Raw genomic sequence first — 57,671 nt, 5'->3', positions numbered from 1 at the left:
CGCCGGACGACGATGATGAAAATCTTGATTTCTCCGCCGACGACGATGAAGCTGACGATGATGAAGATGACGACGAGGAACAAAAATAAATTTGCGTTCTTCGCTTGACCTCCAGTCTAAAAGCAGGTATTATGTTTTTTGGGCTCCTTGCTACTTGTAGCGAGGACAACTGGACGGTAAGCTCCCTATTCTTATGGATAGGGAGCTTTTTTTATAGTTTTCCGACCCTAAATAATCTTACGAGGAGTTTGCACATGACCAAATATATTTTTGTGACTGGCGGCGTGGTTTCATCACTAGGTAAGGGGATTGTGGCCGCTTCCCTAGGACGGTTGCTGAAGAACCGTGGCTTGAACGTAACCATTCAGAAATTCGATCCGTACATCAACGTGGATCCCGGCACGATGAACCCCTATCAACACGGGGAAGTCTTCGTGACCGACGATGGGACCGAAACGGATTTGGACTTAGGCCATTACGAACGGTTCATTGACAACAATTTGAACAAATATTCAAACGTCACCACTGGTAAGATTTATTCAGAAGTATTGGAAAAAGAACGGCGCGGCGACTACTTGGGCGCGACGGTTCAGGTCATTCCGCACATCACCGGAATGATCAAGGAAAAGATCATGCGGGCCGGCAAGACGCTGGGCGCCGACTTCGTGATCACGGAGATTGGCGGGACTGTTGGGGACATCGAATCCCAACCGTTCTTGGAAGCCATTCGGCAGATGAAGGCGGAAGTGGGCGACGAAAACGTGGTCTACATCCACACCACGTTGGTCCCAACCTTACACGCCGCACACGAAATGAAGACCAAGCCGACGCAACACTCTGTGCGCGAACTGCGGAGCATTGGGATTCAACCCAACATTTTGGTCGTGCGGACCGAGGCGCCAATCACGGACGAAATGCGCAACAAGATTGCCCTGTTCTGTGACGTTAAGCCAAGTTCCGTCATCGAATCCATGGACGTACCCACGATTTACTCGATCCCACTGCGGTTACAAGACCAAGGCTTGGACCAAATCGTCTTGGATCATTTCCAAGTGAAGGCACCTAAGGCCGATATGGCCAAGTGGGCCAAGATGGTCGACCACATGCAAAACCTGTCACGGACCATCAAGATTGCCTTGGTCGGCAAGTACGTGGCCTTGCACGATGCCTACATTTCTGTCGACGAGGCCTTACAACACGCCGGTTACCCGGTCGATGCCAAGATTGACCTGCAGATGATCGATGCGGAAAAGATCACGGATGACAACGTCCAAGACCTGCTGGGCAGTGCCGATGGCATCATCGTTCCCGGGGGCTTCGGGGACCGGGGCATTGAAGGCATGATCACAGCCATCAAGTACGCCCGCGAACAAGACGTGCCATTCTTAGGAATTTGCCTGGGGATGCAAGTGGCCAGCATCGAATTTGCCCGCGACATTTTGGGCTATAAGGATGCCAACTCCACGGAAATGGATCCTAGCACGACGCACAAGATCATTGACTTGATGGCTGACCAAACCGACGTCGAAGAAATGGGCGGGACCCAACGGTTGGGCCTGTACCCTTGCAAGTTGAAGCCGGGTAGTGTGGCCGCGGCCGCTTACGACAACCAGCCAATGGTTGAGGAACGTCACCGTCACCGTTATGAATTCAACAACCAATACCGTGACGAAATGGCGGCCAAAGGCCTGGTCTTCTCCGGGACGTCGCCTGACGATCACTTGGTGGAAGTCATTGAGTTGCCGAAGAAGAAGTTCTTCGTGGCAGCGCAATATCACCCAGAATTCTTGTCTCGCCCCGACCGGCCAGAAGGCTTGTTCCGCGACTTTATCGCCGCTGCTAGCAAGGAAGTTCAAGACTAGCCTGGTGTAGGTAGAGCGGAACCGGTTGGCTTTTGGCGATGTCAAGACTCGGTCGAGTTTGACTGCAATTCTAAAAGTAAATAACATTTTTTCCGAAGAGGTCAGTGCAAACTGGCCTCTTTTTTATGGCCTTTTGGAGCTAAAAAACTGAACTATTAGGTTACCAGACTTAGCCAAACGGTCGGTTGGATTGCCCGAGATAATTCGTGCTGACAATTATTTGGTAACACATTGGTTGAAGTGTGGTATAGGTCTTCAAAAAGACAAATTGCTGGTCAATCCCTGGTCTACCAGTGATACACCACCCGTTCAGCAGTTTTGTGTATTAAGAAATATTTAAGGTAAACATGTTTGTGGACCTTAACCACTATTCGTGTTATTCTAAAGGTCAAAAATGAAACATTACTTATAGTAACGATTTATTTTTAAAAGTTGGGAGGGCTGTGTCGTGAAGAAGAGATGGCTGTGGTTAATGGGTATGATGGCAATCTGGGGACTGGGAACTGGTATCGTGGTTGCCCGCGCTTCCGATACGGCGGTGACCAATAATTTACCGAACAGTTTTGCCATCAACGGGATTTTTAATACGACGAGTACGATTACCGGGGCGACCAACAATGCGACGCTGGTCGCTAGCAATCACGGGTTACAGATTACGGATAATCAGGCCGGTCAAAACGGCGCGGCCTGGTCGACGAGTGATAACAAATTTGACTTGAGCAAGAACGGCCGCTTTTCCATGTGGCTGTACATGGGCAAGAATGGCGCCACAAAATCCGGGCAGGGGATGGCCTTCGTTATGCAAAATGCGGCGGCCAACGGTTTCACAAATTTTCCCAGCTCCAAACAACCGGCGGGACAATCGCTAGGAGTCTGGGGGGTGGCATATAATCAACTGGCCACAGATGCAAGTGCAATCGCCGCTTCAGCGATTCCCAAAAGCTGGGCGCTGGAATTTGATGAGCAAGTCAACGACAGTCGGGTTGGTGGCGATAATGATAGCTTTGATTACGAGTTTATTTATTCTGATCTCCAGCACGTTGGATCAAACTATCCGGCCGAAACCGCGACCTACGTTCGTCATGGGAGTTCAGAAGGTGGTGGCAAGTATTTCTACAACGTCGCGCACAAAGGGGCCTTCGAAACGACGCTGTCCGACGGTGCCTGGCACCACCTCACCCTAGACTGGACGGCGCCAACCGGTACCAGTAACACGGGGACCATGACCTATACCCTGGGGGATAAGAATCCGGATACGGGGGCTGCGCAAACGCCAACCAATACCAAAACGGTCGAGGTCGACCTAAGCAAACTGGGTATCAACGCTACCGACAGTACTAAACAGGTCTACTGGGGGTTCACTGGGACGACTGGGAGCCAGTACGCCAACAACGTCGTGGCCTTTGAACACATCCCCGGGTTGGTCAATGCCAGCTCGAGTGTGGCCGTGACTGACACAACGACCGGCAAAACGATTACCGACGGCGACAGCGTCAATGGCAACGATGACCTGACCTACACCTACAAACTAAATTATGATGGCGGTAACCAGGACTGGCAAAATATTGAGGCGCAACTACCGAAACCTAATGGGGTCAGCTTCTCCGCCGGGACCATTACCTATGCGGATGGCAGTACCGAGGCCCTCAGCAGTAGTGAGCTGTCCGCCAGTTCGGTGGCCCACACGTTGGCGAAGAGTCTGTCGACGGCCAATGCCAGTGCCACCATTAAGTTGACCGGCAAAGCCGATGCGGTGACCACAGATACCACGGTGAACAGCACGACGGGGTATTTCAATGGGAGCAACGAGATCAATTCGGTGACCACCCCCAGCTACACCATTTATCCTGCCCGGCAGTGGGTCTTGGCGCTGTCATCTGGCAGTACGGCGTCCGTCCAGCCGGGTGAGTCGGTCGACGTGGCCGGTGGGGTGAGCATGGATGGCGGCACGGCTGACACGACGACCAACGACCAGATCACGATGCACGCCAGCTTGGACAATGGCCATACCATTGATGATTTTACCTTGAATGGCAGTGCCAATGATCCGGACGCGCATGGCGCCTTCCATCTGACCATTCCCGCAGATAAACTCACGACCGGGACGAATAATTTGACCCTGTACGCGACCGACAATCGTGGCAATAAGTCCAATACAGTTCCGGTCACGATTACCGTTTCCGGGACGCTGGCCTTCAAGCAGGTCAATCCGGAGAGCTCCTTTACCACCACGCAATTGACGGGAACGTCGGCTCTGATTGGGCGCGCATCTGACTGGGACGTGTCCGTGGACAACGGGATGGGCAAGGGCTCCACGTGGGCAGTGACGGCTAAAGCCAGTGACTTCACGGAAAAATTAACGTCGGCCAAGCTGGCCGGTGAAGCCGTCTGGGTCGATTCTCAGGGCAATCAGCATTCCCTGAGCCAAAGCCAAGTCGTGGCCAGCGGCACTAACACGGCCGCCAGCCAGACCACCGATATCATCGACGGCTGGGGCAGTGAGGGCGGCGTGATGCTCAAGGTCAATAGTGATGCCTTGGAGGGGGACTACCAGGGAACCATCACGTGGACGTTGAGCAATACGATTAGCTAAAAGCCATGTAAATGAAAACAGGTCCGAAACCAACGCGCGGTTTCGGACCTGTTTTTGAGTTGAGAATCATGAAGTGGCTACGCTAGAATCACGCGTGGGATAGTGCTGTGTGGAAGTGAGTTACTATCCGCTAGAAAATAGTTGGCAGTGATGGGTCGTAGTCGGGTGACTAATGGGTAACAATCACCACCGTAGCCGAGAGTTCGTTAGAGATGGGTTCAGCTGTGGGAGTTCCCTTAGCGGCATGGTTCACGGCGCTTAGGGAACTGGCAAGTTGGAGACGCGGGTTACCGGCTCCAACTTGAGGTCCAAGACCGTACTTTGGCTTGGACCGGCGCCCTCAGCGTTCCAACCCATCTCTAGCGAACGGTAAGGCGGCCAGTGTCCCCCATAGCAGGCGGAACGTTCGGGCCACTGACGGAGGCGCCAATTTCGCGGAGTCTATTCAGACCGCAATGCCGTAGCGGCGTCCTTCTTGGCGGCCATCCGTGCGGGGATGTGGCCTCCCAACATGGTCAAAACGGTACTGATGACGATCAGCACGATCCCGTGAACCGGGTTCAAGTGGGCGACGTTGCTGAGGTCCGTGATGTTTTTCAAGACCACGTTGATGGGGAACGTTAGGAGCCAAGCGATGATGACCCCGAGGACCCCTGAGCCGATTCCCAGAATGAAGGTTTCGGCATCAAACACCCGGGTGATATCCTTCTTTCGGGCCCCTAAGGCCTTTAAGATCCCGATTTCTTTGGTCCGTTCCAAAACGGACGTGTAGGTGATGATGGCGATCATGATCATACTCGTGACCAGAGAGATTCCGGCGAAAGCGACCAGGACGTAGGTGATAGCATCCATCAAGCCCCCGGTCAGGCTGGAAACGGTCCCGGCCATATCGGTGTAGATGACCTTGTCGGCTTTCTTCTTGCCGTGGTTGTATTTGTCCAGGTAATGCAGCACCTTGTCTTTGTTCTTAAAGGTGTTGGGGTAGATCAGGATGCTAGCTGGCGTGGTGGAGCCACCCAGGTAGCTGACCAGCGACTTCTTGGTCGTGCTGTCGACGCTTTGGCCGGTCATGACGTTGTCGTCGGCCTGCTTTTGGGCCTTAACGATCTTAGAATCTTTGTTCTTTTGAATGATGTTTTGAGTTAACTTATCACTGTAGGCAATGCCGGAGGCCAAGACATTTTCGGAAGACTTGGACTTGACCTTGACGATACCCGCGATTTTTAACGTCGTGTTGTTCTGGTTATTGTAAAGGGCGTTCGTGGCCTTGTTGGGCACGTAATTCCCGGTCGGCAGGCTTTGGTAGTAGTCGTTGTTGTTGACGACCTTCAGCGTAGTGCCGACGATTTGGTTGTAGCGGAATTTCTGATTGTCCTTGGCGGTGAAGCCCAGGTTCTTCAAGGCGTTGATGTTGGTCGAGCCGTCACGGTCAACGATCAAGATGACGTCGTTGGCGCTTTTCGGATAGCTTCCGGAGACCAGCTTGTAGTGTTTCTTTAAGAAGGTGACGCCGCCGTCACTGGCGCTCGGGTAAACGGATCCCCCGACCCCGGTCGACGCGGCCATTGCGGATTGCATGGCGCTAGCGCTGTTCGAGCTGTTGCTGTCGGCATTGGAGAAGGAGACGGTCTTGGTCTTGCCGTTGACCTGCCGCAAGAGGTTCATGCCCGTCGAGTAGGTGTAGGTCACGTTCTTGCTTAATTTCGGATCCAAGTTTTTAACATACTTTAAGTATGACTTGGTAAGCTTATTGGTATGGGTGGCCTTGTCTTGCTCACTCACCTTGGCCGTGACCCGTTTTTTGTTGTTGGCCTTCACCTTATCGTTGGCCTGCGTGCCAGTGGTGTTAGTTGCCGTTTGGGCAATGGTGACTGGGAACTGCGCCAAGGTGTTGGCCTGCGTCTTGTTGATCTGCGTTTGGAACCCGTTGGACAGGGCTAAGACGACGGCGATGCCGATGATCCCGATACTGGAGGCAAAGGCGGTCAACGCGGTCCGGCCCTTCTTGGTACGGATGTTGTTGAAGGACAGTTTCAAAGCCGTCCAGAAGGTCATCCGGGTCTTCTTGAGCTGAAATTGTTCGGCGTCGGCGTGTTCGTTGTAGGGATTCGAATCGTTTTGAATCTTCCCGTCGGCAAATTCGATGATCCGATCGGCGTATTGCCGGGCCAAATCAGGGTTGTGGGTAACCATGATGACCAGCCGTTCCGCGGAGAGTTCCTTGATCAGCTGCATGATCTCATCGCTGGTCTCGGTATCCAGGGCACCGGTCGGTTCGTCACACAACAGAATTTCGGGCTCGTTGGCGATAGCCCGGGCGATGGCGACCCGTTGGAGTTGCCCCCCGGACAATTGGTTGGGTTTCTTATTGATGTGGTCGGTCAAGCCAACGCGGTCTAAGGCTTTGAGGGCCTTATCCTTCTTTTCGGCATTGCTGACACCGCTCAAGGTCATGCCCATTTCAACGTTGTCGAGGATGCTTAAGTGGCTGATGATGTTGTAGCTTTGGAAGATGAAGCCGACCGAGTTATTCCGGTAGGCGTCCCAATCGGCTTCGGAGAAGTCCTTGGTTGACTTGCCTTCGATCGCCAGGTCCCCGGAATCGTAAATATCCAGGCCACCGATGCCATTGAGCATGGTCGTCTTCCCGGAACCACTCGGCCCGAGAATGGCGACGAACTCTTGGGAACGAAACGCCACGGAGACATCATCCAAGGCCTTGGTGACGGAATCACCCACATGATAGTATTTCTTAATATGTTTGAGTTCCAGCATTTTAAAATAATCCTTCCATTTTTTGATTTCGGCTGTTGTTAGCAGTGGTTTTCTGATAAAATATACATTATTGCAACACCGTGTCTTATATCTTATAAAAGGAACCTGACACTTGGCAACCGCCAATGTCAACAGAACTGTTGTGAACGCAACAGTTTTGGCCAACCTGTTGCTACAATCAGTTATTGATGGCTCAGGTGGTGTTAACCTTACCATATTAATGGGGGTAACGGCACGTAATATTACTTAGCAATGCGCGTAAGTGAAACTGTAGGTAGAGGTGAAGTGTGATGGTGGGTGTCAAAAATAACCGGCGGGCGCAGTACACCCAGCGGGTTATTCAAGAGACAGTGTTATCTTTGTTGGAAAGTAAACCGATCAACGCCATATCGGTCACGGCCGTTTGTGCCCAGGCCGATGTGAACCGCACGACCTTTTACCGTTACTATACAGATATTTATGACTGCGTTGCCAGCATTGAAAAGGCCTTTGTCAGTGAGCTGCACCCGTTTGAGAGCGGTACACCGACCCAGGCCTTGGAACATCTATTGACGGCGTTTTACCACGACAAGAAGCTCAGTAATCTGGTCTTCGTCGAGGGGAAAACCAAGCTGCTAGAGCGCATGCAAGACCTGATGCGCCAAAGCGGCCCGGAACCGCCGTTGATCAACGATTACCAGGGGATGTACATCGGCGCGGGTCTGCAGAGTATTCTGAAGAAATGGGTCAAAGACGGGATGCCTGAGACGCCGCACCAATTGACGCAAATTATTATCGATACGATCCTGGCCAGAAACCTAGATGACCTGCGGAAGACTGCTGGTAAGCTGGGATGACTGATAGCGGCCATTTTGGCGGTGATTGGTATCGTCCGTTTACTGAACTAATGAAGCCGAAGTTCTTCGCTGGCTGGCTGTTGCGTTAGCCACTAGTTCTGACTGGCAAGATGACCCGTTCAAGCCAGCGTGACTGGCTTAACCGCGTGCAGTGAAATGGCAAATGATCAGCTCAAATATTACATTTTGCCCGAAATACCGGGAAACAGTTGTCTTTTTGCCTGGGTTTATTTATCATGGTATCTGACTGTATGGAATTAAATGGAAGATAAATTAAGTGAGGAACACATCACAATGAAGAAAATGATTATTCACGGCGGCCGACCACTTTCAGGAGAAGTGACCATCGGCGGCGCTAAAAACAGCACAGTAGCTTTAATTCCGGCAGCGATTTTGGCTGATACGCCGGTCCGGTTCGACATGGTTCCGGATATCCTTGATGTGCACAACCTAATGTTAATTTTAAAATCAATGAACGTGCATTCCACGTTTGAAGACGGGGTCTTGACCATTGACCCGACGGAAATTGTGGAAGCACCCCTCCCGAGTAAGGCCATCAAGAGCTTACGGGCATCGTATTATTTTATGGGGTCCTTGTTGGGGCGGTTCCAACGGGCCACGCTGAGTTTTCCTGGCGGTGACAACATCGGGCCACGGCCCATCGACCAACACATCAAAGCGTTCAAGGCGCTGGGTGCGTCGGTGGATGAGCACGATGGCACGGTGCGCATCACGACCGGTCCGGAAGGCTTACACGGTGCGCGCATTTTCTTGGACATGGTCTCCGTGGGGGCCACCATCAACTCCATCCTGGCGGCGGTCAAGGCTGTCGGCACGACGGTGATTGAAAATGCGGCCAAGGAACCGGAAATCATCGACATCGCGACCTTCCTGAACAACATGGGCGCCCATGTCCGTGGTGCCGGGACCGACGTGATTCGGATCGAAGGGGTGCCAACGCTGCGGGCGATGAACACCCACACGATCATTCCCGACCGGATCGAAGCCGGGACTTACCTGTCCATGGCAGCGGCCGTGGGCGAAGGCGTCGTGGTCAAAAACGTGATTCCCGAACACTTGGAGGCTTTCACCGCCAAGATGATTGAGATGGGCGTTCAACTCGAAATCAATGAGGATAGCATTTACGTACCGCGCGCAGAAAATCTCAAGCCGATTCAGGTCAAGACCATGCCGTTCCCTGGCTTTGCGACGGACCTGCAACAGCCGTTGACGCCGTTGTTGTTCAAAGCGGATGGCAGTAGTGTCGTCATCGACACGATCTATCCCAAACGCATCAAGCACATCGCCGAGCTACGTAAGATGGGCGCGCACATTCGTTCCGAAGAGGGCACGATTGTGATCGACCCGAGCGATGACCTGATTGGCGGGCAAGTGCAGGCCGGCGAGATTCGGGCCGGTGCGTCACTGGTGATTGCCGGGCTAATGGCCGAGGGCGACACCGAGATCAGCCAAGCCGATAACATTTTGCGGGGGTATGACCGCATCGTTGAAAAATTAACGGCGCTGAACGCCGACGTTGAGATTGTCGACGACAGTTTAGTGGAAAATGGCCAAGATTAGGCATTGCCGCTAAGCGCGATTCATGGTATAATTCAACGGTTGACGATAAAATCAATCTCTGGTCCAGTAAATGGATCAGGGCAAAAGGAGCGTATTACATTATGAAGCAAGGAATTCATCCAGATTACCGCGAAGTTGTGTTCCAAGACTCAAGTACTGGCTTCCAGTTCTTGTCTGGTTCAACGGCAACTTCTGACGAAACGGTTGAATGGGAAGATGGTAACACTTACCCATTGATCCGTGTCGAAGTTACTTCTGATTCCCACCCATTCTACACGGGTAAGCAAAAGTTTACTCAAGCCGATGGTGCTGTGGATCGTTTCAACAAGAAGTACGGTTTAACCAACGACTAATTATAAAATTTATGATTTGTCTTCGCCGGTGTGCAGGTTTTCCTGCCGCCGGTTTTTTTGACCAGTTTTATGGAGAAATCGGGCACCTAACGCTCCGTGGTGTCCTGGCCGGGATGGGTGGCTGGGGCAATTTTCGGCGGATTTCGTTAAGTTTTTGACCGCGGTCGATCCTAAAGCTTTGTTTTTGGGTGGGAAAAGGGTAGAATGCAAAGACGAAGAGACCGAATTATTTGGGGATTGGAGTAAGTGCTATGGCCGACAAAAAACAACGACAACCGAAACGGCGGTGGCGGTGGTTGTGGAGTACGATTTTTGCCCTCCTGATCGTCATCTCGCTGGGGTTGATTTTCAATGAACAAATTAAAAATTGGCTGATTTCGTCTTATCAGCCGCGCATTTCGCGCAAGTCAGTGAAGAAAAATGAAAAGAAAAAGGCGTCGTACGACTTCAGTAAGGTCAAGTCGTTGGACTTCTCGACGGTGGCCAAGGCCCGCTGGAATTCGGCGGACATCCACGTGGTCGGCGAAATCCTGATGCCGCAGTCCAAGATTCACCTGCCGATTGCCAAGGGCGTCAGCAATGCCGTGTTGGCGTTGACGGCGGGGACCATGCGGCCGGATCAACAGATGGGGCAGGGCAACTACCCGCTGGCCGGGCACCACATGTCGTCACAGACGATTTTATTTAGTCCGTTATATTGGAAGACTCGGGTGGGGCAGCTGATCTACCTGACCAATGCCAAGCGCGTCTACGTCTACAAGGTCAGCGTGCGGAAATTCATTCCGGCTACGGACGTTGGGGTGGTCGCGCAGACCAAGCAGAAGTTGGTCACACTGATCACCTGTGACGCCACCGGGGCCAATCGCCTAATGATTCGCGGCAAATACGTGAAGCAGATGGCCTACAAGAACGCCCCAGTCTCGGTCCAAAAGGGCTTCCACAGTGGCTTTAACAATAAGTAAGCGAATGAAATCGGCATTTTTCTGTCCAGACGACGAAAAATGCTGATTTTTTTAATTTTTTTGAACTTTTTTTAAATTTTTTTTGGACAAAATCCCATGTTGTCGGGATTAGCCGTAAATCCAGATGTATCAAGGGTTTTGCGCTGGCCGTTTATAGGGGTTAAAACTAATGCGGTTAGTCTAACACCCGTATGAAGTATTAACGAAATCACGAGCAAAATGGCGTTTTGAAACAGAAAATCCCGACTGAACCGTGAATCGAAAAAGGCTGTAAATGCCGTTATGACGGCGTTTAAATTGTAATCACATTTATATTATAAACGTTTATAACAGACATGAAAGAATTTTCCCCTTACTGGTTCTCGCCACAGATAATTAAGAGTGGACAAAGACGGAGAAATGCGCTATTATATGTTTGTAAGGTTGATACAGAGATAACCGCCAAGCATTGGGGCACGATTAACTAGGGTAATCCCGCAAGGCAGTGACATCGATCAGCCAGGGTTGACAGAAATTTATATTTAGCCGAAAAGGCTCAAAGGGGATAATCAATATGTTTAAGAAGACTTTAGGTTTCGTCACTGTTGCTGCTGCAGTTGTTAGTTTGGGTTTAGCTTCAGCGACGACTGCCAACGCTGATGTCGATGCAAATGCCACTAGCGGTTCAACGCAAGCCAATGTTAATTTGACAGCTGATGAAAGTGGTGCCGGTGGTGTTTCTCTGGTACAAGTGCCAACGCTTACTTTTGCTGATAAGACTTTGACTGGTACTGCTGATCACACTGACTTGACTGTTGGCAACAACTTGGTTGTCAAGAATGGTGGGGCAATTACTGGTTGGCATGTTACTGCTTCAGCTACTGCAATGCATGACAAGGCTAATACGAAGCAACTGCTTGATGGTGGTTCATATGACTTGAAGAGTGCTGGTCCAGATGCACTAGCTGTTGGAACTGATTACACGACTCAAGACACGACCAACTCAACGAAGGCTACTGTTAATAGTGCTACTGCAACAGACGGTTCTACATTCAATGGGCTACACATGGATACTGGTAAAGACATGACTAGCCAGCCAGTTATGAGTGCAGATGTAAATCAAGGGATTGGGACTTTCAGTGCTAACTTCGGTAGTGAGTCTCAGTTGAACATTCCTGCTTCTGCTGTTGCGGGTCAATACGAGTCCACCATTACTTGGGCTTTGACTAACGCTCCTGCTTAATGGTAATTTCAAATTATAAACGAATAAATAAAGCCTAGCTCTGACCACGGAGTTGGGCTTTTTTGTTGTCGATTTTTCAAGGGGTATAAACTAAAATTTTCTATTGATGCTAATATAGCCTGCTTATTGTGATCTGTTACAGGATAATAAGACTGTTCGTAAGAAATTAAATGATAATTATCCCGACTTGATAATGTTAAGATATCTAGATGGATAACCATTTGAAGTATTTGTATGCCCCCTATAAAGATTACGACAAAAATATTTTTTACCACAGATATTTAATTGTGGACAAAGACACAAAACGGTGCTATTATAATTTATGTAATCAGATGAATTCATCAGATGTTTTGTAATAGATATTGTTAATTAAATGTTAGGTAAGTGGAACAGGACGTGAGGATGGGACAGCGATGCGATTACGAGATTTAGGTTTGCTGGTGCTGAGCCTGCTGATCGTCGGTTGGGGCCTCCCAACGACTGCTCGTGCGGATGATGTTCAGCAGTCACACTACTCGGTGACGCTCACTAAGCCGGCAACGAGCACGTCACCAATCACCAATAACGGTGCTGGAGCATTAATTACGGGTGATGATGGTGACCAGGTGAGCGGCCAAAAGGGTAATGGCAATCGTCATTCAGCCGGAACAACATCACCGACCAAAACTAACGGCGGTCAAGGGGCCACTGTTAGTCCAACAAATAGTCGGAATGGTCAGGCGGCCTTGGTCGCTAGCCACAGCACGACGGGACGATTGCCACAAACTTCTGAAACCTGGTTCGGATTGGGAACCATGGCGGGCGTCATCTTATTGTTACTGGTTTGGATTGGGATTTTATTTAAGAAAAGAAAACAACAAAATTAGTTGAGGGAGATCTTTATTATGACTAAGAAAACTTTACAATTATTAGCTTCTGTTGCTTTGGTTGCAGGCTTGGGTATGACCACGGTTACGGCCAACGCTTCTAAGGAATCCGGACAAGGGACCCAAGACACGACTGCTAAAGTTACATTGAACAGTGACAATGGTGCTGGGGATAATGGTAACGATGGCAACGGTGATGGTGATGGGACCAACGTTGCAGGTAATTTGGCAATTGTTTCTGCGCCTGATGTAACGTTTGAAAATGGGACTATCAACGGTCAAGAAGCTTTGAGTCTGAAAGGAACTTTTTCTACGAGTGAAAATTCTTGGAAGGATAAGGGACTTGGTGCTGTAGCCGTTGTTGATCCCGGGACTGCGAGTGGCTGGAAGGTTTTAGCCTCTAATACGGTGATGAAGAATGATGATACTTCTATTACCACTGGTGCCGCTGCTGCTATTCAAGGTGGGACTATTCATTATACTGGTGCCACGCTCAGCTCATTAGATAGCGGGGATGCCAACCCAGCAACAGTGGATAACGAAACGGTCTCACTACCAACAGCCGGAACTGATAACGTACCTGTTTACAGTGCTAACACGGGTAATGGTGTTGGGACTTGGCTGGATACTTTTAGCGGCGCAAGCTTGACAGTGCCTGCTGGAAACGCTGCTGGCTCATACACTTCAACAGTAACTTGGACCTTAAGCAACACCCCTGGTACCACGGCATCAACTACTGATGCTAAGTAATTAATCGCAGTCAAGAACGAAAAGGGAGGGCTGCGTAGTGACTAGATGGACATCGTTAATCGTGACTTCGTTGGCCCTCACGGCTTTGGTCTTGGGTGGGTCAACCGTCGCGCAAGCTAGTACTACTCCCGATGGTAGCCAGAACACGACTGCCAAAGTTACCCTCAAAGGTGGCGACACCTCTGGGTCCGTTTCTCCCCAGAATCCGGATGGGTCGGGGAGTGCGTTTCCTGGCGATGACCTAGATCCTGACAATCAGGGGACTGGGTCGACCGGGGACCTGACGATTGACTACACATCGAATCTGGTATTTGATGAAAATAGTTATGCAAACGGGATCATCACCGCGACGGCGACGAACCATCAAGCCTTCGTGCAGGTGAGTGACCGCCGCTACACTGGGGATGGCTGGCAACTGATGCTGACCCCCAGTGTTTTGGTGGGTCAAGCGGACTCGACGAAGATTGACGGCAGTGATGCGTCGGTTGAATTGGGCGTGACCAAATTTCTCGCGTCGGGGGCGACCGTCAGTCAGTATCCGCACGTCACCACGACGAGTACCACCCGCCTACCACTGGGAGAAATGGCTAAGGTGGGTCAAGCAGACTACGGCACCGGGCTCGGCACCTGGATCTATCGGCTCAATTACGACACCGCGGCGCCGACCAAATTGCTGGTCAACGGCAATGCGGTCGCCGAGACTCAGACCTACACCGGGGTGCTGAATTGGACCTTAACCGATTCCTTACACTAAAAATGTTAAAGTTTCTGAATGCGGTGGCGACAGTCACCGCATTCTTTGTTACAATAAGTTTAAAGTTGAGTTTTTATGGAGGTTGGGAGAATCATGAAACGTTGGCTAAAAATTTTGGTAACACTTGGGACGTTACTAATGGCGTTCGGTTGGGTCCAACAGACCGAGACGGCTCACGCTGAAAGTGTTGGTTACTCGGTCAGTGCCGTTTTGCCGAAGAACCAGGACGATAAGAAGGTCACGTATTTCGCGTTACGGGTTAAACCAAAACAACAACAGAAATTAACGATTGTTATTCGTAATACCAGTAAATCAATGAAACGGTTCCAAGTGGGGGTCAACCAGGCCATCACCAACGACAACGGGGTCATCGACTACAGTAAGGCTAATCCAACACTGGATAGCTCACTGAAGGTCGGTATCAAGGACATCTTCAGCAAGGACAGCACCCAAAAGGTCAACGTCCCGGCGAAGAGTACCAAGCGTGTCTCCGTCTCCTACACCATGCCAGCCGACAAGATCGACGGGATGATCTTGGGTGGGGTCTACGTCAAGCAATTGACCGCTAGTGACAGTTCCAGTGCCAAAAAGGGTGTCACCATCAAGAACGCCTTTGCCTACGTCATCGGGGTCCGGCTCCGTGAAAGCAGCGTCGATGTCGCCCCTGACATGCGCCTGCACACGGTCAAGGCGGGGCAGATCAACTCATACAACCAAATTCAAGCTAACTTGCAAAACCCGCGGCCAGGTCTGATGAGTGAACTTAAGATCAAGTCGAAGGTCACCAAGGCCAACGATTCCAAGACGGTCTTGAGCAATCAAAAGAGCAACATGTCCATGGCGCCAAATTCAAACTTCAACTACTCCATTCCGTGGGGCAGTACACAGTTAAAGGCCGGCGAATACACGCTGACGTTGGATGCCTACGCCAAGGGCGGGTACCACTGGCACTTCGTCAAGAACTTTAACGTGACGCAAGCCCAGATCAACCAATTAAAGAACAAGATCAACACGCCGCAACAAAAGAACTACTTCTGGTGGTTCGTGGCCGGCGGGATTTTGATTCTCCTGCTTCTGCTCATCATCATCTACCTGTTATTGAAGAACCGGCGTCGCGATGACGACGATGATTCTGATCAGACGGATGCAAAATAACTAAAATGACTACGCCCGACTGGCGGTTCTGCGAAGAACCGTTGGCCGGGCGTTTTTGTATTTATCAGCTGTTAGTTCACTTAACTGAGTAAGCCCTCTTTCTAGGGTCAGACAGCCCCCGAACCCGGCCGGAACCCCCAATCTGGGGGCGGAACATCGTATAATGGGGTTAGATATTGAATGCGGTAATGATTAAGGTGCACGGACAGCACGGGTCGACATTGAGGGGGAATGTCGTTATGAGGTTGCGAAATTGGGGAATCAGTTTGATGGCGATACTGGCGTTCTTATTGGGCGGTGTTCTGGTGGCCCATGCCGATGCGCCGGCGGGGTTGCCCGTCTCGCCGTACTTTAAGGCGGGGACCTTTAGTGGTGGCAGCAATTCGGCGACGGTCTTGCCTGGGCAACAGGACACGGTCCAACTGACCGATGCCGCTAACCAGTTGGGCACGATTTGGGCCAACAAGGATGACTATTACTTTGAGTTGGACCACGACCAAAAGGCGTCGATGTGGCTGTATTTTGACAACAAAAGCGGGAACGCCGGCGATGGCATGGCGTTCGTCTTGCAAAATGACCCGCGTGACTACGCAGCCGTCTCCCGGACCCAGCTGACCGACGTGCCGGCCGCGGGGGAAACTCTCGGCGTGTGGGGGAGTCCAGACGCCTACACAGTTCCCGGGACGGACGTCGTTGCGCATCAGGCGATTCAAAACAGTTGGGCGTTAGAGTTCGATACCTTCCCGAACACGACGCCAATGCCGAGTGGGCTGGGCAAGTCCACGACCTTTGATACCTTTATCAACTACGTGACGGATGAGAAGACCAAAAAGCCCCACATCGCTTCGAATTATCCGGCGAAGTCGGGCACCTATAGTAAGCGCAGTTATGGCGACCAATACTATACGGTCATGTTCCACAAGGGTATTTTGAACCCGAGCCTGTCCAACGGTGCGTGGCATCACATGACGTTGCAATACACCGCGCCTAGCAGCTATCCGGGAACCGGGCAGATGACCTATACGTTTGACGACAAGGACCCCGCAACCGGAATGCAAACGGGGTCGGACCAGACGGCGACGGTCGATATTGATACCAGCACGGTGGACCCCGATAACACGGGCCGGGCCATGTGGGGCTTCACCGGAGCGACTGGCCAGCTGTACGAAACCAATCAGGTCGTCTTCGAACAGATTCCGGGGCTGGTCGATGCCAGCGCGGAAGCCCATGTGTATGACCGCACGGAGGACAATTTGGAGGTACCCACGAACGGCACCGGCCTGATCATGGGTGGCGACCGACTCCTGTTGCAATACACATTAAAGTATGAGGCTGGCCGGAGATCCTGGGATGCCATCAAGGCGGCCATGAAGCTGCCGGCGGGCGTCACGGTGACGTCGGGTAAGGTTACCTACGCGGACGGGTCACAAGAAGACGTTGCGTTGGGAGATTACCAGGCCGGCGATGACGAGCTTGATTACCCCCTGCAAAAGGGCCTGTCCGCGACTAATCGCACGGCAACGGTGTCATTGTACGCGACGGCTGACAATCCGGCGCAAAACACGGTGGTGGCCGGAACCACCAGTCACTTTACCGGTCCGCTGGCGATTGCCACGGCGGATATGACCGGCTTTCAGGTGTACCATTCGGCCGTCGACTTGACCACTGCCCTGACCAGCGCTAATCACGTGACCGTTCAGCCGGGCAAGACCACGACGGTGACCGGTACCGCCACGCTCAAGGGTGCCACCGCCAATGCGGCCTTCACCTTACACCCGACGTTAAATGGCCAAGACATTGCGACGTCGTCCTTCGATTCGACGAAGCAGGCGGATGGCAGCTACACCGGGAAATTTAGCTATCAACCGTTGGCGGGGGACCTCCACACGGGACTCAACACGCTGACCCTGTACGTCGCCGATGCCAGCGGCAATGCCTCGACGGACGTGACAGTGCTGATCAACGTGGCGGGCATCCTGAGCTATGCGACGGTGCCCAAGACCGTTTCCTTTGCCGACACGGTCTTGACCGGCCAGGCGCAGCAGTTGGCACGGCAGGGAAACTGGCAGCTCCAGGTCAATGATGCCCGGGGCACCGGGTCAAAATGGCAGCTGACCGCGCAGTTGACCCAGCCCATGACGGCGACCAACGCGCCAGCGACCCGGCTGGATGGTGACCTGACCTATCAGGCTAGTGCCACCGCCACACCCGTCGCCATCGATACGATCGGCGTGGTGGTCGCCAGTCATCAGGCCACTAGTGATGATGATACGACCAACGCCTTGAACTGGGATGCGGACGCGGGCATGCTGCTACACGTCAATAGCAGCGCCGTCAGCGGCACCTATGAGGGCGAGATTACCTGGAACCTGGCGAACGCACCGGGTTAATGAATTGCATAGATGTGGTGAAATGGGGGACTACCAGCTATGGCTGGTGGTTCTTTTTTGGCTTTGAGGATAGTATTGCTGGCAGTTACACTTTGAACTTGATGTACCTTTAAGCAGTTTTGCTGTTGCTGATGGCCAAATGGATAAATACGATAAAGCCGCCGATGGAGGATGTCTAAGACAATAATTAAATAAAATAAATTATCGTTAAAGGCCTAAAACGTTGGTGACTTGTGATATAATAATAGTCGTTGCGAGTGTTAAACGTTTTGGGGAGTAGTGATTATTTTATAATTAAAATGATTTCGGCTATCCGCCATTAGCGTAGACAACTGGTAGTAAAGGCAGTTGTTGCCCCAGCCGTTAGGTCATTTAACTAACTGAGCTGGGCTGAGAGTGAGCCAAAAGGCTGAACCGGCTGCCCTTTGGCACACGTTTCAGCTATGTAAAGGTGAAACGCCTGGGATAGTTTTGTCCCAGGAACCTGATTTTTGAGAGTTGGAGAAGGGTGACAAAATGAAATTGCGAAAGATGATGATGGGGCTCGGGGCCTTGGTGCTGGCGGTTAGTTGCCAGTTGGTGGTCGCACAGGCGACGTCCATGCCGGAAAATGTCAGTGGCCCCTTGAGCAAAGCGCCACGAGGAATCAAAATTGATAATTATTTTAAAGTCCCGGACGAAAGCGATGGGATTGCCAATAACTCCGCGAAGATTGCGGATACAGATTACGGTGACCAGCAAGCCGTTCAACTGACCGATGCCAATAAAACCGGTGGTGAACTGGGGTTGATTTGGACCAGCGATGGTGCTGAGATGGATCTGAGTCAGAATCAAACGGCGTCCATGTGGTTGTATACGGGGAACGAGATGAGTAGTAGCGGTGACGGGATGACCTTTGTCATGCAAAATGATCCCCGAAAGCTGGGGGCCAGTGCCATCAATACCTCTGATTCAGCGAACCCCACGCCCGCAACTGGGGAGACGCTGGGTGTGTGGGGCGATGATTATGACAACGAGAAGTTTACGACGCCGGAGTCACTCGCCGCTACGGGAATTCAGAACAGTTGGGCGTTGGAGTTTGATACGTTTTTGAATAACAACCTTCCTGATACCCCGGACAATGGTTCTGCAGGGAATACCGCCTGGAAAAATTATTTTCAAGATTTAGCCAATAGTGGGAACCAATTTGACGTCGGTATGAAAGGGATGCACATTGCTTCGGGATATCCGGGAGCGGCTCAGTCGTACGACGTGGTCGACCAGACCTTTAACTGGATGGATTATGATAAATTTGATTTCCTTCATCTAAATGGAACGCCGCAATCGGCTTCATATCACTATGCCAAACTCCTGCACGACGGGGCCATCGACACTGGCAATATCTTGATGGGGAGGGGTGTCTGGCAACACATCACCCTGAATTGGGATGCCGCCGCTAGCAAGATGACCTATACGTTCGACGATAAGGACCCGAACACCGGGGCGGCGAAGACGGGGACTTCCAGGACGGTAGCGGTGAATCAGAAATTATTGGGCTTGACCGAGGACAATCAAAAGATTCGCTGGGGCTTTACCGGGACGACCGGGGAAAGCTTTGAAAACAACCTGGTCGTCTTCGAACAGGTCCCCGGTCTGGTCAGTGCTAATGCGACGGCCAAATTGACCGATGAGACTAAAAACCAGACCATTGACGACGCCAGTGATGAGGTGAATGCGGGTGACCGGATGCACTTGGATTATAATTTAACTTATACCGGCGGCCGGGAATCCTGGAAGTCGATTCAAGCCAAATTGAATTTGCCGAGCCAGATTAAATTTAGTAGCGCCAGATTTCGTATGCCAATGGCGATTCTCAGACGATTAGTGGGTTAGATAGCGACAGCGTCGATGGTCAAACCATCAGCGCAGCCTTGAATCAAGAGCTCTCCAGTACTAATGCCAGCGCGACGATTTCGTTTACCGGAAAGGCCGTGGCGGGGAGCGATAGTGAAACGACGGTGGCGGCGACTAACAGTAGCTTTACCGGCGCTAACGCCATTACGCAAGCAACGCTAAACGGCTTTAAGGTCGCGAAAAACGACGATGCCGCGATGACGTTATCGCTGACTGGCGAAGGCGTCGATGCGACCGGTACGTTGGGCAGCCAGAAATTGACCAAGCCCGCCGACGTTGCCGTGACCGGGAAGATTACCTACACCGTGGGCACCGCCGACACCAACAGTAACCTGACGTTGTATCCGACCTTGAACGGAACCCCCTTGCCGACGCAAACGTTAAGCAATAACGATGCCGCCGGAACCTTCACTTACAAATTAAACGCGAGCCAGCTTCTGTCGGGTCAAGACAACGAGTTGACGCTCTACGCAACGGACAGTAAGGGCCACTCGACCAACGACGTCGGCTATACGGTGACCCTCTCGCCGGGAACGCGCGAACTAGCAGTGGGGACCCGTTCCACTTTCAACGCCGATAATCCGGTGGATATGACGGGAACGGCGATGACACTGCAGCCGGATCATAACTGGGACGTTACGGTCAACGATACCAAGGGTAAGGGGGACAAATGGACGCTGACCGCCGCGGCAACACCGTTCATTTCCAAGCTGCGGGACAGTCTGTCCGCCCACCTTGATTACGTGACCAGCGACGGTAGCGTGTCGAACCTCCAGGCTGGTGCGGCCAAAGTCATGACGCACACGGCGGCTTCGGATGACGATGTGCTCAACGTAGCGGATGACTGGAGCGATACGCAGGGACTGTTACTGAAGGTGAATTCGGACGCCACTCAGGGCGCTTACTACAGTACCGTGACCTGGACGTTGGGGGATGCCCCCGCTTAAGCAATCTCGTACAAGACAATGGGACCTACAGACCTGACGGCTGGGGTCCTTTTTCTTTGCAGCATTTACTGACTTTCGCGCAGCATGGTCTGCTAAAGGGTGGACGGGTATTTGTGAAAAAATGTTTTATAAATATTGTTATATCAACGATTTGACTAGCATAATCTGGTTGATGTGGTATACTAAATGAAACTAGTAGGCAGTGTTACTATTGTACAGTGAGCAATATAAAAATACTGATATGTCATTGCCGGTGAAAATCATGAGTGAGGGGTATCGACGTGGTTAAATTTTGGGGGGGCGTCAAGGTCATTTGGTGGTGTCCAGACAACGCGAGGGGAAGTTCAGTGATGAAGTTAAGCGAATTCGTATTGGGATTGCTGACGGTAGGGATGCTGACTGGTGGCGTCATTAAGGCGCATGCCGATACTCCCGCTGAGGGCGATGTCAAAAGAGCATTGCGGCTGGCACCGCAGGGCGTGAAGATTGATGATTATTTTGAAAAGGGAGATATTTCCAATAATTCGGCGAAGATTGTGGATACTGGGCGAGGAGAAAAGCAGGCTGTGCAGTTGACTGACGGGGGCCAAAATGAGTTGGGCATCCTTTGGACCAGCGACTTGGCGAAAATGAATTTGCGGCAGGATCAGACCGCCTCCATGTGGTTGTACACGGGAAATAGCTGGAACAGCGGTGATGGTATGGCCTTTGTAATGCAAAATGATGAACGGGGTATCCAGGCCAGTGCTCTTGATCAGCGTAATGGTACGGCGATTCCGGCTACTGGTGAGACTTTGGGGGTCTGGGGTTATGATGTTAACAACCAGTACAGTGCGGAACAGCTGGCTAAGGCGGGTATTCAAAAAAGTTGGGCGTTGGAATTTGATACTTTCTTGAATAGGAACCTCCCCACTGAAGAAAAGGACGGGGATAGTAAAAATTCAGATAGATGGAAAGAGTTCTTTCTTAAGCAAGAGAATTTTGCCACGCAATTTGATTTGGATAAGCATATCAATGGTAAGCATATCGCTTCGGGCTATCCGGGGGATGCAAGCGCGTATCAAGTATTTCGTAGAAACTTTAAATGGGACGTAAATTGGACTTCTTGGGAACCTGGACCTTTCGGTGTTAATCATCCTGTACATCATACAACCACCCACACCTCATCATATCCGTATGCCGTTTTAAAACACGACGGCCTGATCTTAACGAAAGGGTCGATGAGTCCCTTAAGCTCAGGTTACTGGCAACATGTCACCTTGGTTTGGGACGCTTCAGCTAGCGAGATGAAATATACTTTTGGGGATAAGGATCCTAAAACGGGTGCGGCCCAAGCAGGTACTTCTAGTACTGTCAGAATTGATAAGTGCAAGTTGGGCTTGAAAGATTCTGACACAAACCAACGTATTCGCTGGGGATTTACAGGATCAACTGGCGCCAATACAGAAAGTAACCTGGTCGTTTTTGAACAGGTCCCCAGCCTGGTTAGTGTCGCCGCGACGGCACAACTAACAGATATGACTAGAAATAAGTCTGTCAATACAACCGATAGTGTGGTGCACGCAGGTGACCGGCTCAGACTGACTTATGATTTGAAGTATATTAGTGGACGAGAGTCGTGGAAGGATGTTCAGGCCAAGCTGCAGCTCCCAAGCAACGTTCGTTTCACCAGCGCAAAGGTTGTGTATAGCAATGGATACTCGCAAACACTTCAGGTCCCCAACAACTCACTGGCTAAATTGGCAGATAAACTAAGTCAGGAACTATCTGCAGACAAGCTGAGTGCGACCATTTTGTTGGATGGGATTGCCGTTGCTGGGCCGACCGCTGAAACAGCTGTGTCGGCGACTAATAGTAGCTTTACAGGGATAAACGCCATTGCCCAGACGAGCTTAACGGGGTTTAAGGTCATTCAGACTGATGATGACAAGATGCAATTGAGACTTACGGGTCCCAACAGCAGTGCGGATGGGACGAGCGGTGCCAGTGACTTGACCAAGCCACAAGACGTCGAGATAACGGGTAATGTTTCTCACACAAAAGGCGATCCGCAAAAGGATCAAATTCTAACGATCCAACCAGTGTTAAACGGAATCGAACAGCCAACGCAAGTCTTTGACAGCACTGCCAGTAAAGGGGATTTTACGTATAAATTAGCCGCAGACCGCATTCTTTCTGGTCGGGAGAATACGTTAAAACTCTATGTCACGGATAGTGAAGGACGCTCGACCAATGACGTGTTGTACACGGTGACCTTAGCTGCCGGTTTTCGGGAACTGGCCGTGAGCCCCAAGGCGTCATTTAACCACGGCAATCCCGTCGAGCTGAAGGGGGCCGCCATGACGCTACCACCAGATAATAATTGGCAAGTGACGGTGAACGATACCAAGCAGATAGGGGATCAGTGGGAATTGACCGCCAAGGCAACCTCCTTTATTTCCAAGTTAAATCAGCCACTACCGGCGTATTTGGCGTATGTGACCAAAAATGGCACGAGTGACCTGCAACAGGGGATGGTAACCGTCCTTACTCACAGGAAGACCACGGCCAATCCAGAAGTGGTGAACGTGGCCAATGCGTGGCAACAGGGGCAAGGGTTGTTGTTGAAAGTGGGATCAGATGCGGTTCAAGGCTCCTATTACAGCGAGATAACCTGGGTTCTGCGGGATGTACCAAAGTCGGATTGACCGACCGGTGAGAAAAAAATGTGTTTATAAAATTTGCGTATAATACTGTTAATAGCTGGATTGGTAACCAGTAAGATTCATTGTAGGATTAGCTTGTAATGAAACCTTTGCAGGCAGTACAGCACAGACGATTGTGGGGGAGAGCATATGTGGAAAGCGTTATTGATTGGTGTATTGGGGTTGGGGATTGGTTGGCAATTGCTAGCAAGTCCGGTAGTGGTTGCCAAAAGCAGTGAAACCAGTGCATTAAAGACCACGCCGCAAGGTATCCCCATCAAAGCTTATTTCGATACTGTTCAGTCAGAGTTTAGTAAGGCGACGGTTGAAGGGTCCCAGAATCCCACGGTTAAGCATACCGAAGTTGCCCGATTAACGACTGGTTCTTGTCAGGTAGGAGCGATTTGGTCGAAGCCCGAACAACGCTTTGACCTCACGCAAAATCAAACAGTATCGATGTGGCTGTATTTTGGAAACCAAGGGAAAGACGCGGCGGAGGGCATGGCGTTTGTGTTACAAAACGATCCGCGTACCACTGAAGCGATGACGCGTTTTCCCGGTCAGCATCCCAAGGATATTCAAGGGGAAACGCTAGGCGTTTGGGGTGTAGATAATCATAATCAGGAATTGAGTCGTAAGAAAACCCAACAGAATGTTGCTCAAACGGCGATTCAGCGTAGTTGGGCCCTGGAGTTTGATACCCACTTGAATACAGACTATGTTTACCGCGGGATAAAGTCGGCGAATTCGTTTGATTTGGCAGGAAACCAGCGTCCTTTGGTAGGGCCTCACTTGGCGGCGAATTATCCGGCGGAACCCAGCAGCTATAGCCCCCGGCTCACGTATAATGTTTTTAAATATCATCGGTATGTCTATTTAAAGCATGAAGGTCTCATTCAAGCCGGAAAAGGTGATTATACGTTCCTGGCTAATGGCCAGTGGCATCACGTGACCCTCAACTATGAAACCGAATCGGCTGACAGTCCAACGGCCCTGATGACCTACAGTTTTGACGATCGTAATCCAATCACGGGAATCTCGAATCGGAAAGGGGCGGATGCGACCTTTAAAATTGACAAAAGTAAAATTGATCCCGACAAAACCGGAAAAGCATATTGGGGCTTCACGGGTGCCACCGGATCAGAGATGGCGGATAATCTAGTCGTCTTTGATCAAGTCCCCGGAGTGGTGACCGGTGACGCAACCGCTACGTTGACTGACAGTAAGCAACGGGTTATTGAAGAGGGTGATGTGGTGGCACAAGGTGAGCCGCTACAGCTGACTTACAAACTCAAGTATCAACAAGGCAGAACCAATTGGCAAAATATCCTGGCGCAAATCAATCTACCGGAGAAAGTCGCCTTTGATACCGTGACGATTCACAATGCCGATGGGAGCTTGGATGAAGTACCCGCGACGGATTGGTCAGCTAACACTAAGACGTTTAAGCATCAGCTGACCAGTCCATTGGGGCCACACAATACGTGGGTCACACTCACCTTCACTGGAAAGTCCCTGGCGCAAAGTGGTGTCGTCCATCCCCAAATCAGTAGCTTTACCAGTGACGAAGCGGCCGCTGAAAGTACGACGCCGGAGTTCAATCTTGGTCAACCGGCCCTGTCACTGGTGTTGGATACGCCGATATCTGGACCAATCGATAACGAACACGATTACTTTTTGAAGGGCCATGTGGTATTTCATGAGAAGCCCTATCCCAATACCGACTTACATATTGTCAGTAAGCAAAATGGGGTCACGCAATATCAGTCATTAAGCAAGAAGGACGCTGCTGGTGAATTCACCTATAAGATTCCGGCTAACAGGCTGCATACGGGTAAGAATTCCTTGGAGCTGGTGGTTATTGCCGAAGATGGGGTGTCTAGTAACCCGTTACTGGTGACAGTCGAGCCCCAGGAAAAGGAGGAAACTGAGGCAGGGCAATTGGCCTTTGGCACCTTATCCGAAAAGCTAGAATTTACAGGAAGTTTGGCTGGACGATCTCAAGAGTTATTTGGTCATAAGGGCTTTCGACTGGTGGTCAAGGATGAGCGTCCCCACGGTGCCTGGTCGCTTCAGGCGGTTGCGGAGCCGCTAATAGAGCAAGACACTAAGAAACCTCTAGCAGGGCAATTGGTATACAAAAGCCAGTTTGGAGACCAACCTTTAAACGGGGCCGATGCGCAGCTGATCGATGAGCATGACAATGAAGGCAAGCAGACTGAAACGAATGTTGCTGGTGATTGGCAACATAACAAGAAAATGGACCGGGGCCTATTCCTCAGACTAGCCAGCAGTGCCATCGCCGGAAACTACCAGGGGAAAATCACTTGGATCCTCACCGACGCCATGTAAAAGAGCCTGGAAAAACCTCCCAGGCTCGTTCTGCGTTACCTTTACATAGCTGAAACGTGCACCAAAAGGCAGCCGGTTCCGCTTAAAACTGCTAACCAAACAATCCAAAACCGGGATTATTCGGTTAGCAGCCTTAATGCTCGCCGACTAATCGCCTTTGGGCCCACTCTCCATAACTAAAACTAAGCAGTTGTCAATGCATCCAACCAGGCCGGTAATGCTTCCGCCAGTTCCTGATAGGTCAGTTCAAACTTGTGCGTATACCACGGGTCGTCGATAGCTTGACCGGCCCGTCCCGGTAAGATGTCCAAGCACAGCTTGATTTTCTCCCGGTCAGCGGCTGATGGAGCCATGCGTTGCAGGTTATAGACGTTGCTGTGATCCATGGTAATGATCACGTCGGCCCAGTCGAAGTCGGCCGCGGTGATGGGCCGGGAGCGGTGCTGGCTGGCATCTAGACCGTGGGCGCGCATCACCTTTAAGGCGCCGGGGTGGGGATGATTGCCCTCCTCTTCGGGACTGGTGGCGACGGAAGCGGCCGTGAATTGGTCGGTCAGATGTCGTTCTTTGATCAACTGATTGAAGATAGCCTCGGCCATGGGAGAACGACAGATGTTGCCAAGGCAAACAAAGAGTACGTGTTGCATGGGAAACCTCCTAATTAATGGTTAAGACGGGCAGAGTTGCTGGAGTCCGGCTTCACCGTTTGTTATGATGAGTGTACCAGAAAAATAGGAGGAGTGAGCATATGGTAGCAACTATTATTATCATCGTTATTGTGGTCTTGCTAGCAGCTTGGTACATTAGTGCCTACAACGGCTTGATTCGGACCCGGACTCACGTGCAAGAATCGTGGAGTCAAATTGATGTGCAATTGAAACGGCGAAACGACCTGATTCCCAACCTGGTCTCAACGACTAAGGGGTATGCCAACTTTGAACAGTCGACGTTAAAGAAGGTCGTGGCCTTGCGTAACCAACTGACAGCCGTGCCTGACGGCGACCACCAACAGACCATGGAAGTTTCCAATCAACTGTCCACGACGTTGCGGTCACTGTTTGCCTTGTCGGAGAATTACCCCGATCTGAAGGCTAACACGCAGTTTACGCAGTTAATGGAAGAATTGACCAACACGGAAAATAAGATTGCCTACTCCCGGCAGTTGTACAACAGTTCCGTGGCGAACCTGACCATGAAGATTCAATCCTTCCCTAGCAACATTGTCGCCAAGGTCCATCATTTCCAAGAAAACGACTACCTGCAGGTTCCAGAAGAAGAAAAGACGGCGCCGAAGGTTAACTTCGATGACTTTAATCAAGATAAGTAGGCGATAACATGTTATATGACCAAATTGCCATGAATAAGCGGCGAACCGGCTATGTCATGTTTGGCTTTGGCGCGCTGGTCCTGGCCTTGGGCGCGGCACTGGGATACTTGTTTTGGAACAGCTGGGTGTCGGGTACCGTAATTGCGGCCGTGGTGGCGGTCGTCTACATGTTGATCATGATCAGCCAGTCGACCAACGTGGTCATGAGCATGAACCATGCCCGCGAGATCACGGACGTCAGCCAGGCCCCGCAGTTGTGGCACCTGGTGGAAGATATGGCGTTGGTTGCCCAGGTGCCCATGCCGCGGGTCTTCATCATTGATGATCCCAGTCCCAATGCTTTTGCGACGGGCAATGACCCACAACACGCGGCGGTGGCGGCCACGACCGGTATCTTGGAGCGATTGAATCGCGAAGAGATGGAAGGCGTCATCGGCCATGAAATGTCACACGTCCGCAACTATGATATTCGCCTGCAGACGATTGCGTTGGCCTTATCCGCGGCCATCAGTCTGCTGGTCAACTTTGCCAGCAATTGGTTTTGGTGGGGTGGCGGTCGCCGACGGGATGATGACCGCGATTCAACTGGCAATGTCATCGGCATCGTCATCTCGATTTTCCTCGTGATCTTGGCACCGTTGGCCGCCAGTATCGCGCAGATGGCTTTGTCGCGGAACCGAGAATACCTGGCTGATGCCGCTAGCGTTGAACTGACACGCAATCCCCAGGGCTTGATCAGTGCGTTGCGCAAGATTGACGACAGTGAGCCCATGAAGGAAGCCGACCCTAACAGTGCGGCCTTGTACATCAGTGACCCGTTCAAACACCAGCAGAAATTTGCCGAGTTGTTCGCGACTCATCCGCCAATTGCGGACCGGATTGCCCGGCTCGAAAAAATGTAAAAAAGGTGGGTGTTTTGAGGGTGTTTCGTAGTACAATTAAGTGTGATTGAAACTAGGGGAAAGAGTGTGCAACCATGCGCGGAAATTTTATTTATTTAAGTCTAGAACCCGTGACGAATATGATTTATTCGTTGGGCATTTCACCAGCTGATTTTCTGAACGGCGTACCAGCCATACCGAATCAGCTGCTTTTGTTAAACGAAGAGTCTGGCGCCGATGTGGAGATCAATCCCCACACCCGCCTGCAGACCATCACGGGACAAGCGCAGATTCGGCGTTACCTGTTGGCCAAACATGACCGGCCCGTCAAGTGGCTAGACTATACGCATGGCGATGACCTCGACTTTTTATTGCCTAGCGAGATTGCGGAGCTCTTGTACTTGGCGCACATGGAGACGCATTTGCGGACGCCATTTTACGCCAAGCTCCAAAACGAGTACGCTTTTTTGACCCTGCGCGATGGCTTTTACAAGACCTACTACCGGCATCTGGCCGACTTCGACCACGTGTTGGAAGTGAGCATCAAACGCCATCTGCGGGCCATGCACAACAACCGCTGGGTCTTTGCCCGGCCGTTAGCCATCAGTGATGTGCCCCACGAAATTCTTCTGCAGCTGATTCAAGGCTTGTTGGACGGGATGATCGTGGCGTTTGACCAGCTGGTGGAACGGCACCGCATTTACGTGATTCCGGTGCGCGCCATTACCCATCCGGAACGACAAAACACCTGGTACACTCAAGAAGAGGTGTACGCCGATTCGCGGGAAGTGGCGAGTCTACGCTACGACCTGGCGACGCGGGAATGGGCGTTGAGCATCCATGATAATCAAGTTTTTAGTGATGTTGCGGATTTAATTTAACTTAAACTAAAGGGAGTTAGACCAGCGTCTGGCTCCCTTTTCCATACACCCGGTGATAGATTTTTGCGGGAGTTTTAAGTTAGTAACCGGTAATCCATGGTATAATGTGACTCAGAATCTAATGCGGAACGAACTAAGCGGACCAAGTGGCCGCGTAGCTTGCAATTTGAAACCGGAACGGTCGAGGGGATCGTTTCGTTAAATTAGGAGCAGAAAACATGAAAATGCAGCTTGCCGAAATTGCTCATGCTGTGGGCGCAATCAATGATTTTGAAGAATGGCGGAGTGTCAGTGTCACGAGTGTGGCCTTTGACAGCCGACATTTGCAACCAGGGGGACTCTTTATTCCGTTGACTGGTGAACAAGACGGGCACAAGTTCGTCCAGTCTGCCATCGATCACGGGGCCGTAGCCACACTGTGGGCCCGCGACCTGGCCACGGCGCCAGCGGATTTTCCAGTGATTCAGGTCGCTGATTCGCTGAAGGCCTTGCAGGATTTGGCACAGTACTACCTGTCCAAGATCAATCCTCGGGTTGTGGCCGTGACCGGAAGTAACGGGAAGACGACGACCAAGGATATGATTGCCGCCATCTTGAGCACCCAGTTTAATGTGACCAAGACGCACGCCAATTTCAACAACGAGATTGGTGTGCCGATGACCGTCTTATCCATGGAACCCAACACCGAAATGTTGGTCGTGGAAATGGGGATGGACCGACCGGGGCAACTGGACTTTCTCAGCAAACTGGTCTCACCGGACTTAGCTGTAATTACGATGATTGGGGAAGCCCACATCGAGTTCTTTGGGACCCGTGACCGCATCGCCGACGCCAAGATGGAGATCACCCACGGCCTCAGCGATGATGGCATCTTCGTCTACAATGGCGACGAACCATTGCTCCAAGAACGGGCCGCGGACCTGACCCAACGCCAAGTGACGTTTGGGCAAGCGGCCACCAACGATTTGGCCGCAACCGACATTCAAGGGACGGCCACGGCGACGACCTTTACCACGAACCAATGGCCAGACTTAACGTTCACGATTCCCATGATTGGGACCTACAACGTGAACAATGCCCTGGCAGCCTTGGCCGTGGGTAACGTCTATCGGATTCGGCCGGAGAGTGCCCAAAAAGCGCTACAAAACGTGCCGTTGACCGAAAACCGGGCCGAATGGCTACAGAGTGCCAATGGTGCCGCGATTCTGAGTGACGTGTACAATTCCAATCCGACGGCTGTTAAGGAAGTCTTAGCGGCCTTCTCGAAGACGCCGGTCACCGGTAAGCGTTACGTCGTCTTGGGTGACATGCTGGAATTGGGTGATCAAGCCGACGCCATGCACGCGGGGCTGGCCAGTGCCATCGATCCGACTGTCATTAGTCACGTGTACTTGGTTGGACCGCACATGGTGGCCTTGCAACAGGCCTTGGCTCAGCAGACCCCAGATTTAGCGGTGACCCATTACGAAAGTGCCGACCTGGCAACGTTTTCAGCCGATTTGCAAACCATTTTGACCCCCGCTGATCAGATTTTATTGAAGGGATCTCACGGGATTCATTTGGAGCAAGTATTGGCGGCATTACAGGATTCTAGTGAAAAATAAGTCAATGATTAAGCAGCTGCCGCAAGTCGTGGGAGTTGCTTATTTTGTTTCAGCGTTGTATGATGGCTTAGTTGTATTTAAGAAACGAACTTACCCCGCCTTAGCCAATCATGGTCCGCGTCACGGAAAACGGATTTTTTCCAAGAACCTTGAGGCACTAAGGCGACGTACCCATTTAGGAGGAAATTATTTTTGAAGTTTAAAGAACTGGGTCTTTCCGAGGACCTACTGAACGCAGTTACGACAGCAGGTTACGAAGAAGCGACCCCAATTCAAGCCGAGACAATCCCCATGGTTTTGGCTGGTCAAGATGTGATTGGACAAGCCCAAACCGGGACTGGGAAGACTGCGGCCTTCGCCTTACCTATCTTGGAAAAGATTGATAAGAGCAATGAAAACGTTCAAGCGTTAGTGGTTTCACCAACGCGGGAACTTGCCATTCAAACCCAAGAAGAAATTTACAAATTAGGTCGTAACGAACGGGCTAACGTCCAAGTCGTTTACGGTGGGGCAGACATTCGTCGTCAAATCAAGTCCCTGAAGAACCACCCGCAAGTGGTTGTTGGGACCCCGGGTCGGTTATTGGACCATATTCGTCGGCACACCCTGAAGTTAGACCACGTCCAAATGTTGGTCTTAGATGAAGCCGATGAAATGTTAAACATGGGTTTCTTGGATGATATTGAAGACATCATCAAGCAATTGCCAGAAAAGCGGCAAACGCTGCTCTTCTCCGCAACGATGCCACCTGAAATCAAGCGGGTTGGTGTGCAATTCATGCAAGATCCTAAGCATGTGAAGATTAAGGCCAAGGAATTAACGACCGACTTGATCGATCAATTCTACGTCCGTTCACGTGACTTCGAGAAGTTTGACATTATGACGCGCTTCTTCGATGTACAATCACCTGATTTAACGATTGTCTTCACGCGGACGAAGCGCCGGGTCGATGAAATCTCTAACGGACTGCAGGCACGTGGTTACAACGCTGCCGGTATCCATGGGGATTTGACCCAAAAGCGCCGGACGCAAATCATGAACCAATTCCGTCATGGGCAATTGGATATCTTAGTCGCAACCGATGTGGCTGCCCGGGGGATCGATATCAACGATGTCACCCACGTGTACAACTACGATATTCCGCAAGATCCTGACAGTTACGTGCACCGGGTTGGCCGGACTGGCCGTGCCGGGAAGCATGGGGTTTCCATGACGTTTGTAACGCCAAACGAAATGGATTACCTGCGTGAAATCGAAAAGCTGACGAAGGTGCGTATGCTGCCTTTGAAGCCGCCTTCGGATGAAGAAGCTTTGGTAAGCCAATTGGGCGCTGCCAAGGATAAGGTTGCCGAATTGGTCAACAAGACGGACACCGAAAAATTCGCCAAGACTGCGGAAGCTTTGCTGAACGAATACGATGCTGAAGACCTGGTAGCCGCTTTATTGAACGACTTAACCAAGGACGACAGCAGTCAAGTACCCGTTAAGATCACGCCGGAACGGCCATTGCCTAAGCGCGGTGGCAAACGTCATGGCGGTGGCGGCTACCATCACGGTGGCGGCAACCGTCGTGGCGGTGGGTACCGTGGTCACCGTGGGAATGATTCCCGTGGCGGTCGTGGTGGCTCTCGTGGGCGTGACTCACGGAACCATGATTCCCGTAATCATGGCGACAACCGGAATCGTCGGAGCAACGGCGGCAACGGTGGTCGGCGTAACGAAGGTGGCAGCCGCGGCTTCACCATTCGGAAGAAAGACTAATTTGCGTCACTAAAAATTGATTAGAAGGAGCTCGCCTCGTGGCATACGGGACGGGCTTTTTTGTTGGCTTAAAGGGGATGGGGTGTGGGCAGTGGTCCCGGATTTTTTTGGCCGAACAATTTAATCAAAAAAATTTCAAACCCACAAAACGTTGTGCCACCGGGGCTTGTGAAATAAATTTACACTATAAATGGATTTTGGATAAAAATATTAGTTGCAATTTGAAAATAGCCGTGATATTATTCCCTTATCGAATTGATACGAGATAACTTATACAAGATAACGGAGGATTCTAACATGGCAAATCATTTTGACTTACACGCTGCACTGACGCTCGCCACTCAGCCGGGGCCATTTATGACCATGACCCTACCGGTAACGGGGATTCCGGCCACTGACCGGACCCAATTTAAAAGTCTTCTCAAACAAGGAAAGGAACGCTTAGCAAAAGTCGCGCCTGACAGAGCGTGGTCGGCTTACGATGAAGCGTTTGGCCCATTTAGTCACGGTCCACTGACCAACGGGAGTGCGGCGGGCCTGCTGATCATGGCGGGGCCCACGGATAGCTACCACTACTGGTTGCACACGCCGGTGACGGCCACGGTGACGGTCACTTACCAACCCAACGTCCTGCCCATTTTACAGGCGCGGGACCAGACCAGTGACTTCGACCTGTTGTTACTCAGTCAGGATGCCTTTGAGCTGGCGCAGGTCCGTAGCGGGCGGCCGGAACTGGTCAACCTACCCGTCGACGCGCCGGCCACGCTGACCCAGGCGCTGGGCAGTGAGCAACGCGGTCGGGGACGGTGGCAACGGTCAGCGGGTGACCAGACCCATTACAGCGGGACGGGGTCACTCGATGCGGCTCAGGCAGCCGACCAGCGGAATTATTTCCTGATGGTCGACAGCTACGTCAGTCAGCACTACTCCAACGTGGACCAGGTGCCGTTGATCTTGGTAGCTAGTGCCAGCAACCAGGGGAATTTCCGCAAGGTCTCTCAAAACGCTTACCTGGACCCCGTCGTCCAGTTGGTGCAAAATCCCAACCTGGCGGCGGCCAACCAGACCTTGGCGGCAGTGACCCTCAAGGTATCTGAACAGCGCCACCAGCAAGCCACTCAGGTTCGCCACGACGTCTATGCTAAGGCGCGGCAGGGACAGCAGGTCGTCCAAGACCTCGGTGCCCTCGCCACAGCGGCGGTCCAAGGACAGATCACCAAGCTCTGGATTCGTGCCGAGGCCACCCAACCCGGTCACCTGACCGCACAGGGGGAAGTCATGACGACCACGGCCCTCAGCCGGCAAAATAACCTCTACAACGACCTGGCACTCCTGGTGAGTCGCCTGGGCGGCCAAGTAGAGGTCCTCCCGGCAGAGGCAATGCCGACCCGGAGCCCCGTGGCGGCGCAACTCCAGCTACGCGCGGCGTTGTTACACTAAACCACGACATAACATAGTTTATCTAGGCCAGCGGACAGAGAGACGCTGGTCTTTTACTTGCAGTTAGCTGACGAGATTTGCTGGGCCGGCCGCCTTGCCGTTCGTCAAATAGGCGCTGGAACGCGGTGGGCGGCGGGTCGAGCCAAAGTGCGGTCTCGACACCTCGCTTTGAGCCGCAGGTCACGTCTCAAAGACGCCAGTTCCCTAACCGGCCAAGCCCCAGCCGCTAAGGGAACTCCCACGGCTGAGCGCCTATTTGACGAACTATCGGCTAGGGTCGTGGTTGACGGCCACGGAAGTTGAAGACGACGAGATGATAGCACTGTTTGTGGGCACTAACGTTGTCGGAGAAGGTCGGGGGGCGTTAGCTGTGTCGACGGTGCTGGCTGAGGTCTCTATCTACGGCATGGGGGCTGTCAGGCGAACCGGAAGATCGTCCCTCAGGCTAGAGGTGTCCCCCTAGTAGATAGCCTAGTAGTCGCAAGTACTGGTTTGGCTGGTGGATTGGCCGAACAGTAAGCCGGCCAGCAACGGTGACCAGCGCCCCAACCTTGTCAGGTTACTTAGGTAATTAAGTTTAAGATTCGACTTAACCGGGCAAGTTGAGGGGGTCAATCGCGAAGGGCTGTGCTAAAATATAACGTAGACATTAATAGGAGGCGTGACGCGATGATCTACGGAACCGGCATTGATATTACCGACTTGGCCCGGGTGCAAGCCGTGGTGGCCAAACAGCCACTGTTTTTAAACAAGGTGCTGACGCCTAACGAACTGCACGACTATCAGCAGTTACAAGGGCAACGGGCAGTCGAATTTATCGCCGGACGCTGGTCAGCCAAAGAATCTTACAGCAAAGCCATGGGTACTGGTATTGGGGCCACCGTGGGCTTTCAGGACATTGAGATTCGCGACAATGCGGCTGGTCGGCCCATCGTTGTCCACCACCCGTTTGGGGGCATTGCCCACGTTTCCATTTCACATACGGCGACGTTGGTGATGACGCAGGTTATCCTAGAAAGAGGGAAATAATCATGGTAGTTGGGGTTCATCGGCCAACCAAGTTAGTGATTGATCGGCAAGCGTTACGGGAAAATATTCACACGGCGGTCTCCCGGTTAGCGCCCGGGTGCGAATTGTTTATGGTTGTTAAGGCTAACGGTTACGGCCACGGGGCCATCCAGGTCGCCCAGGCGGCCAAGGATGCCGGCGCCACGGGTTTTTGCGTGGCCATTTTAGATGAGGCCTTGGAGTTGCGGTCCGCGGGCTTCAACGAACCCATTTTGGTATTAGGGGTGGGGGACCCAGCGGATGCGCCGTTGATGGCTGAAAAGCGTATTTCGGCGACGGTCGCGGCACAAGACTGGTTGACGGAAGCGCACCAATACTTGGCGTTGGCCCACGTGACGGCGCCGTTGCAAGTACACTTGGGTCTGGATACCGGCATGGGCCGCATTGGCTTTAAGACCAGCACGGCCTTACAAACGGCGGTGGCTTACCTCAACGCGCACGCTGATTTGAACTTTGAGGGGATCTTCACGCATTTCTCCACGGCTGACAGCGCAGACGACCACTATTTCAAGCAACAGGTGGCGACGTGGCACGCTTTGACCAGCAAATTGACCCGGTTGCCGCGCTACGTCCACGTGTCCAATTCGGCTACCAGTCTGTGGCATGCGGAATGCAACGACAACATGGTGCGGTTTGGCGTGGCCGGGTACGGATTAAACCCTTCAGGGACTGAAGTGGCGGCCCCGTATACCTTACACCCCGCCATGCGTCTAGAAAGTGAATTGGTTCACGTAAAACGGGTCGTTGCCGGCGAATCCGTCGGGTATGGTGCGACCTACACGGCTCAAGAACCGGAATGGGTCGGGACGGTTCCGATTGGTTACGCGGACGGTTACGAGCGGCGGCTACAAGGCTTTCATGTCCTCATTGCCGGTCAACCTTGCGAAATCATTGGCCGCGTCTGCATGGATCAACTGATGGTGCGGTTACCTCAGGAATTTGCCCGGGGAACCCAGGTCACGTTGGTGGGTCGTGATGGTGACGAAAGCATCAGTCTACAAGACGTTGCCGACTATTGTGGCACAATTCACTATGAGATTGCCTGTGGCTTTACCGCGCGGTTACCGCGGGTTTACGAAAATTAAATTATGGGCTTCTAGTGTCCTGATTCATCGTTTCGTGGTAAACTAGATGAGACGAAGGATTAACTTGAGGAGGGGCAATTCATGGCTCAGTTACAACAATTGAAACGGCCGCAGTTACGGCTGCGCATCACCCGAACAGCACGGCATCAATCGTTGGTTCCCCTGCGTTCAGCAGCGGCGAACAAGCTAGCTTTAATTGTTGGGTATCAGGCAATGGCGCTCATCAACCGAGATTTGGCGCGGGCCTTCACCCCATGTGAAGAGGAAGCCGAACGGCGGTTAACCCAGTTTCGTAGAACCGAGATCAAGAATTAAGTTTAAAAATTAATACAGTTAGGGGATGGCGGCCCATGGCCCGTGTTGAAGTCAAACGCGGTGACGTATTCTTCGCCGACCTATCACCAGTCGTTGGTTCGGAGCAAGGTGGCATGCGCCCCGTGTTAATCATCCAAAACAACGTGGGGAACCACTATAGTCCGACCGTAATCGTGGCGGCAATCACCGCTCGGATCGAGAAGCCTAAAATGCCGACACATGTCGGCATTTCCGCAGCTCGGACCGGAATTGAGCGGGATTCCGTCATTTTGCTTGAGCAAATTCGGACCATTGATAAGCAGCGATTGAAAGATCAGGTTACCCACTTGGACGTAAAAACGATGGCGGCGGTCGACGCTGCCCTTGCAACCAGTATCGGCTTGGTGGACAAGGCGCGTAAGAGAAAAGCGAAATAGATTTCGTACATAGCATTGCGGCAAAAAAAGCTGGAGAATCACCTCTTTTTGGTGATTCTCCAGCTTTTTGTCTACCGCTGCCCTCAGACTGGTTCTGGCTGTCGCCTTACCGTCCGTCCCATATGAGACGGTGACCACGACCAGGTAGATACCTAAACCAGTGCCTGCGGCTGTCAGGGGTTCCGCCTGCTATGGGGAACGGCTCCAGCCAAAAAGCGGGCTTCCACCTCGCTTTGAAGACTGGCGAGGTTTGCCAGGCTTCAAAGTCGTCCCACGCTGTAGGCTGAGAAAATACCTCAGCCAACACCGTCGACACAGCTGGCTCCACCCCTGACTGCCTCCAGCAAAGTGGTGACTTCGAACGGCACTGTCTCAATGAATGGTGGCAGCCGGTGTGATTACTGTCGTGTTTTCACCCGAGTATGGCATCATTAATGTGGTCGAGACACCGCTTCCGTACGTAAGGTGATGAATCGCGGTGGGGAGGACTGCTAGACTATAGCTGGTCTATTTTGACAAGCGGTTAGGTGCCACCGTCGGTCATTGCTGACTTGGGTCGTAATGGTTAAGCCAATCACGACTGGCCGACTGGTGCCGTGATTTTGTCAAGGTTGCCATCAACCACTAGCGTAGCCGAGAGTCCGGCCCATATGAGCTCAGCCGTGGGAGTTCCCTTAGCGGTGGTTTTGGCCGCTTAGGGAACTGGCGTCTTTGAGACGCGGGCTTCGGCTCAAAGCGAGGCCGAGACCGCTTCTCAGGCTCGGTCCGGTCCGCCCACCGCGTTCCAGTCTCATATGGGCCGGACGGTAGGCGGCAGTCAGGGCTAGTATCGTCAGCCACATTGCCAAAAACAGCCAAACAAAAAGGCCAGCCGCCGTGGCGACTGACCGGGAAAGCTGGCTTAGTTTTCGTGCCGGAGATCTTCAATTTCTGGCACGTGGAATTCTTTACGTTCCAGCGCCTTGACAATGCGGTCGAGTTTTTCCTCGTCCACTTCGGCGGGCAGGGTGAACATGGTCCGGTGAACCAGTTCGCCTTCCTGCGCGTCCAGACTAATGACACTGGCGATGGACGTGTACTTGGTGATGATCTTGGCCATGCCGGCCAGGTCGCCACGTTCACCAGCAGAGACTACCGTGATCACGTAACTGCCGATGTTGACGTTCCAAGACTGGGACAGCATGTCCATCAACCGCGTATGCGTGAGGATGCCGTAGAAGGCGTTCTTATCGTCCAAGACCGCGATGTAAGGTAAATCCTTGATGGAGAAGAAAACGTTGAAGAAGGCCGCGTTAACGGAAATAAACTTGGTGGCGTTCTTCAGTAATGATGTCACCGGGAGCTGCATGTCGCCGCCCCGGGATTTATGACGATAGATATGCATCTTGTAGATGTTTCCTCGGAAAATTTGCCCCGTTTCATCTAGAATTGGCACACACCGATAGCCTGAGTCTTCCAAGACCTTCAAGGCTTGTTCCAAGGTGACGTCCTCGCGAACCGTAACCAAACGTTCCTTCGGCTTCACTAGGGATTTAAGCAGCATAGCAGATGACCTCCTAAAAATTAGAAACTTCTAATAATCTCCTCTAATAATACCATATTTTACCCCCCAACGGGTAGCAATTTCGGGGGAATTTCGTGTTAAAATAAAAGAAAGTTGGTTAAGGAGGGAAGACCCCGTGAAGAATTCAAACGATCCTGAAGATAAGCCAATCATTACGAAAAAATGGTTGTATTGGACGTTGGCTGCCTTCGTGGCCATTTTAATTTTATTGGCCATTGGGATGATTTTCTAGTTCCCAAAAGTGGCCGCAAAAAAGTGGCAACTCTTCGCAAAGGAGAGCTGCCACTTTTTTTAAAATTCAATTAGAAGACGATAACTGGGGTGCCCACTTTGACATTGGCAAAGACTGCCGCAATCTTCGAAGGTGGGGTGTTCACGCAACCGTGAGACCCGTGTGTCTTGTACCAGGTGCCACCGTATTGTGGTTGCCACGAAGAATCGTGGATCCCCACGCCGGTGTCATCGATTGGCATCCAGTACTTCACTGGGGAAGCGTAACTGGACCCATTGTCGTTTTGACCACGTAAGGTGGCGTTGCGTTGCTTACTCCAAATGACCCAAACACCAGTTGGCGTGTGGTGCGCAGTCGTTGGTAACCCAGTCACAACGTCGGTTGAAACGACGACTTTTCCGTTCTTGTAGACCCACATGTGCTGGTTAACTTTATCAACTTCAACGTACGATTTACCGATGTCCGTGCCATCGCTATGGTAGCCGCTGCCTTGAATGGCCGGCGTCCGGTCCATGCCTTTACCCGCCAACACATCTTTACTCAGTGCAGGGGTTTCAGACTTCACTTTGATGCTCCAGCCATACAGACCAGCCTTGACCTTGACCGTACCGCGCTTAGTTGACTTAAACGTCCGGGTCTTGTTGATGGTCCCGTACTTGCTGCTGAGCTTGGTCAAATAAGTCTTGATGGCCGCATTATCCGTGGTCAGCTTGCCGTTCTTAAACGTTAACCAGCTGGCAATCGTCTCACTTGGAATCGTGATCTTATGCCCGCTGAGTTTGTAACGGTAAGTTTCTTGGGTAATGGATTGGGCCTTGGCTTTCGCCGTCTTAAAGGTCGTAGAGGTCGTGGTGACTTTCGGTTGGAGATAATCGCCGGAAACGTCGACCGTGTTCGCGCCCTTTTCGATGGCTGAAGTGATGGTTTTGGCTAACTTGCTGGCATCGAGTTGGTTACCTTTTTGTTCTTTGGTAACGACCCAGCTGCCATCTTGGTAGCTAAATGAGGCATCTTTGGCAGCCGTCCGCGTCTTGTTCGCCTTAGTCGCAATCGATTTGGCGAGGGCCTGGACGCTTTCTTGATTCTCGTCACTGGCATTGAGCTCGAGGCTGTCTGCGGTGGCGGTCGTCACGTGGGCGGGCCAACTCCAAATATTTTGCTTACCAATCAATTGTTTGAGGGCCGCCGTGGAGGTGACTTTCAGGTCAACTTGTTTGGTTTTAATGGTGGAGACGGTTTGACTGCCATCCTTTAATGTATATTGCTGATTCTTCAGCGCCGTTTTTAACTTGGCCGCCGCTTGGCTAGCCGTGTTGCCACCGACGTTAACGCCGGCAATCTCCGTGTCCTTAAAGAAGACTTGGGCTGAAGAGTAATGAATTGCTTGTCCAACGTAAATGGCACCGACCGCAACTACTGCGGTCACTAAGCCAATCACGAGGCCTTTTTTCTTTTTCATGGGTACAACCTCCTAAAATAGCCAGTGGAGGAAAAGTCGTCATGCTTAATTATCCCTGTTAGCATACTCCCAGCTTACTTCAAAGTACCTTAAATGGCAACGTGAACGCATTTATGATAACGGTTACATTACTTTCAGGGCGCCTATCACACGAATTCAAAAAAATTCTGAGTGCAAGTATTCGGGTGACTTAACCGTTTTGCTATCACGCGATAAACGACACTGAATGTCGGCAGAAAGAAACGCCAACCGGCTGTTAGACGTGTCAAGTAACATGCACGGTACACCTGGTTTTGCAGACTAGGTATCGATCGAGTGGGCCCGTCACTCAGCGGCTGGCAGAGGCTGCTCTGACTATCTCCAACTTTCCCAGTATATAGTTTTAATGCTGACCAATCACGGCAAACGAACTGGTCAATCGTCAGTAGATAGAACGGGAGCGTTATGGTGAAGACTAGTCCCGTTATCAGGCTGACTATCGGGGGACGGGTGGCAGGACGCCTGGTCGGATTTGCCGGTAAATAGGTCGCCTACGTTGGGGGACTAGTCATACCCGTTTTGTGGAGAGGCGGCAGGACGTCACTAGAAGGACACCAACAATGGAGCTGGCGGATTCAAACGTTGGAGCTAAGCGGCTGGTTGCTGACCACCACCACGTAGCCGATAGTTCGCTAGAGATGAGTTCAGCTGTGGGAGTTCCCTTAGCGGCGTGGGCCATGGCGCTTAGGGAACTGGCACCTTGGAGACGCGGGTTATCGGCTCCAAGGTGAGGCCCAAGACCGCTCTTTGGCTTGGGCCGGCGCCCTCAGCGTTCCAACTCATCTCTAGCGAACGGCAAGGCGGCCAGCTCCATCCAGGTTGCGGACAACAACCACCGCATCCCAACCCACAAAAAAATCGCCGCTCCAGTGAAGGAGTGGCGATTCAAGTGATTTAGCTTAGCCTTCGAGGGCAGCTAAACCATCAGCAGTAACCTTCTTTAAGGTTTCAGCTGACTTAGCCATCAAGTCCTTTTCCTTGTCAGAAAGAGGCACTTCGATAACCTTTTCGATTCCCTTAGCATTGATGATTGCTGGGGTACCGATGAAGATATCGTTCAAGCCGTATTCACCGTTCAGTGGGGCACCGACAGGCAATACCGCGTTTTCGTCACGCAGGATAGCCTTGGTGATCCGCATCAAGCAGGTGGCAACACCATAGAAGGTTGCGCCCTTACGGTTAATGATTTGGTAAGCCTTGTTACGGGTGTCATCTTCGATCTTAGCTAAGTCGTCATCAGTGATGCCGTGTTCCTTAGCGATGGTCTTCAATGGCTTGGAACCGATAGTGGCTTCGTCGTAAGCGGCGAATTCGGAATCACCATGTTCACCCATGATGTAAGCTTCAACGTTCCGTGGGTCAACGTCCAGCTTGTTAGCCAGCGCAACACGCAGACGAGAAGTATCCAATGAAGTCCCAGAACCAATAACCTTTTCCTTAGGGAAGCCAGAGAACTTCCAAGTAGCGTAAGTTAAAATGTCAACTGGGTTAGCAGCGATCACAAAGATGCCGTCGAAACCGGAATCAACGACTGGCTTAACAACAGCCTTGATGATCTTCAAGTTCTTGTTGACTAAGTCCAGACGAGTTTCGCCTGGCTTTTGAGCGGCACCGGCAGTGATGACAACCACGTCTGCATCCTTGCAGTCGGAGTAATCGCCAGAGTATACCTTTTTAGGTGCGGTGAAGACTTGTGCATCCTCGAGGTCAAGGGCGTCCCCTTCGGTCCGTTCCTTAACAACGTCCACAATAGCTAATTCTTCTGCTAATCCTTGGTTTACCATTGAGTAGGCGAAAGCTGAACCAACAGCGCCGTCCCCAACTAAAACAACTTTTTGATGAGTCTTAGTAGTCAAATTCTTCATCTCCAAATAAGTATTTTGACATCAAGGTACGCAATAATACCCGTGAGTTAGTATACCATGTTAAAAGCCTGAAAGCTATCGCTCAGACCCGAATTTTGTGAAAAACATCATTTATTTTTTCATGGGTCAGTTATCTAGACGAAAACACGTCATGACGGTGAATGAGCAACTTGCTCCCCGGAAAGACGCGCTTGGGACGTGAAAATAACCCGGGAAAAGGACCGGCTAAATTCACATGGAACTCCCGATGAGAAGTGATTCAGCGGCGAGATTTCGGCAAGTGAGCCGGCCGTAGCAGCCTTTCACAAGCTAACAGAAAACGGTCATTTTTTACCAGTTTCATGGAAAAGTTTGGTCACATTTCACAAGTCACAGGGCCCACATGCCGGCCCCGTTCAAAATAAATTTAATTATTTTTCACATGACCGATTTTTAACCGAATTTGTGAAAATCGGCAGCGGGGACAGTTGGCCGATTGCGCAAGCAGGTTCCGTGAAGTTCAGGGGGGACTATGCTATACTCAAGGGTGGTAATTTTGAATCGAGAAAATAATCTGAGCGGCTGAACGGTGAGGTATGGCTTCCGTCCAGCTCTTTTGTCTCTAGCTCAGGAGAACTGCACTAAGGGAGAATAATTTTAAAATGAAAATGATCGTTGGTTTAGGAAATATCGGTCCGCAATATGACGGCACTCGGCACAACACCGGTTTCATGGTCGTGGATGCGTTTGCCAAGGAACACAACATCACGCTGAACACGCGTAAGATGGATGCCCGCTTCGGCAGTGGCGTGGTCAACGGCGAAAAGGTTTTGTTGGTCAAGCCCACCACCTTTATGAACGAATCCGGCCGGGCCGTGCACCCCATCATGAACTATTTCAAGATCGACGTGGACGACATCATGGTCGTTCACGACGACATGGACCTGCCGGTGGGACGGATTCGCTTGCGGGACCACGGTTCAGCCGGGGGGCACAACGGCATCAAGAGCATCATTGCTCACGTGTCGACGGAGAAATTCAAGCGGCTGCGGGTCGGCATCGCCCATCCCCAACAGCACACCGTCGTGGATTACGTGTTGGGCAAATTTACCACGGACCAGCAACCACTCTTCAACCAGGCCACGGATCAAGCCGTCGCGGCGTTGGACGACTGGTTAGCCGGGAGTGAGTTTACGCAGCTGATGAACCAGTACAACTAGGATAGGAAGTTATCGCGTGAATTTAGAAGAATTTATGACGCAGACCGTGCAATTTCAAACGATCAAGCGGACCTTAGCGCCGGGCCAGCGCCAACTGGTGACCGGGCTAAACGGGTCCGCCGAAACGTTGTTCATTGCCAGTTTGCTCCATGACCAACAACGGTCGATCGTCTATGTGACGGACACCTTATATCACGCCGGCCAACTCGTCGATGATCTCGCCAATCTTTTGCGCGACGACGAGCTCTTTGAGTTTCCCGTTGAAGAATTATTGGCGGCCGAGGTGGCCACGAGTTCACCGGAATACCGCTCGGCTAGAATCGACGCCTTGCGCGCCTTACAAAGTGACCATCCCGTCGTCATCGTGACGGCACTGTCGGGGTTGCGGCGCTTCTTACCCGCGCCCGACAATTTTGCGGCGGCCCGGTTCACGGTCAAGGTCGGCGACGATTTTGACCTCGAAGCCCTGCAGCAGAAGCTGTTTGCCATGGGGTACGCCCACCAGAAATTAGTGGCGGCCCCTGGGGATTTTGCCGTGCGGGGGTCCATTGTGGACATTTACCCGTTGGCGGCGGACTATCCGGTGCGGCTGGACTTCTTTTATACCGAGGTGGACTCCTTACGGTACTTTGACCCCGCTACGCAGCGGAGTATCGAAAATGCCGAACAGGTGGAAGTCTTGCCAGCGACCGACTTCATTTTAACAGCCGCGGAACGGACGGCGGGGGCCAGTGCCCTGAGTGATGCGTTGCACACGCAGGCGGCTAAGCTAGACGCCGAGGGGGCAGAAACGCTGACCAACCAGGTCCAACCCCTGATCGATGGGTTGCAAAAGGGTTCCGTTGACCCGCAATTAATGGAGTTTGCCGATTATTTATTCCCAGAACACCACCAACTGCTGAACTACTTACCCGCAGATGGACTGGCCTTGTTCGGGGACTATTCGCGTCTTCAGGATGCTGAACGGCAATTGCTGGAAGACGAGGCCAATTGGGCGACCGATAAATTGAGTCACCACCAGATCTTTGAACAACAGGTCTTTGGCGGCGAGCTGCGGCCCATCGTCAAGGCTGACGATCACGCCCAGATTATGTTGGCGTTGTTCCAAAAGGGGATGGGCAGCTTACGATTCCAAGCCATCACCAACGTCACGACCCGGGCTATGCAACAGTTTTTCGGGCAGTTGCCGGTCATGAAGACGGAGATCGACCGCTGGCAGAAGCAAAAACAAACGGTGGTTCTCTTAGTTCAAGACGAGGAACGGTTGGAGAAAATCGAAAAGACGCTGGATGACTTTGAAATCAAGGTCGTGCTGACCAAGTCGGCCAACCTACAAGCCGGCATTACGCAACTGGTTCCAGAACGACTCCACACCGGGTTTGAATTGCCCGAGGCCAATCTGGTGATCATCACGGAAGCCGAGATGTTCCAGAAGATCACCAAGAAGCGGCCGCGGCGCCAAACCATGGCCAACGCGGAACGGTTGAAGAGCTATACCGATTTGAAGCCCGGCGATTACGTGGTCCACGTCAATCACGGGATTGGGAAATTCATCGGGATGCAGACGTTGACCGTCGATGGCGTGCACCAAGACTACATGACCATCGATTACCAGGACAACGCCCAACTGTTTATTCCGGTCACGCAGCTGAACCTGATCCAAAAGTACGTGTCCTCCGAGGACAAGAAACCGAAGATCAACAAGCTGGGCGGATCCGAGTGGGCCAAGACTAAACGCAAGGTTGCGGCCAAGATCGAAGACATCGCTGACGAATTGGTCGACCTGTACGCCAAGCGTGCGGCCGAAAAGGGCTATGCTTTCCCACCGGACGACTCGCTACAGACGGACTTTGAAAATGACTTTCCGTACGCCGAGACGCCTGACCAACTCCGGACGATTGAAGAAGTCAAACACGACATGGAAAAGCCGCGGCCCATGGACCGCTTGCTGGTCGGTGACGTGGGCTACGGGAAGACCGAAGTGGCCTTGCGGGCGGCATTTAAAGCCGTTGAAGCCGGCAAACAGGTCGCCTTTTTAGTGCCCACGACCATTTTGGCGCAACAACACTATGACACGATGGTCAGCCGCTTCGAGGGCTACCCCATCAACGTGGAAATGTTCTCGCGGTTCCGGACGACCAAGCAGATTCACCAGTCCATCAAGGACCTGGAGAGTGGCAAATTAGACATCGTGGTCGGCACGCACCGGTTGTTGTCACAGGACGTGAAGTTTAAGAACCTGGGACTGGTGCTGGTCGATGAGGAACAACGCTTCGGGGTCAAGCACAAGGAGCGGCTCAAGCAGTTGAAGGCCAACGTTGACGTGTTGACGCTGACCGCCACGCCAATTCCGCGGACCCTGCACATGTCGATGCTGGGGGTCAGAGACCTTTCTGTCATCGAGACGCCACCGGCCAACCGGTTCCCCATTCAGACCTACGTCATGGAACAAAATGCCGGGGCCATTCAAGACGGGATTCGCCGGGAAATGCAACGGGGCGGTCAAGTCTTTTACCTGCACAACCGGGTGGAGGACATCGAAAAGACCGTGGGCCAGGTCCAATCCCTGGTTCCCGAGGCCCGTGTCGGCTTCATCCACGGGAAGATGACGGAAGCTCAACTCGAATGCGTGCTCTTTGACTTTCTGCGCGGCGAATACGACGTGCTGGTCACGACGACCATCATCGAGACGGGGATCGACATTCCTAACGCCAACACGCTGTTCGTCGAAAATGCCGACCGAATGGGCCTGTCGCAGCTGTATCAACTGCGGGGGCGGATTGGGCGCAGCAACCGGGTGGCTTACGCGTACTTCACGTACAAGCCTAACAAGGTGCTGACCGAGGTCAGTGAAAAGCGGCTGGAGGCTATCAAGGACTTCACTGAGCTGGGCTCTGGCTTCAAGATCGCCATGCGGGACCTGTCGATTCGGGGCGCAGGTAACTTACTTGGCAAACAGCAACACGGGTTCATCAATTCCGTGGGGTATGACTTGTACACGCAAATGTTAAGTGAAGCCGTGGCCAAGAAGCGCGGGAAGAAGACGCAACCGAAGACCGATACCACGGTTGAACTGGGTGTTGAAGCTTACCTGCCGAGTGATTACATTGAAGATGAACAACAGAAGATTGAAATGTACAAACGGATTCGCCAACTGGAAAATGATGACGAGGTCAGTGAGATTCAAGCCGATCTGATCGACCGGTTTGGCGAATACCCCGAAGCCGTAAGTCAGTTACTCACGATTGGGCAATTGAAGCTGGCGGCCGATTTGGCCCTGGTTGACAAGATTCGCCGGGTCAACGGGGATGTCTTCGTCACGATTTCCAAGCAGGGGACCGATATCTTAGGCGGCGAGGACGTCTTCAAGGCGTTGGCCGCCACGGATCTGAAGGCAACCGTCAGCATCAACGACGACCGCCTGCACATCAAGCTGGTCATCCAACCGAAGATGACGGTCAACGACTGGTTGCCGCAGGTGCACCAATTCTTGGCCGCCCTGCGCGACATTGTCGCCAAAACCACGAAGCCCCAAGACAATGCGGCGGCTACGACGGACAAGTAGCCGTTACTGTGGTGGGGCTGGCCGCCTTGCCGCTCGCTAGAGATGCATTGGAATGCTGAGGGCGTCGGGTCAAGCCAAAGAGCGGTCTTGACCCGCAACTTGAAGCCGATAGCTCGCGTCTCCAAGTTGCCAGTTCCCTAAGCGCCGTGGACCATGTCGCTAAGGGAACTCCCCCAGCGTTCCAGGCTAGATTTCGCGCCGCGGTAAGGCGGACTGAAAAAAATTTCAAGGAGGGTGTCGATGGGCAACCGCAATGTAAATACGACCTTGCAGGGGGCCCTGATTCTCTCGATAGCCGCGTTCATCGCCAAGCTATTGAGTGCCGTCTACCGGGTACCCTTTCAAAATATGGTCGGCAACACCGGTTTTTACGTGTACCAACAGGTCTACCCGCTCTACGGCATTGGCATGACCTTTGCGTTGAGCGGCTTGCCGGTCTTTATTTCCAAATTAATTGCCGAGGCGCCAGACTTGCCAAGCCAACAACTGGTGGCTCGCCAGGTCTCTCGGTGGGTCTGGGGATTGGCTGTGCTCATTTTTGGTGGCCTGATGCTCGGGGCGCCCGCCATTGCGCGAGGCATGGGGGATGCACAACTTGCGCCATTGATTCAGATGGTCGCGTGGATGTTTCTCCTGATGCCCGCGTTGTCCGTGGGCCGTGGCTATCACCAGGGGCGTTTTCACATGTTGCCCACGGCGCGTTCCCAGGTCGTTGAGCAGCTGGTCCGCGTCGTTGTTATCTTAGTGGCGGCCGGCTGGGCGACCAGCCACGACTGGTCCGTTTATCGGATGGGGACCTGGGCGCTCAGTGGCGGAACGGTGGCTGCGGTGGCGGCGTTAGTCGTGTTGCCCCGCTGGCGTCAACCGCAATCGCCCACCCGCTGGCGCGTACCGCATTTGGGCCGGCGCCTACTGATCGAAGGGGGCACCTTGTGTCTTCTGACAGCGATGATGGTGTTGTTACAACTGGTCGACTCCTTTACGGTGAAAAATGGCCTGGTGGCTGGCGGTATGAGCGACTTGGCCGCCAAGAGTCTGAAAGGGGTCTATGACCGAGCCCAGCCGTTGGTTCAGTTGGGACTGGTGGTGGCGGTGGCCTTTGCGACGTCGCTCCTGCCGGCCTTGAGTGAGGCCCAACACCAGGGGCGGCCGCAAGCGTTTAAGCGGCTGACCACGACCATGATGCGCATTGCATTGATGATTGCCAGTGCCGCCACGGCGGGGTTGATCAGTCTGATGCCGTGGATCAACCGGTTGTTATTTGGCGATACGCAAGGGTCGGGAATGCTGGCGGTCTACATGCTGGGCATCATCCTGGCCACGCTGATTCAAACGTACAATAGTGTGTTACAAAGTCAGGACAGCTACCGGCTCACGGTACTGGCCCTGACGGTGGGGTTGCTGGTCAAATGCGTGGCCAACCGCTGGGCCGTGGTGCATTTCGGCGCCGGTGGGGCCAGCTGGCTAACGGTGCTGAGTCTGGCGGTCATGTTCATCGTGATTTGGTACGGCTCGGCTCAAGAGTTGCGAGCTGGGGTCTGGTCACGGGCGTTCATTCGCAAATTGTTAGGGTGTACCATCCTGATGGTCGCCGGGGTCCGCATCGTGGCCACGCTCCTGACGAGCTGGTGGCCGGTGCTGGCTACGGGACGCTTGGCGGCTGGCGTCGGGCTATTGCTGACGATTCCGGTGGGGGTCGTGCTCTTCTTCGGCCTGGCTTTGAGCTGGCAATTGCTGAGCGTGCGCGAATGGCTGGCGATTCCCCACGCAGAAACAATGTTAAGATTGTGGCAAAAATTGCGTCAACACGGAGGAAAATAATATGCGATTAGATAAATATTTAAAAGTCTCACGGATCATCAAGCGGCGTTCAGTCGCTAAGGAAATTGCGGACAAGGGCCGGATCGAAATCAATGGGAAGGTCGCCAAGTCCTCAACGGAAGTCGCCCCTAAGGATGAGTTAGTTATCAAGTTCGGGAACAAAACGTTGACAGTCCAAGTCGACGAGCTCCTGGAAACCACGAAAAAGGACGACGCGGAACGGATGTACACCATCGTCAAGGAAGAGTACGCCCAAGACTTCCGCCAAGACTAATTTTATAGACGCGCGGAGACTGGCAACACTGGCGGGGCTGGTCGCCTACCGTTCGCCAAATACGGGCTGGAACGCGGTGGGCGGACCGGTCGAGCCAAAGGGCGGTCTCGTCCTCGCTTTGAGCCGGCAACCCGCGTCTCAAAGACGCCAGTTCCCTAAGCGACGTGAACCGTGTCACTAAGGGAACTCCCACGGCTGAGCCCGTATTTGGCTTCACTCTCGGCTACGGTAGTGCTTGGCAGTCTCGGCACGTTTTACGATCAAGTTCGTTAGGTCAATGGGCACAGTTGCGCCTATCTGCCGGTAACTTGGAGCAGCGTCAGCGATGTCGGTACCGTTGCCGTGAGGCCAGGAGACGACGAACGGTAGGCGACCAGTACGGAAAGTGTTGCCAATGCTTGGTATACCGCGGAATGTGACGAATGTTTTACAATGTGCGTAAGGCGGTAGACGTGGTATTTGAAACTTGCTATACTCAAGTTAAACTATCTGGTGAAAACTGAGGAGTGAGGGCCATGGCGGACGCGAAACCGACGGCAAAGATTCAACGACTGGAAAACGATTATACGCGGAAATTAGATCACCAACAGGCGGTTGTGCACCATCACCACTGGTTGGGCCATCGGCGCATGCGGCGAGCTACCCGAATCCTCGTGGTGTTCGCGGTATTTGCGGTCATTTTGGGTGTCCAGTTGATCAGAAGCCACGCCAGCCTGCACCAAGTCGATCAGCAAGTCACGACTAGCAAACAACGCCTGGCCAAGTCCCAGGCGAAGAATGCCGACTTGAAGCTAGAAATCAAGCAGCTAAACGATAAGGATTACTTGGGCCAGTTGATTCGGTCCAAGTACTATTACTCCAAGACCGGTGAGACGATTTACAGTCTCCCGGGCGACCACGCCAGTGACGTGACGGCGAAATAAGGTTATTACAAGAGTCTGGGATTTGATTCCTGGGCTCTTTTTGATAGGGTGGTGCCTTGGCGTAGTGGGTGACCGGAGTCATGGTCGGCACGCGAAATAATCGCCACCCGTGTCCTTGGTTTACATCGTTAGCGCAACCGTTTGACGTGCTGACTAATTGGAGCGAAAGTTAATTTAACAAGGTTTACCGGGCGATAAAAAGTTGGTCAAGGGGCTGTAATTTTTTTGTTTGGACGTGTGGCATTGGGGAGAATTGTGTTATACTGAAAGCACTTATTTTAAGGAGGAACTTCTTGTTTATGGCAATCGAGGTTGGAGCTAAAGTTACCGGAAAGGTCTCCGGAATTACGAACTTTGGTGCATTTGTTGATTTAGGTGACCACAAGACCGGGCTGGTGCACATTAGTGAAATTTCTGACGGGTATGTTAAGGATATCCATGACGTGTTATCCGTTGGTGACGAGGTAACGGTTAAGGTATTAACCGTGGGCAATGATGGAAAGATTGGACTGTCGATTCGTAAGGCGACGGACCACCCGGCGTCAGAACGGCCACATCACAACCACAACGAACACCGTGAGAACAATCGCGGCGGCAACCGTGACTTCCACGGCAATCGCGGTGGTGAAAACCACGGTCATGGTGGCCGACGGTTTGAAAACAACGGGTCGCGGCCACATCACGGTTCAGCGAATGGCCGTTTCTCAGGGCATCACTCGGCTAAACATGAAGAAAGCTTCGACGACTTGATGTCAGGGTTCTTGAAGCAAAGTGAGGACCGTTTGGCAACGATTAAACGTAACACTGAAGGTAAGCGTGGTGGCCGTGGTGGCCGGCGCAGCTAATCTGCCTTCAATCAGGACCGCATTCGTGCGGCCCTTTTTGCTAACGGAAGTGGGGGTGTGATGGGTGACACTAGAAACGGCCTTTCAGCAAAATTGGCGGGCCAACGGCTGGGCCGACCCTAAGCGACGTGTCTTAGTGGCGGTGTCGACCGGTGTGGATTCCATGGTGCTGCTGCAGTTGATTTCCCGGCTACCGGCGACGCAACGACCGGCCATCACGGTGGTGCATGTCAATCACCAGTTGCGTCAGCAGAGTCAGACCGAAGAGGCCTTTTTGCGCCAATGGTGTGCCGACCACCAGCTCCCATTGGCGGTGGCAACTTGGCCAATCGCGGCCCATCCCACGCACGGTATCGAGGCGGCGGCCCGAGCGTTTCGTTACCAGTTCTTTCAAAAACAGTTGCAACAACAGCACGCCGCCTGGGTGGCCACGGCGCATCAGGCCGATGAACAGGCAGAAACGATTCTGTTGAAACTGATACGCGGGGGCCAACTGGATCAGCTGACCGGCATGGCCGCGAGCCGACCATTGGCACCGGGCCAAGTGATTCACCCGCTGCTGCCCTTTACCAAGGCCCAGTTGGTGGCCTACGCGCGTGAGCAGCAGCTGCCCTGGTACGAAGATGCCACGAATCAGTCACTGGTTGCCAGCCGGAATCGGGTGCGTCACGAGATTTTGCCGCAACTGCAACGGGAGAATCCGCAGGTCGTCCAGCATCTAAATGGATACGCGCAACAGCTGCAGGCGACCCTAGCCGTCGCCAACCGGTCGCTGGACCAGCAATTGGCCCGCATCGTGACGTCTCATACCCCGGTGACGGGGCAAACCGATCGCCTGTTGGCCGCACCGATTGCGGAGCAGCGACTGTTGTTAGCCCGCTTGCTCAGTCGGACCGCTCCCGGCACGTCGGTGAGCGAGACCCATTTGACGGCTTGTTTACAACTGTTGGCCAGTACGCAACACCCCACGGGTACCGTGGCGTTCGGTCAAGATTGGGTATTCATTAAAACGTATGACCGCTTTCAATTTTTACAACCGAAAAAATTCAAGGAAAAATCCGTGGAACATTTTAGATTTATGGTAGACTTAAACCAATGGCGGTCGGTTGGTAACGGCTGGCAGATTGGTTGCTTTACCACAGCACAGCAACCAACGCTTTCTCCCCATGAAACGGTGGCCCTGACACCGGACCAGTTACCCTTAATGGTCCGATCGTGGCAACCGGGTGACCGCTTACGGCTGGCCACGGGGCATCATCAGTCGGTCCGCCGGGCATTGATCAATGCCAAGGTGCCCCAAGATGAGCGCTCACGGCAAGTCGTCTTGGTCACGGCGACGGGAGACGTGTTGGCCCTGTTAGGGGTGAAGTGGTCGGTCTACCCACCACGGCCGCACACAAAAAACTATCATATTGTTTGGAAACATGAATAGGCGAAAGGGGAACAGCATGAATAACGATATTTTAAAGGTCCTTTACAGTGAGGAAGACATTGCCGCAGCTTGCAAACGGTTAGGCACGCAACTCGCCGAGGATTACAAAGACAAGACACCCTTGATCATCTGTGTGTTGAAGGGGGCCATCTTGTTTATGACCGACGTGATCCGCGACATGGATATTTACGCAACGATTGACTTTATTGACGTCTCCAGTTACAACGGCGGCACGGCTTCTTCCGGGACCATCAAGTTACTCAAGGACCTGGATACCGACGTTGCCGGTCGCGATATTTTGTTAGTTGAAGACATTATCGACACCGGGCGGACTTTGAAGTACTTGGAAGACCTGTTGAAGGACAGAAACGCCAAGTCGATCAAGGTCTGCACCTTGATGGACAAACCCAGTGGCCGCGTGGTTGAGGCCAAGGCGGACTACGTTGGGTTCAACGTGCCGAGTGAGTTTGTCGTGGGCTATGGTCTGGACTATGAAGAAAAGTACCGTAACCTTCCGTACGTTGGTGTTTTAAAGCCCTCAGTCTATTCAGATAAATAATTAGTCAATGATAGTCAATTGTGATAACATCTTATTTAGTTAAGGGGCATTTGCCCTAAATTCTGTTCCTATCTTAATGCTGGGAACTGTGGGTAAGGAGGCACGACATGAATAATCGACGAAATGGGCTGTTTCGTAATAGTCTATTTTACATTGTGATCTTCTTGTTGGTCATTGGTGTTGTTTACTTGTTTAACGGTAACAACAGCAGCTCACAATCCCAAGAAATCCAATCGAGTCAGTTCGTTAAAGATTTAAATGCGAACAAGATCAAGAATTTCTCCATTCAACCTTCCGGGGGAGTTTACAAGATTACCGGTGAGTATCGGAACGCCCAAAAGCGGACGACCAATACAGGCTTTAGTCTCGGCGGTTCACAAAGCACCGCTGTGACCAGCTTCACCACGCAAGTCTTGACGAATAACTCGACGGTTTCCGAGATTGACAAGACCGCCAAGAGTCACAATGTAAAGGTCAACACCAAAGCTGAAGAGTCGAGTGGCTTCTGGATTAACTTGTTAGTCTACGTAGCGCCACTAGTCATTTTCTTCTTCTTCTTCTACATGATGATGGGTCAAGCCGGCCAAGGCGGCGGCAATGGCCGTGTCATGAACTTTGGAAAGAGCAAGGCCAAACCAGCCGACAGCAAGGAAAACAAGGTTCGCTTTGCTGACGTTGCTGGTGAGGAGGAGGAAAAACAAGAACTGGTCGAAGTTGTCGAGTTCTTGAAGAATCCGCGTAAGTTTGTTTCATTAGGTGCCCGGATCCCATCTGGGGTCTTACTTGAGGGCCCACCTGGTACTGGTAAAACGTTGCTAGCGAAGGCGGTGGCTGGTGAAGCCGCTGTACCATTCTTCTCGATTTCTGGGTCAGATTTCGTGGAAATGTTCGTTGGTGTCGGGGCCAGTCGTGTCCGGGATCTGTTTGAACAGGCCAAGAAGGCCGCACCTTCCATCATCTTCATTGATGAAATTGATGCGGTTGGTCGTCAACGGGGTGCTGGCATGGGCGGTGGCCATGATGAACGTGAACAAACGTTGAACCAATTGCTGGTTGAAATGGACGGGTTTACTGGGAGTGAAGGCGTCATTGTGATGGCCGCTACCAACCGTTCAGACGTGTTGGACCCTGCCTTGCTGCGGCCAGGCCGGTTTGACCGGAAGATCTTAGTGGGTCGACCAGATGTTAAGGGTCGTGAAGCTATTCTGAAGGTTCACGCTAAGAACAAGCCATTAGCTAATGACGTTGATTTAAAGGAAATTTCCAAGCAAACCCCTGGCTTTGTCGGGGCTGATTTGGAAAACCTCTTGAACGAAGCGGCCTTACTGGCGGCACGGCGGAATAAGACGCAGATCGACGCTTCTGATTTGGATGAAGCCGAAGACCGCGTTATCGCTGGGCCAGCTAAGAAGGACCGGGTCATCAGTCCCGAGGAACGCAAGACGGTGGCTTACCACGAAGCGGGGCATACCGTTGTTGGGTTAGTCTTAAACGACGCCCGCGTGGTCCACAAGGTAACGATCGTCCCTCGTGGTCGTGCTGGCGGGTACGCCATCATGCTCCCACGGGAAGACCAAATGCTGATGTCCAAGAAGGATGCCATGGAACAGATTGCCGGCTTAATGGGTGGTCGGACGGCCGAAGAGTTAATCTTCCACTCCGAATCATCCGGGGCCTCCAATGACTTTGAACAGGCAACGCAAATTGCCCGTTCCATGGTAACCCAATACGGGATGAGTGACGCCTTAGGGACCGTTGCGCTGGAAAGTGCTGGCGGCCAACCATTTGCTGGTGCTGGCTACCCAGGTCAACCAAGTTACTCAGAACACACGGCTAACTTAATTGATAGCGAAGTTCGCCGGATCATCGGGGAAGCGCACGACACTGCCCGGAAGATTCTGGAAGAACACAAAGCAGAACACAAGATTATTGCGGATGCCTTGCTGAAATACGAAACGCTGGACGAAAAGCAAATTCTCAGCTTGTTTAACACTGGGAAGATGCCGGAAAAGGACGGCAATGACGAATTTCCAAGCGAAAAGGCGGCCACGTTTGAAGAATCCAAGCGCGAATTAGAACGGCGCGAAGCCCAACGACAAGCTTCTACGGAAGCCAAGTTAGCTTCGTCCGCGGCCCAAAACCAGTCCTCAGCGGCTGATTCAGCGGCAAGTTCGGCAGCAGACGATTCACACGATGACACCGATCATTCAGAATAGTCACACGAAGGGCGAGACCTGCATCTCGCTCTTTTTGTTTGGCATTTAGGGTGTGGATAACGACCCGGATGTGGGGGGCGAGGCAGTAGGTGACCTACTGGCAAAGACAGCCGTGATCAGTGACTATCGCTGACACCTCCGTGAGAGTGGTCCGGGTAAGTAAATAGCGGCAAGCCGATGTGCACTGTGGGTAGTGTGAAGTCGCAGGGGAGCCGACGCGAGTGGCCAACAAATCTCAAGTAAACGACCGGCGACCAGGACGCTCACAGTCGTTACTATTTGCAAAAGCCGCGGTTTCTGGTAAGGTAGGGCATGGTGAAAAGACACGAAAGGACGTTTACAAGAATGGCAGATTATTTAGTAAAAAGTTTGATTGATGATGGGATGTTCCGGGCCTATGTGGTCGATGCGACCGAGACCGTGGCCGAAGCCCAACAACGACACGACACCTGGAGTGCCGCCACGGCAGCTTTGGGGCGGACCTTGATTGGGACCATGTTGTTGTCAACCTCCCTATTGAAGGGGGAAGAAAATTTAACGGTCAAGGTCAATGGCCACGGACCCGTCGGCGCTATCGTGGCGGACGGCAATGCCAACGGGACGGTCAAGGGGTATTTGCAATACCCACACGTGAGCCTGCCGTTGAACGAAAAGCATAAGATCGACGTTAAGAAGGCCGTGGGGGTCAACGGGATGTTGACAGTCACCAAGGATCAAGGCTTGGGACAACCCTACACGGGACAGGTGCCGCTGATCTCTGGTGAGCTGGGCGAAGACTTTACCTATTACCTGGCCAAATCCGAACAGATTCCGAGTGCGGTTGGTGTGTCGGTATTCGTACAACCCAATAACACGGTTAAGGTGGCTGGGGGCTTTATGATTCAAACCATGCCGGGGGCCTCCGACGCGGCCATTTCCCGGCTGGAACAACGGCTTAAGGAAATGCCGATGGTTTCAGAACTGCTGTTGGACGGGCAGACACCAGAGGAGATTCTCCAGTTGCTGTTCAAAGACGAAAAGATCAAGATTTTGCAGAAGATGCCAGTCTCCTTCAAGTGTGACTGCTCTAAGGAACGGTTTGCAAAGTCGCTGGCAGCCATTCAACCGGCGGCCTTACAAGAAATGATCGATCAGGACCATGGCGCTGAGGCCGTTTGTCATTTCTGCGGAACCAAGTATGAATATTCAGAAGACGAGTTGCGGCAGATTCTCGCCCAGGCTCAGGCCAAGTAAGGAGGCCGCACATGTCTTGGAAAATTGGGGATGTTGAAATTGCCAATCGCGTGGTGGTCGCCCCAATGGCAGGGGTCACAAACGTTGCTTTTCGCCGCATCTGTAAGTCGTTTGGTGCGGGGTTAGTGACCTGTGAGATGATCTCCGGGCAGGGCATTCACTACCACAATCAACGGACGCTCAAGATGATGGCGGTCGATGCCCATGAGCACCCGATGAGCATTCAGATTTTTGGCGGGACGCAGGAAACGTTGGTACAGGCCGCCCAGTACGTCGACCAGCAGACCAATGCGGACATTATCGACATTAACATGGGCTGTCCGGTCAATAAGGTCGTGAACACGGATGCCGGGGCCAAATGGCTTCTGGATCCACAAAAGGTCCATGACATGGTCGCCGCAGTTGTCTCAGCAGTCGATAAGCCGGTGACGGTCAAGATGCGTACCGGCTGGGATGATCATCACATTTTAGCGGTGGAAAATGCGCTTGCTGCGCAAAGTGGCGGGGCCAGCGCCATTGCCATGCACGGACGGACTCGTAAGCAGATGTACCAGGGACACGCGGACTGGGATATCTTAGCGCAGGTCGCCCGGCACCTGACGATTCCCTTTATGGGTAATGGGGATGTGCGCACCCCCCAGGATGCCAAACGCATGCTGGATGAGGTCGGCGCCGATGCCGTGATGGTCGGACGTGCGGTCATGGGCAACCCCTGGCTCCTGCAGCGCATCAATCGGTACCTAGCGACGGGAGACCTTTTGCCGGAGCCCACGCCAGCAGAAAAAATTGCCACGGCGAAGGAACATTTGCATCAGCTCTGTGAGGCCAAGGGGCCAGTAGAGGGGCCACGCGATTTTCGCAATCAGGTCGCTTACTATCTAAAGGGCATTCCGCACGCGGCCCGCACCAAGGTCGCGCTGACGGATGCCACGGACGAAGCCGTCATGATGACGTTGTTAGATGACTTTTTAGCTAAAATGGCGGCTCGTAGCCAACGCACACCGGTGCACCGCTTTACAGATCGATAACTCACTAGGGCGAGTGGGCTCAAAGACGATTAGCCAGTGAGCATTGAGGTTGATCACCGAGTAATCCTGATTTTGGATTGCTGGTGATCAGGTTTAAGCGGAACCGGCTGTCTTTTGGCACACGTTTCAGCTATATAAAAGTGGTGTGAATGAGCCTGGGAGGTTTTTCCAGGCTCTTTTTTTGATTTATTCTGAAAATTCCCTTGACCGGGATGCAGATAATTGATAAGATATTACCTGTTGCTGATTAACGCAGCCAATGCATAAAGAACAATTTATATGAATAGTCATACAAATTCAAAATTGTGCTTGACGAGTTAAAACGTAACTGATACATTTATGTTGTCACGACGCAAAACAACTTGATTTAGAAATTTGAATATTGAATAAATATTCAAATTAAAATAAAAAAGATGTTGACACGTTTTAAACGACATGATATACTTTAAAAGTTGTCACGGAGCGATTGCTTCTCTGATAACTTGGTAGACCTTTGAAAACTGAACATTGTTTCGACAAACCAAATATGTGTAGGGTGGTTTGATACTTGGTATCAAACCCAAACAATATTTGCGAAGTCAATTCGCTTTTAAAAATGTAACAACAATCGATGAGCTATTCAAGCACATCATCTTTAAGATGAGAGTTTGATCCTGGCTCAGGA

Annotated in this window: 43 protein-coding genes (1 of these 43 running past the window's edge); 38 read left to right on the top strand and 5 right to left on the bottom strand. The window is 52.2% G+C overall.

The window, feature by feature from the left end; all coding sequences use genetic code 11:
* From rpoE to LKH74_RS11340, 3 genes are all read left to right on the top strand, one after another.
* Positions 1-89 carry the 3' portion of a DNA-directed RNA polymerase subunit delta gene (gene rpoE, locus LKH74_RS11350; RefSeq protein WP_135368435.1) on the top strand. 571 nt of this gene lie to the left of the window's left edge, so the window shows 89 of its 660 coding nt (coding positions 572-660); the start codon falls outside the window, past its left edge; its stop codon occupies positions 87-89.
* A 165-nt stretch (positions 90-254) separates the two neighbouring features.
* Positions 255-1,862 (top strand): CTP synthase, encoded by a 1,608-nt coding sequence (locus LKH74_RS11345; protein WP_287708479.1) that lies wholly within the window; start codon positions 255-257, stop codon positions 1,860-1,862.
* Between the two features lie 448 nt (positions 1,863-2,310).
* Positions 2,311-4,455: a hypothetical protein gene (locus LKH74_RS11340; protein WP_287708480.1), complete on the top strand. Its 2,145-nt coding sequence runs from the start codon at positions 2,311-2,313 to the stop codon at positions 4,453-4,455.
* 441 nt (positions 4,456-4,896) lie between these two features.
* Here LKH74_RS11340 and LKH74_RS11335 read toward each other — a convergent pair whose 3' ends face one another.
* Complete coding sequence (locus LKH74_RS11335) at positions 4,897-7,230, bottom strand: ABC transporter ATP-binding protein/permease (protein WP_287708481.1); 2,334 nt, start codon at positions 7,228-7,230, stop codon at positions 4,897-4,899.
* Positions 7,231-7,520: 290 nt separating this feature from the next.
* On the opposite strand from LKH74_RS11335, the gene LKH74_RS11330 reads away from it, so the two are divergent.
* The 14 genes from LKH74_RS11330 to LKH74_RS11265 all read left to right on the top strand — a co-directional run bounded on the left by LKH74_RS11330 (position 7,521) and on the right by LKH74_RS11265 (position 25,975).
* Complete coding sequence (locus tag LKH74_RS11330) at positions 7,521-8,066, top strand: TetR/AcrR family transcriptional regulator (protein ID WP_135368431.1); 546 nt, start codon at positions 7,521-7,523, stop codon at positions 8,064-8,066.
* A gap of 294 nt (positions 8,067-8,360) precedes the next feature.
* On the top strand, positions 8,361-9,647 hold the full coding sequence (locus tag LKH74_RS11325) for a UDP-N-acetylglucosamine 1-carboxyvinyltransferase (RefSeq protein ID WP_287708482.1): 1,287 nt from the start codon (positions 8,361-8,363) through the stop codon (positions 9,645-9,647).
* 101 nt (positions 9,648-9,748) lie between these two features.
* Complete coding sequence (locus LKH74_RS11320; RefSeq protein WP_135368429.1) at positions 9,749-10,000, top strand: type B 50S ribosomal protein L31; 252 nt, start codon at positions 9,749-9,751, stop codon at positions 9,998-10,000.
* A gap of 251 nt (positions 10,001-10,251) precedes the next feature.
* Positions 10,252-10,962 carry a class A sortase gene (locus tag LKH74_RS11315; protein ID WP_135368428.1) on the top strand — a complete coding sequence of 237 codons (711 nt, stop codon included), beginning with the start codon at positions 10,252-10,254 and terminating at the stop codon, positions 10,960-10,962.
* Positions 10,963-11,515: 553 nt separating this feature from the next.
* Positions 11,516-12,184, top strand: coding sequence for a WxL domain-containing protein (locus LKH74_RS11310; RefSeq protein ID WP_287708483.1), 669 nt, complete (start codon positions 11,516-11,518; stop codon positions 12,182-12,184).
* 413 nt (positions 12,185-12,597) lie between these two features.
* Complete coding sequence (locus LKH74_RS11305; RefSeq protein WP_287708484.1) at positions 12,598-13,050, top strand: LPXTG cell wall anchor domain-containing protein; 453 nt, start codon at positions 12,598-12,600, stop codon at positions 13,048-13,050.
* An 18-nt stretch (positions 13,051-13,068) separates the two neighbouring features.
* Positions 13,069-13,800 carry a WxL domain-containing protein gene (locus tag LKH74_RS11300; RefSeq protein ID WP_287708485.1) on the top strand — a complete coding sequence of 244 codons (732 nt, stop codon included), beginning with the start codon at positions 13,069-13,071 and terminating at the stop codon, positions 13,798-13,800.
* Positions 13,801-13,837: 37 nt separating this feature from the next.
* On the top strand, positions 13,838-14,554 hold the full coding sequence (locus tag LKH74_RS11295; RefSeq protein WP_287708486.1) for a WxL domain-containing protein: 717 nt from the start codon (positions 13,838-13,840) through the stop codon (positions 14,552-14,554).
* A gap of 93 nt (positions 14,555-14,647) precedes the next feature.
* Entirely contained in the window at positions 14,648-15,709 is a 1,062-nt protein-coding gene (locus LKH74_RS11290; protein WP_287708487.1) for a DUF916 and DUF3324 domain-containing protein, read from the top strand.
* A 239-nt stretch (positions 15,710-15,948) separates the two neighbouring features.
* A complete protein-coding gene (locus tag LKH74_RS11285; protein ID WP_287708488.1) occupies positions 15,949-18,099 on the top strand; it encodes a lectin-like domain-containing protein in 2,151 nt (716 codons plus the stop codon).
* Positions 18,100-18,615: 516 nt separating this feature from the next.
* Positions 18,616-19,971 (top strand): lectin-like domain-containing protein, encoded by a 1,356-nt coding sequence (locus LKH74_RS11280; RefSeq protein WP_287789058.1) that lies wholly within the window; start codon positions 18,616-18,618, stop codon positions 19,969-19,971.
* A gap of 38 nt (positions 19,972-20,009) precedes the next feature.
* Entirely contained in the window at positions 20,010-20,939 is a 930-nt protein-coding gene (locus LKH74_RS11275; RefSeq protein WP_287789056.1) for a hypothetical protein, read from the top strand.
* Between the two features lie 350 nt (positions 20,940-21,289).
* The gene (locus LKH74_RS11270) at positions 21,290-23,626 is read left to right on the top strand and encodes a lectin-like domain-containing protein (protein ID WP_287708490.1); all 2,337 of its coding nucleotides are present in this window, start codon (positions 21,290-21,292) and stop codon (positions 23,624-23,626) included.
* Between the two features lie 147 nt (positions 23,627-23,773).
* Positions 23,774-25,975: a lectin-like domain-containing protein gene (locus LKH74_RS11265; protein WP_287708491.1), complete on the top strand. Its 2,202-nt coding sequence runs from the start codon at positions 23,774-23,776 to the stop codon at positions 25,973-25,975.
* A 182-nt stretch (positions 25,976-26,157) separates the two neighbouring features.
* Here LKH74_RS11265 and LKH74_RS11260 read toward each other — a convergent pair whose 3' ends face one another.
* A complete protein-coding gene (locus tag LKH74_RS11260; protein ID WP_287708492.1) occupies positions 26,158-26,622 on the bottom strand; it encodes a low molecular weight protein-tyrosine-phosphatase in 465 nt (154 codons plus the stop codon).
* Positions 26,623-26,723: 101 nt separating this feature from the next.
* On the opposite strand from LKH74_RS11260, the gene LKH74_RS11255 reads away from it, so the two are divergent.
* From LKH74_RS11255 to LKH74_RS11210, 10 genes are all read left to right on the top strand, one after another.
* Positions 26,724-27,302: a LemA family protein gene (locus LKH74_RS11255; protein ID WP_287708493.1), complete on the top strand. Its 579-nt coding sequence runs from the start codon at positions 26,724-26,726 to the stop codon at positions 27,300-27,302.
* A gap of 8 nt (positions 27,303-27,310) precedes the next feature.
* Positions 27,311-28,204, top strand: a complete 894-nt coding sequence (htpX, locus tag LKH74_RS11250) for a zinc metalloprotease HtpX (RefSeq protein WP_135368416.1) — start codon at positions 27,311-27,313, stop codon at positions 28,202-28,204.
* A gap of 74 nt (positions 28,205-28,278) precedes the next feature.
* The gene (locus tag LKH74_RS11245; RefSeq protein ID WP_135368415.1) at positions 28,279-29,064 is read left to right on the top strand and encodes a hypothetical protein; all 786 of its coding nucleotides are present in this window, start codon (positions 28,279-28,281) and stop codon (positions 29,062-29,064) included.
* 218 nt (positions 29,065-29,282) lie between these two features.
* Positions 29,283-30,668, top strand: a complete 1,386-nt coding sequence (locus tag LKH74_RS11240) for a UDP-N-acetylmuramoyl-tripeptide--D-alanyl-D-alanine ligase (protein WP_287708494.1) — start codon at positions 29,283-29,285, stop codon at positions 30,666-30,668.
* Between the two features lie 192 nt (positions 30,669-30,860).
* On the top strand, positions 30,861-32,429 hold the full coding sequence (locus LKH74_RS11235) for a DEAD/DEAH box helicase (protein WP_135368413.1): 1,569 nt from the start codon (positions 30,861-30,863) through the stop codon (positions 32,427-32,429).
* Positions 32,430-32,726: 297 nt separating this feature from the next.
* Positions 32,727-33,869: a baeRF6 domain-containing protein gene (locus LKH74_RS11230; RefSeq protein ID WP_287708495.1), complete on the top strand. Its 1,143-nt coding sequence runs from the start codon at positions 32,727-32,729 to the stop codon at positions 33,867-33,869.
* A 669-nt stretch (positions 33,870-34,538) separates the two neighbouring features.
* Positions 34,539-34,898, top strand: a complete 360-nt coding sequence (gene acpS, locus LKH74_RS11225) for a holo-ACP synthase (RefSeq protein ID WP_135368410.1) — start codon at positions 34,539-34,541, stop codon at positions 34,896-34,898.
* A 2-nt stretch (positions 34,899-34,900) separates the two neighbouring features.
* Positions 34,901-36,022, top strand: coding sequence for an alanine racemase (gene alr, locus LKH74_RS11220; RefSeq protein ID WP_287708496.1), 1,122 nt, complete (start codon positions 34,901-34,903; stop codon positions 36,020-36,022).
* Between the two features lie 81 nt (positions 36,023-36,103).
* Positions 36,104-36,337 (top strand): hypothetical protein, encoded by a 234-nt coding sequence (locus LKH74_RS11215; protein WP_135368408.1) that lies wholly within the window; start codon positions 36,104-36,106, stop codon positions 36,335-36,337.
* 35 nt (positions 36,338-36,372) lie between these two features.
* The gene (locus LKH74_RS11210) at positions 36,373-36,753 is read left to right on the top strand and encodes a type II toxin-antitoxin system PemK/MazF family toxin (protein ID WP_125576347.1); all 381 of its coding nucleotides are present in this window, start codon (positions 36,373-36,375) and stop codon (positions 36,751-36,753) included.
* A gap of 901 nt (positions 36,754-37,654) precedes the next feature.
* On the opposite strand, the gene cbpA is transcribed toward LKH74_RS11210, so the two are convergent.
* From cbpA to LKH74_RS11195, 3 genes are all read right to left on the bottom strand, one after another.
* Positions 37,655-38,296: a cyclic di-AMP binding protein CbpA gene (gene cbpA, locus LKH74_RS11205; RefSeq protein ID WP_048732552.1), complete on the bottom strand. Its 642-nt coding sequence runs from the start codon at positions 38,294-38,296 to the stop codon at positions 37,655-37,657.
* Between the two features lie 323 nt (positions 38,297-38,619).
* Entirely contained in the window at positions 38,620-40,008 is a 1,389-nt protein-coding gene (locus LKH74_RS11200; RefSeq protein WP_287708498.1) for a L,D-transpeptidase family protein, read from the bottom strand.
* 938 nt (positions 40,009-40,946) lie between these two features.
* Positions 40,947-41,912 carry an L-lactate dehydrogenase gene (locus tag LKH74_RS11195; protein ID WP_125576351.1) on the bottom strand — a complete coding sequence of 322 codons (966 nt, stop codon included), beginning with the start codon at positions 41,910-41,912 and terminating at the stop codon, positions 40,947-40,949.
* 641 nt (positions 41,913-42,553) lie between these two features.
* On the opposite strand from LKH74_RS11195, the gene pth reads away from it, so the two are divergent.
* The 11 genes from pth to dusB all read left to right on the top strand — a co-directional run bounded on the left by pth (position 42,554) and on the right by dusB (position 57,007).
* The gene (gene pth, locus LKH74_RS11190) at positions 42,554-43,111 is read left to right on the top strand and encodes an aminoacyl-tRNA hydrolase (protein WP_125576353.1); all 558 of its coding nucleotides are present in this window, start codon (positions 42,554-42,556) and stop codon (positions 43,109-43,111) included.
* A gap of 16 nt (positions 43,112-43,127) precedes the next feature.
* Positions 43,128-46,676: a transcription-repair coupling factor gene (mfd, locus tag LKH74_RS11185; RefSeq protein ID WP_287708499.1), complete on the top strand. Its 3,549-nt coding sequence runs from the start codon at positions 43,128-43,130 to the stop codon at positions 46,674-46,676.
* 240 nt (positions 46,677-46,916) lie between these two features.
* Positions 46,917-48,497 carry a polysaccharide biosynthesis protein gene (locus tag LKH74_RS11180; protein ID WP_287708500.1) on the top strand — a complete coding sequence of 527 codons (1,581 nt, stop codon included), beginning with the start codon at positions 46,917-46,919 and terminating at the stop codon, positions 48,495-48,497.
* A gap of 1 nt (position 48,498) precedes the next feature.
* Positions 48,499-48,771, top strand: a complete 273-nt coding sequence (locus tag LKH74_RS11175) for an RNA-binding S4 domain-containing protein (RefSeq protein WP_135368403.1) — start codon at positions 48,499-48,501, stop codon at positions 48,769-48,771.
* A gap of 515 nt (positions 48,772-49,286) precedes the next feature.
* The gene (locus LKH74_RS11170) at positions 49,287-49,694 is read left to right on the top strand and encodes an FtsB family cell division protein (protein WP_135368402.1); all 408 of its coding nucleotides are present in this window, start codon (positions 49,287-49,289) and stop codon (positions 49,692-49,694) included.
* 299 nt (positions 49,695-49,993) lie between these two features.
* Positions 49,994-50,539 carry a S1 domain-containing RNA-binding protein gene (locus LKH74_RS11165; RefSeq protein ID WP_287708502.1) on the top strand — a complete coding sequence of 182 codons (546 nt, stop codon included), beginning with the start codon at positions 49,994-49,996 and terminating at the stop codon, positions 50,537-50,539.
* Between the two features lie 64 nt (positions 50,540-50,603).
* On the top strand, positions 50,604-51,971 hold the full coding sequence (gene tilS / locus LKH74_RS11160; protein WP_287708503.1) for a tRNA lysidine(34) synthetase TilS: 1,368 nt from the start codon (positions 50,604-50,606) through the stop codon (positions 51,969-51,971).
* A 16-nt stretch (positions 51,972-51,987) separates the two neighbouring features.
* Complete coding sequence (hpt, locus tag LKH74_RS11155; protein ID WP_135368399.1) at positions 51,988-52,530, top strand: hypoxanthine phosphoribosyltransferase; 543 nt, start codon at positions 51,988-51,990, stop codon at positions 52,528-52,530.
* Between the two features lie 107 nt (positions 52,531-52,637).
* A complete protein-coding gene (gene ftsH, locus LKH74_RS11150; RefSeq protein ID WP_135368398.1) occupies positions 52,638-54,746 on the top strand; it encodes an ATP-dependent zinc metalloprotease FtsH in 2,109 nt (702 codons plus the stop codon).
* 345 nt (positions 54,747-55,091) lie between these two features.
* Positions 55,092-55,979: an Hsp33 family molecular chaperone HslO gene (gene hslO / locus LKH74_RS11145; protein WP_135368397.1), complete on the top strand. Its 888-nt coding sequence runs from the start codon at positions 55,092-55,094 to the stop codon at positions 55,977-55,979.
* 11 nt (positions 55,980-55,990) lie between these two features.
* On the top strand, positions 55,991-57,007 hold the full coding sequence (dusB, locus tag LKH74_RS11140; protein ID WP_287708504.1) for a tRNA dihydrouridine synthase DusB: 1,017 nt from the start codon (positions 55,991-55,993) through the stop codon (positions 57,005-57,007).
* Positions 57,008-57,671 lie beyond the last annotated feature (664 nt).

It is taken from the genome of Levilactobacillus sp. (genome assembly GCF_022646225.1).
Lineage (GTDB): Bacteria > Bacillota > Bacilli > Lactobacillales > Lactobacillaceae > Levilactobacillus > Levilactobacillus suantsaiihabitans.
Note: the sequence above shows the minus strand (reverse complement) of the source record. Positions and strands in the feature narration are given on the sequence as shown.

Bases quoted from the DNA above. Each gene is read 5' to 3' on its own strand.
- LKH74_RS11345 (WP_287708479.1), top strand. From the start codon at position 255: ATGACCAAATATATTTTTGTGACTGGCGGCGTGGTTTCATCACTAGGT.
- LKH74_RS11335 (WP_287708481.1), bottom strand. From the start codon at position 7,230: ATGCTGGAACTCAAACATATTAAGAAATACTATCATGTGGGTGATTCC.
- LKH74_RS11330 (WP_135368431.1), top strand. From the start codon at position 7,521: ATGGTGGGTGTCAAAAATAACCGGCGGGCGCAGTACACCCAGCGGGTT.
- LKH74_RS11325 (WP_287708482.1), top strand. From the start codon at position 8,361: ATGAAGAAAATGATTATTCACGGCGGCCGACCACTTTCAGGAGAAGTG.
- LKH74_RS11320 (WP_135368429.1), top strand. From the start codon at position 9,749: ATGAAGCAAGGAATTCATCCAGATTACCGCGAAGTTGTGTTCCAAGAC.
- LKH74_RS11315 (WP_135368428.1), top strand. From the start codon at position 10,252: ATGGCCGACAAAAAACAACGACAACCGAAACGGCGGTGGCGGTGGTTG.
- LKH74_RS11310 (WP_287708483.1), top strand. From the start codon at position 11,516: ATGTTTAAGAAGACTTTAGGTTTCGTCACTGTTGCTGCTGCAGTTGTT.
- LKH74_RS11305 (WP_287708484.1), top strand. From the start codon at position 12,598: ATGCGATTACGAGATTTAGGTTTGCTGGTGCTGAGCCTGCTGATCGTC.
- LKH74_RS11300 (WP_287708485.1), top strand. From the start codon at position 13,069: ATGACTAAGAAAACTTTACAATTATTAGCTTCTGTTGCTTTGGTTGCA.
- LKH74_RS11290 (WP_287708487.1), top strand. From the start codon at position 14,648: ATGAAACGTTGGCTAAAAATTTTGGTAACACTTGGGACGTTACTAATG.
- LKH74_RS11285 (WP_287708488.1), top strand. From the start codon at position 15,949: ATGAGGTTGCGAAATTGGGGAATCAGTTTGATGGCGATACTGGCGTTC.
- LKH74_RS11280 (WP_287789058.1), top strand. From the start codon at position 18,616: ATGAAATTGCGAAAGATGATGATGGGGCTCGGGGCCTTGGTGCTGGCG.
- LKH74_RS11270 (WP_287708490.1), top strand. From the start codon at position 21,290: ATGAAGTTAAGCGAATTCGTATTGGGATTGCTGACGGTAGGGATGCTG.
- LKH74_RS11265 (WP_287708491.1), top strand. From the start codon at position 23,774: ATGTGGAAAGCGTTATTGATTGGTGTATTGGGGTTGGGGATTGGTTGG.
- LKH74_RS11260 (WP_287708492.1), bottom strand. From the start codon at position 26,622: ATGCAACACGTACTCTTTGTTTGCCTTGGCAACATCTGTCGTTCTCCC.
- LKH74_RS11255 (WP_287708493.1), top strand. From the start codon at position 26,724: ATGGTAGCAACTATTATTATCATCGTTATTGTGGTCTTGCTAGCAGCT.
- htpX (WP_135368416.1), top strand. From the start codon at position 27,311: ATGTTATATGACCAAATTGCCATGAATAAGCGGCGAACCGGCTATGTC.
- LKH74_RS11245 (WP_135368415.1), top strand. From the start codon at position 28,279: ATGCGCGGAAATTTTATTTATTTAAGTCTAGAACCCGTGACGAATATG.
- LKH74_RS11240 (WP_287708494.1), top strand. From the start codon at position 29,283: ATGAAAATGCAGCTTGCCGAAATTGCTCATGCTGTGGGCGCAATCAAT.
- LKH74_RS11230 (WP_287708495.1), top strand. From the start codon at position 32,727: ATGGCAAATCATTTTGACTTACACGCTGCACTGACGCTCGCCACTCAG.
- acpS (WP_135368410.1), top strand. From the start codon at position 34,539: ATGATCTACGGAACCGGCATTGATATTACCGACTTGGCCCGGGTGCAA.
- alr (WP_287708496.1), top strand. From the start codon at position 34,901: ATGGTAGTTGGGGTTCATCGGCCAACCAAGTTAGTGATTGATCGGCAA.
- LKH74_RS11215 (WP_135368408.1), top strand. From the start codon at position 36,104: ATGGCTCAGTTACAACAATTGAAACGGCCGCAGTTACGGCTGCGCATC.
- LKH74_RS11210 (WP_125576347.1), top strand. From the start codon at position 36,373: ATGGCCCGTGTTGAAGTCAAACGCGGTGACGTATTCTTCGCCGACCTA.
- cbpA (WP_048732552.1), bottom strand. From the start codon at position 38,296: ATGCTGCTTAAATCCCTAGTGAAGCCGAAGGAACGTTTGGTTACGGTT.
- LKH74_RS11200 (WP_287708498.1), bottom strand. From the start codon at position 40,008: ATGAAAAAGAAAAAAGGCCTCGTGATTGGCTTAGTGACCGCAGTAGTT.
- LKH74_RS11195 (WP_125576351.1), bottom strand. From the start codon at position 41,912: ATGAAGAATTTGACTACTAAGACTCATCAAAAAGTTGTTTTAGTTGGG.
- pth (WP_125576353.1), top strand. From the start codon at position 42,554: ATGAAAATGATCGTTGGTTTAGGAAATATCGGTCCGCAATATGACGGC.
- LKH74_RS11180 (WP_287708500.1), top strand. From the start codon at position 46,917: ATGGGCAACCGCAATGTAAATACGACCTTGCAGGGGGCCCTGATTCTC.
- LKH74_RS11175 (WP_135368403.1), top strand. From the start codon at position 48,499: ATGCGATTAGATAAATATTTAAAAGTCTCACGGATCATCAAGCGGCGT.
- LKH74_RS11170 (WP_135368402.1), top strand. From the start codon at position 49,287: ATGGCGGACGCGAAACCGACGGCAAAGATTCAACGACTGGAAAACGAT.
- LKH74_RS11165 (WP_287708502.1), top strand. From the start codon at position 49,994: ATGGCAATCGAGGTTGGAGCTAAAGTTACCGGAAAGGTCTCCGGAATT.
- hpt (WP_135368399.1), top strand. From the start codon at position 51,988: ATGAATAACGATATTTTAAAGGTCCTTTACAGTGAGGAAGACATTGCC.
- ftsH (WP_135368398.1), top strand. From the start codon at position 52,638: ATGAATAATCGACGAAATGGGCTGTTTCGTAATAGTCTATTTTACATT.
- hslO (WP_135368397.1), top strand. From the start codon at position 55,092: ATGGCAGATTATTTAGTAAAAAGTTTGATTGATGATGGGATGTTCCGG.
- dusB (WP_287708504.1), top strand. From the start codon at position 55,991: ATGTCTTGGAAAATTGGGGATGTTGAAATTGCCAATCGCGTGGTGGTC.